General features: G+C 58.9%; 34 protein-coding genes. 21 read left to right on the top strand and 13 right to left on the bottom strand.

What is annotated here, in order from left to right; genetic code table 11:
• Positions 1-211: 211 nt before the first annotated feature.
• The 3 genes from nadE to PMI27_RS28820 form a co-directional block, all read right to left on the bottom strand.
• Positions 212-1,039: an ammonia-dependent NAD(+) synthetase gene (nadE, locus tag PMI27_RS28810; protein WP_008153367.1), complete on the bottom strand. Its 828-nt coding sequence runs from the start codon at positions 1,037-1,039 to the stop codon at positions 212-214.
• A gap of 4 nt (positions 1,040-1,043) precedes the next feature.
• Complete coding sequence (gene pncB, locus PMI27_RS28815) at positions 1,044-2,270, bottom strand: nicotinate phosphoribosyltransferase (protein WP_008153368.1); 1,227 nt, start codon at positions 2,268-2,270, stop codon at positions 1,044-1,046.
• A gap of 248 nt (positions 2,271-2,518) precedes the next feature.
• The gene (locus PMI27_RS28820; protein WP_008153369.1) at positions 2,519-3,424 is read right to left on the bottom strand and encodes a LysR family transcriptional regulator; all 906 of its coding nucleotides are present in this window, start codon (positions 3,422-3,424) and stop codon (positions 2,519-2,521) included.
• A gap of 174 nt (positions 3,425-3,598) precedes the next feature.
• Here PMI27_RS28820 and amaB point away from each other — a divergent pair, with 174 nt between their 5' ends.
• The 9 genes from amaB to PMI27_RS28860 all read left to right on the top strand — a co-directional run bounded on the left by amaB (position 3,599) and on the right by PMI27_RS28860 (position 13,719).
• Positions 3,599-5,089: an L-piperidine-6-carboxylate dehydrogenase gene (gene amaB / locus PMI27_RS28825; RefSeq protein ID WP_008153370.1), complete on the top strand. Its 1,491-nt coding sequence runs from the start codon at positions 3,599-3,601 to the stop codon at positions 5,087-5,089.
• A gap of 152 nt (positions 5,090-5,241) precedes the next feature.
• On the top strand, positions 5,242-6,525 hold the full coding sequence (gene amaA, locus PMI27_RS28830; protein ID WP_008153371.1) for an L-pipecolate oxidase: 1,284 nt from the start codon (positions 5,242-5,244) through the stop codon (positions 6,523-6,525).
• Between the two features lie 364 nt (positions 6,526-6,889).
• Complete coding sequence (locus tag PMI27_RS28835; RefSeq protein ID WP_008153373.1) at positions 6,890-8,023, top strand: branched-chain amino acid ABC transporter substrate-binding protein; 1,134 nt, start codon at positions 6,890-6,892, stop codon at positions 8,021-8,023.
• Between the two features lie 285 nt (positions 8,024-8,308).
• The gene (locus PMI27_RS28840) at positions 8,309-9,223 is read left to right on the top strand and encodes an ABC transporter permease subunit (protein WP_008153375.1); all 915 of its coding nucleotides are present in this window, start codon (positions 8,309-8,311) and stop codon (positions 9,221-9,223) included.
• Positions 9,224-9,226: 3 nt separating this feature from the next.
• Positions 9,227-10,510 carry a high-affinity branched-chain amino acid ABC transporter permease LivM gene (livM, locus tag PMI27_RS28845; protein ID WP_008153376.1) on the top strand — a complete coding sequence of 428 codons (1,284 nt, stop codon included), beginning with the start codon at positions 9,227-9,229 and terminating at the stop codon, positions 10,508-10,510.
• Positions 10,507-11,382 carry an ABC transporter ATP-binding protein gene (locus tag PMI27_RS28850; protein ID WP_008153377.1) on the top strand — a complete coding sequence of 292 codons (876 nt, stop codon included), beginning with the start codon at positions 10,507-10,509 and terminating at the stop codon, positions 11,380-11,382. Before livM ends, PMI27_RS28850 begins: the two co-directional genes overlap by 4 nt.
• Complete coding sequence (locus tag PMI27_RS28855) at positions 11,379-12,095, top strand: ABC transporter ATP-binding protein (protein ID WP_008153378.1); 717 nt, start codon at positions 11,379-11,381, stop codon at positions 12,093-12,095. Before PMI27_RS28850 ends, PMI27_RS28855 begins: the two co-directional genes overlap by 4 nt.
• A 340-nt stretch (positions 12,096-12,435) precedes the next feature.
• On the top strand, positions 12,436-12,804 hold the full coding sequence (locus tag PMI27_RS31945) for a hypothetical protein (protein WP_238545873.1): 369 nt from the start codon (positions 12,436-12,438) through the stop codon (positions 12,802-12,804).
• A gap of 144 nt (positions 12,805-12,948) precedes the next feature.
• Entirely contained in the window at positions 12,949-13,719 is a 771-nt protein-coding gene (locus PMI27_RS28860; protein ID WP_008153379.1) for an SDR family oxidoreductase, read from the top strand.
• Positions 13,720-13,812: 93 nt separating this feature from the next.
• Here the strand turns inward: PMI27_RS28860 and PMI27_RS28865 are convergent, their stop codons facing one another.
• The 7 genes from PMI27_RS28865 to PMI27_RS28895 all read right to left on the bottom strand — a co-directional run bounded on the left by PMI27_RS28865 (position 13,813) and on the right by PMI27_RS28895 (position 19,227).
• The gene (locus PMI27_RS28865; RefSeq protein WP_008153381.1) at positions 13,813-14,946 is read right to left on the bottom strand and encodes an AGE family epimerase/isomerase; all 1,134 of its coding nucleotides are present in this window, start codon (positions 14,944-14,946) and stop codon (positions 13,813-13,815) included.
• Between the two features lie 344 nt (positions 14,947-15,290).
• A complete protein-coding gene (locus PMI27_RS28870; RefSeq protein ID WP_008157383.1) occupies positions 15,291-15,863 on the bottom strand; it encodes a HupE/UreJ family protein in 573 nt (190 codons plus the stop codon).
• A 34-nt stretch (positions 15,864-15,897) separates the two neighbouring features.
• The gene (gene ureG / locus PMI27_RS28875; RefSeq protein WP_008157381.1) at positions 15,898-16,512 is read right to left on the bottom strand and encodes an urease accessory protein UreG; all 615 of its coding nucleotides are present in this window, start codon (positions 16,510-16,512) and stop codon (positions 15,898-15,900) included.
• A 37-nt stretch (positions 16,513-16,549) separates the two neighbouring features.
• Positions 16,550-17,224 (bottom strand): urease accessory protein UreF, encoded by a 675-nt coding sequence (locus PMI27_RS28880; protein ID WP_008157379.1) that lies wholly within the window; start codon positions 17,222-17,224, stop codon positions 16,550-16,552.
• On the bottom strand, positions 17,221-17,721 hold the full coding sequence (gene ureE, locus PMI27_RS28885) for an urease accessory protein UreE (RefSeq protein ID WP_008157377.1): 501 nt from the start codon (positions 17,719-17,721) through the stop codon (positions 17,221-17,223). The genes PMI27_RS28880 and ureE overlap by 4 nt, the downstream gene beginning before the upstream one ends.
• Positions 17,722-17,966: 245 nt before the next feature.
• Complete coding sequence (locus PMI27_RS28890) at positions 17,967-18,599, bottom strand: TetR family transcriptional regulator (RefSeq protein ID WP_008157374.1); 633 nt, start codon at positions 18,597-18,599, stop codon at positions 17,967-17,969.
• A gap of 157 nt (positions 18,600-18,756) precedes the next feature.
• Positions 18,757-19,227: a hypothetical protein gene (locus PMI27_RS28895; protein ID WP_008157373.1), complete on the bottom strand. Its 471-nt coding sequence runs from the start codon at positions 19,225-19,227 to the stop codon at positions 18,757-18,759.
• Positions 19,228-19,613: 386 nt separating this feature from the next.
• Here PMI27_RS28895 and PMI27_RS28900 point away from each other — a divergent pair, with 386 nt between their 5' ends.
• Complete coding sequence (locus PMI27_RS28900; RefSeq protein ID WP_008157371.1) at positions 19,614-21,689, top strand: AsmA family protein; 2,076 nt, start codon at positions 19,614-19,616, stop codon at positions 21,687-21,689.
• Positions 21,690-21,801: 112 nt separating this feature from the next.
• Here PMI27_RS28900 and PMI27_RS28905 read toward each other — a convergent pair whose 3' ends face one another.
• On the bottom strand, positions 21,802-22,767 hold the full coding sequence (locus PMI27_RS28905; protein ID WP_238545872.1) for a LysR substrate-binding domain-containing protein: 966 nt from the start codon (positions 22,765-22,767) through the stop codon (positions 21,802-21,804).
• Between the two features lie 110 nt (positions 22,768-22,877).
• On the opposite strand from PMI27_RS28905, the gene PMI27_RS28910 reads away from it, so the two are divergent.
• The 3 genes from PMI27_RS28910 to PMI27_RS28920 all read left to right on the top strand — a co-directional run bounded on the left by PMI27_RS28910 (position 22,878) and on the right by PMI27_RS28920 (position 24,822).
• The gene (locus tag PMI27_RS28910) at positions 22,878-23,516 is read left to right on the top strand and encodes an FMN-dependent NADH-azoreductase (protein ID WP_008157367.1); all 639 of its coding nucleotides are present in this window, start codon (positions 22,878-22,880) and stop codon (positions 23,514-23,516) included.
• The gene (locus tag PMI27_RS28915; protein WP_008157366.1) at positions 23,517-23,822 is read left to right on the top strand and encodes a DMT family transporter; all 306 of its coding nucleotides are present in this window, start codon (positions 23,517-23,519) and stop codon (positions 23,820-23,822) included.
• Between the two features lie 109 nt (positions 23,823-23,931).
• Entirely contained in the window at positions 23,932-24,822 is an 891-nt protein-coding gene (locus PMI27_RS28920; RefSeq protein WP_008157364.1) for an esterase/lipase family protein, read from the top strand.
• Between the two features lie 132 nt (positions 24,823-24,954).
• Here PMI27_RS28920 and PMI27_RS28925 read toward each other — a convergent pair whose 3' ends face one another.
• Positions 24,955-25,830: a DMT family transporter gene (locus PMI27_RS28925; protein WP_008157363.1), complete on the bottom strand. Its 876-nt coding sequence runs from the start codon at positions 25,828-25,830 to the stop codon at positions 24,955-24,957.
• A gap of 96 nt (positions 25,831-25,926) precedes the next feature.
• Between PMI27_RS28925 and PMI27_RS28930 the strand changes: the two genes are divergently transcribed.
• The 4 genes from PMI27_RS28930 (at position 25,927) to PMI27_RS28945 (ending at position 32,982) form a co-directional block, all read left to right on the top strand.
• On the top strand, positions 25,927-26,709 hold the full coding sequence (locus tag PMI27_RS28930; RefSeq protein ID WP_033052947.1) for an AraC family transcriptional regulator: 783 nt from the start codon (positions 25,927-25,929) through the stop codon (positions 26,707-26,709).
• A 207-nt stretch (positions 26,710-26,916) separates the two neighbouring features.
• Positions 26,917-31,341 carry a dermonecrotic toxin domain-containing protein gene (locus tag PMI27_RS28935; protein WP_008157359.1) on the top strand — a complete coding sequence of 1,475 codons (4,425 nt, stop codon included), beginning with the start codon at positions 26,917-26,919 and terminating at the stop codon, positions 31,339-31,341.
• A gap of 85 nt (positions 31,342-31,426) precedes the next feature.
• Positions 31,427-31,732 carry a PsiF family protein gene (locus PMI27_RS28940; RefSeq protein ID WP_008157356.1) on the top strand — a complete coding sequence of 102 codons (306 nt, stop codon included), beginning with the start codon at positions 31,427-31,429 and terminating at the stop codon, positions 31,730-31,732.
• A gap of 236 nt (positions 31,733-31,968) precedes the next feature.
• Positions 31,969-32,982, top strand: coding sequence for an AI-2E family transporter (locus PMI27_RS28945; protein ID WP_008157354.1), 1,014 nt, complete (start codon positions 31,969-31,971; stop codon positions 32,980-32,982).
• 125 nt (positions 32,983-33,107) lie between these two features.
• Here PMI27_RS28945 and PMI27_RS28950 read toward each other — a convergent pair whose 3' ends face one another.
• The gene (locus tag PMI27_RS28950) at positions 33,108-34,382 is read right to left on the bottom strand and encodes an Hsp70 family protein (RefSeq protein ID WP_008157352.1); all 1,275 of its coding nucleotides are present in this window, start codon (positions 34,380-34,382) and stop codon (positions 33,108-33,110) included.
• Positions 34,383-34,679: 297 nt separating this feature from the next.
• On the opposite strand from PMI27_RS28950, the gene PMI27_RS28955 reads away from it, so the two are divergent.
• The 4 genes from PMI27_RS28955 to PMI27_RS0228970 form a co-directional block, all read left to right on the top strand.
• Positions 34,680-35,627, top strand: coding sequence for a DnaJ C-terminal domain-containing protein (locus PMI27_RS28955; RefSeq protein ID WP_008157350.1), 948 nt, complete (start codon positions 34,680-34,682; stop codon positions 35,625-35,627).
• 23 nt (positions 35,628-35,650) lie between these two features.
• Positions 35,651-35,956, top strand: a complete 306-nt coding sequence (locus tag PMI27_RS28960) for a chaperone modulator CbpM (protein ID WP_008157348.1) — start codon at positions 35,651-35,653, stop codon at positions 35,954-35,956.
• Between the two features lie 433 nt (positions 35,957-36,389).
• Positions 36,390-41,189: an NEL-type E3 ubiquitin ligase domain-containing protein gene (locus tag PMI27_RS28965; RefSeq protein WP_160171622.1), complete on the top strand. Its 4,800-nt coding sequence runs from the start codon at positions 36,390-36,392 to the stop codon at positions 41,187-41,189.
• 372 nt (positions 41,190-41,561) lie between these two features.
• Positions 41,562-42,431: dermonecrotic toxin domain-containing protein (locus tag PMI27_RS0228970; protein ID WP_338011328.1), on the top strand; the 870-nt coding region annotated here is incomplete at its 3' end.

The raw sequence follows: 42,431 nt of genomic DNA, 5'->3' as shown, positions 1-42,431 counted from the left end.
TTTTTTTTTGTTTATTTATTGGCCAACGCAAATCCCGTCAACGCCAATCCCTGTAGGAGCTGTCGAGTGAAACGAGGCTGCGATCTTTTGATCTTGATCTTAAAAATCAAAGTCAAAAGATCGCAGCCTCGTTTCACTCGACAGCTCCTACAGGCTCCTACAGGCTCCTACAGGCTCCTACAGGCTCCTACAGGCTCCTATGGGGGTGAAATCAAGGCGCAAATGGCATCACTCGCTTGTGATGAGTCTTTTTATACGTGTCACAAATGATCTTGAACGCTTCCTCACGCACTGGCTCGCCGTGCAAAAACGCGTCGATCTCGGCATAGGTCACGCCGTGGGACGCTTCATCCGGTTTGCCGGGCGATAGGTCTTCAAGGTCCGCCGTCGGGACTTTTTCCACCAGTGATTCCGGCGCGCCGAAGCTGCGGGCGATGTCCCGGACCTGGTTTTTCACCAGGCCGCTCAGCGGTGCCAGATCGCAGGCGCCATCACCGAACTTGGTGAAGAAACCCATCACCGCTTCCGCCGCGTGGTCGGTACCGATCACCAGGCCGTGGGCTGCGCCGGCGATGGTGTATTGGGCGACCATGCGCATCCGCGCCTTGGTGTTGCCGAGCACAAAATCCACCGAGACCGCGTGCTTGCCTTCAAACGCTGCGACTTCACTGGCCAGGGATTTGACCGCCGGGCCGATGTTCACGGTGTGGCGCTCGTCCGGGGCGATGAAGTCCACCGAGGCCTGGGCGTCGTGTTCATCGAACTGGGTTTCGTACGGCAGGCGCACGGCGATGAACTTGTAGCTGTTGTCGCCGGTGCGTGTGCGCAGTTCGCGCATGGCACGCTGGGCCAGCAGGCCGGCGGTCAGAGAGTCGACGCCACCGCTGATGCCGAGCACCAGGGTCTTGAGCCCGGAATTGACCAGGCAATCCTGGATGAAGGTAATCCGCCGGGTGACTTCAGCCTCGAGGGCGGCCTGGTCGGCGAACGGCGGCTGGACCTTGAGCTGTTCAGCAATCTCACGCTGTTCGGCTTGCATGAATTCACTCCTTGCTTGATGTGCTGGAAATGGCAGCAGGTACTTTGAAAACGTGTCGCAAATAGGCAACGAAATTCGGGTCTTTGCAGTGAGTCTTGCCAGGCTCATCGGAAATCTTTGCCACGGGCTGACCGTTGCAGGCGGCCATTTTAAGCACGATGCTCATCGGTTCGACACCCGGAATATCGCACGTCAGGTTGGTGCCGATACCAAAGCTGACATTGATCCGACCGCGCAGCGCCCGAAAAATCTCCAGGGACTTGGGCAGCGTCAGGCTGTCGGAGAACACCAGCGTCTTGCTCATCGGGTCGATGCCCAGCTTGTGATAGTGCGCGATAGCCTTTTCCGCCCAGAGCACCGGATCCCCGGAATCATGGCGCAGACCGTCAAACAGCTTGGCGAAATACAGGTCGAAATCGTTGAGAAAGGCATCGGTGGTGATGCAGTCGGTGAGGGCAATCCCCAAAAGGCCACGGTACTCGCGGACCCAGCAATCGAGGGCGGCAATCTGACTGTCGATCAGCCGGGGGCCGAGTTGCTGGTGGGCCATGATCCATTCGTGGGCCATGGTGCCCAACGGTTTCATGTCCAGCTCCCGTGAAAGGTGCACGTTGCTGGTGCCGACAAACCGACCGGGGAAATCGTGCTTGAGCACGTTAACCACTTCTTCCTGCACGCGGTACGAGAAGCGACGACGAGTGCCGAAATCGGCGACCTGCAATTCGGACAATTCCTCCGCGCTGGCGTTGGCGGTGAGCCAGTCGAACTTGCGGTAGAGCTGCTCACGCGCCTGTTCCAGGACGACTTCACGGTAGCGATAGCGGTTGCGCACTTCGCTGACGATGGACAGCAACGGCACTTCGAACAGGATCACGTGCAGCCATGGCCCGCGCAGGCGGATGAACAGCTCGCCGTTTTCGATACCGGTGTGGACGTAGCGCAGATTGAAGCGGAACAACCCGAGAAAGCGCAGGAAATCCGGCTTCATGAAGCTGATGCGCTCCATGAAACTCAACTGGTCGGCGCTCAGGCTCAATTCGGCAAGACGCTCGATCTGGAAACGGATTTCCGCCAGGTATGGGCGCAAATCTTCACTGTTACGGCAACGAAACTCCCATTCGACTTCCACGTTCGGGTAGTTGTGCAGCACCGCCTGCATCATCGTCAGTTTGTAGAAGTCGGTGTCGAGCAGGTTCTGCACGATGCGATCGCCAAACACGCTCTCGCTCATAACGGGGTTCTCCAGGCTGGCCGCGGCCCGTGGCAGCGACGTTGCAGCTGTTTCAATGAATGGGGCTAGTGGCGCATATCAACGGCAGGTATTGCCAGTGTTTTTTGTGGATGAAGTCATCTGGAGGTTTTTTGCCGTAGCTGATGGCTTCATCGCAGGCAAGCCGTGCTCCTACAGATTTGTGGTCGGCCACCAGCCTGTGAGTGACACAAAACCTGTAGGAGCAAGGCTTGCCCGCGATAACATCCTCAAGGTGCCGCAGAGCTATCAATCTGCTCCAACATCCACTTCACAAAATCGCGCACCTTCGGCACTTCCGCCGAGTGCTCCGGATACGCCAGGTAATAGGCATCGGTGCTGGGCATCGCGTGCTGCCAGGGTATGACCAGTTTGCCGTCGGCCAATTCCTCTTCCACCAGAAACCGCGGCAACAGCGCCACACCGCAGCCGACCTGGGCTGCGCGGATGCACATGTAAAAGGTTTCGAAACGCGGGCCGTGGTAGCTGTGTTCGGTGTGGTAGCCCTGACTGTCGAACCAGTCGTGCCAGGCCTGGGGCCGGGAGGCGTTTTGCAGCAGGACCAGGTCGGTGAGTTGTGTAGGATCGGTGAACGGCGTGTCCGGCAGGCTGCCCGGTGCGCAGACCGGCACCAGCTCTTCGCCGAACAGCTTCAGGCATTCAGTGCCGGGTCGTGAGCCCTGGCCGAAATAAAACGCCAGGTCGCTGCGACCTTGCAACAGATCGTCGGCTTCCTGTTCGCTGCACAGGTCCAGATGGATCGAGGGATGGCGCAGGCGCCAGCCTTTCAAGCGTGGCACTAGCCAGCGCGCGCCGAAGGTCGGAGGCGTCGAGACGCGCAGGACTTCGGTTTCACCGCCGTAAGAGCGCAGGTAGTGGGTCGACATCTCAACCTGCGTGAGGATTTTTCTGACCTCCACCAGGTACAAGTCGCCGGCCGGGGTCATTTGCAGGCGTCGGCGCACCCGGCGGAACAACAGGTGTTGCAGCAATTCTTCGAGTTGCGCGACCTGTTTGCTCACAGCGCTCTGGGTCAGGTTCAGCTCTTCAGCCGCCCGGGTGAAGCTCAAATGCCGGGTGACGGCCTCAAAACACTGCAGCGCGGTGATCGACGGCAAGTAGCGTTTATTCAGCATTGGTTGTCCTTTTTCTTGTTTCTTTCTTACCAGCAATTCGCAGCATGAATAAACGGAATGATATCTCTCTTAAAGGTCGTTTGTTGGGTAACGTCGGGAGCGCTAAAACTACAGGCCTCACCAGCCGAATCAATCCGGCTGCACGTTTTCTGTTTTTTGCTTGAGGAGTGACCCATGGTTGCCGCATTGCTTGATCGTCTTGGTGTGAACCCGGCCCTGTACCAGAACGGCAAAGTGCCGGTGCATTCGCCGATCGATGGCAGCCAGATCGCCGCCGTGAACTGGGAAGGCGCCGCTGAAGTCGAGCAGCACATCAGTCGTGCAGATCATGCGTTCGAATTGTGGCGCAAGGTCCCGGCCCCGCGCCGTGGTGAACTGGTCCGCCAACTGGGCGATATCCTGCGTGAATACAAGGCCGACCTTGGCGAGCTGGTGTCCTGGGAAGCCGGCAAGATCACTCAGGAAGGCCTGGGTGAAGTTCAGGAAATGATCGACATCTGCGATTTCGCCGTCGGCCTGTCCCGCCAGCTGTACGGTTTGACCATCGCCTCCGAGCGTCCGGGCCACCACATGCGCGAAACCTGGCACCCGCTGGGCGTCGTTGGCGTCATCAGCGCATTCAACTTCCCGGTTGCCGTCTGGGCCTGGAACACCGCGCTGGCGCTGGTCTGCGGCAACCCGGTGATCTGGAAACCGTCGGAGAAAACGCCACTGACCGCACTGGCCTGTCAGGCACTGTTCGACCGTGTACTGAAGAACTTCAGCGATGCACCTCCGCACCTGAGTCAGGTGATTATCGGCGGTCGCGATGCCGGCGAAGCCCTGGTCGATGACCCGCGTGTCGCGCTGATCAGCGCCACCGGCAGCACCCGCATGGGCCGTGAAGTGGCGCCGAAAATCGCTGCACGTTTCGCTCGCAGCATTCTGGAACTGGGCGGTAACAACGCCATGATCCTCGGCCCAAGCGCCGACCTGGACATGGCCGTACGAGCCATCCTGTTCAGCGCCGTCGGCACTGCCGGTCAGCGTTGCACCACGTTGCGTCGCCTGATTGCCCATGAATCGGTGAAAGAAGAAATCGTCACCCGCCTGAAAGCCGCGTACTCCAAAGTGCGTATCGGCAACCCTCTGGAAGGCAATCTGATCGGTCCGCTGATCGACAAACACAGCTTCGAAAACATGCAGGATGCGCTTGAGCAGGCCTTGAGCGAAGGCGGCCGGGTGTTCGGCGGCAAGCGCCAACTGGAAGACAAATTCCCTAACGCTTATTACGTCTCGCCGGCCATCGTTGAAATGCCGGAGCAGAGCGATGTGGTTTGCCACGAAACCTTCGCACCGATTCTGTACGTGGTCGGTTACAAGGACTTCGACGAAGCGCTGCGCCTGAACAACGCCGTGCCACAAGGCCTGTCGTCGTGCATCTTCACCACTGACGTGCGTGAAGCCGAGCAGTTCATGTCGGCGGTGGGCAGCGACTGCGGCATCGCCAACGTCAACATCGGCCCGAGCGGCGCGGAAATCGGCGGGGCGTTTGGCGGTGAGAAAGAAACGGGCGGCGGTCGTGAGTCCGGTTCCGATGCATGGCGCGGCTACATGCGCCGTCAGACCAACACCGTGAACTATTCGCTGGAGTTGCCGTTGGCTCAGGGTATTACCTTCGACTGAGGCTGAGCCAAGCAGTGATCCCCTGTGGGAGCGAGCCTGCTCGCGATAGCGGTTTATCAGTCACATAGATACTGGATGTGCCGACGCTATCGCGAGCAGGCTCGCTCCCACATTGAATGGTGTGTTAGTTAGGTTTCTGTTGGAGTCTGGCAATGCCGTTACGCGAAGAGTGTCTGTGGGAAAAACTGACGCCGCAAAGGCCTGACAACGCGGCGCTCAAGGGCGAGGTGACGGTGGATGTTTGCGTCATCGGCGCCGGTTTTACCGGTCTGTCTGCGGCGGTGCATCTGCTGGAAAAAGGCAAAAGCGTCTGTGTGCTGGAAGCCCATCGCGCCGGTCATGGCGGGTCGGGGCGCAACGTCGGGCTGGTCAATGCCGGGATGTGGATTCCACCGGACGAGATCGAAGCCGGTTTTGGCGAGGCGGTCGGCAGTCAGCTCAATCGCATGCTCGGTGCGGCACCGTCCCTGGTGTTCAGCCTTGTGGATAAGTACAACATCGACTGCCAGTTACGCCGTGAAGGCACGCTGCACATGGCGCACAACGCCCGTGGCGAAGCGGACTTGCGCAGTCGTGAAGAACAATGGAAACGTCGCGGCGCGCCGGTGGAACTGCTGACCGGTCAAGCCTGCGAACAAGCAACGGGCACCAAAAAGATCGCCGCTGCGCTGCTCGATCGACGTGCCGGCACGATCAACCCAATGGCTTACACGACGGGGCTGGCCAAAGCGGCCATCGGTCTCGGCGGTCAGTTGTTCGATCATTCCCCGGTGACCCGGCTCGAACGTCAGGGCCAGCGCTGGTCGGTACAAACCGCTCAGGGTTCGGTGCTTGCCGAGCAAGTTGTGATTGCCTCTAACGCCTACACCGAAGGTGACTGGACGGAATTGCGGCGTAACTTCTTCCCCGGTTATTACTATCAAGTGGCCTCGGTCCCGCTGACCGAAGAGGCTGCGCAGCAAATTCTCCCGGGTGGCCAGGGTTCCTGGGATACCCGCCAGGTCCTCAGCAGTGTTCGTCGCGATAAGGACGGCCGTCTGCTGCTCGGCAGTCTCGGTAATGGCAATCAGAAACCGACCTGGTTCCTTAAAGCCTGGGCCGACCGGGTGCAGCAGCACTATTTTCCTTACCTAAAACCGGTGGAATGGGAGTGCACCTGGACCGGTTGCATTGCCTTCACCCCCGATCATTTGATGCGTTTGTTCGAGCCGGCGCCCGGTTTAGTGGCGGTCACCGGTTACAACGGCCGGGGCGTCACGACTGGCACGGTGGTCGGCAAAGCCTTTGCCGATTATCTGTGTAACGGTAATCCTCAAGCGCTGCCGATTCCCTTTGCGCCCATGCAGCCATTGGCGGGTGTGGGATTGCGCAGCTGTCTGTATGAGGCTGGATTCTCGCTGTATCACGCAGGCCAGTGCTTGCGGATCGTTATTTGATTGTTGAAATTTGTTGCTGAAAGCGGCGCTTTTTCGCGCAGCGGCTAGCCTGTAAAAGGTGCGGGTTGTAGCAGTTCCGCACCAGCAGTGTGCACTTCGGTGACGCACGTTGTTACAGGCTGGTTGCACGTCGTTTGGCGCCGCGGTTGCAATGATGGCGCGCTCGGGTTGCGCCTTTAAAAGTAAATGGTTTCACCTTCCGCGGTTTAGACGGTTGCACGCCCAATGAAAATGGGATCGAAACAGTCGAAATAACAATAAAGCAGCGACTTTTTTCAGAATAAAAAACCGATGGCACGGCCCTTGCTCTGAGCATTCAGGAAGTCGCAGTGCCAACTAAAAAAAACCCTTGGAGCACCACCTCATGTCCCAGACGTTTTACAAAAAAGGCTTTTTGGCCCTCGCAGTGGCAACTGCGTTGGGTGTTTCTGCGTTTGCACAGGCTGATGTGAAAATCGGTGTGGCGGGACCGATGACAGGCGCCAACGCGGCATTTGGCGAGCAGTACATGAAGGGTGCACAGGCTGCGGCCGATGCGGTCAACGCAGCGGGCGGCATAAACGGGGAAAAAATCGTACTGGTCAAAGGCGATGACGCCTGCGAACCGAAACAGGCTGTGACGGTCGCCAAGGACCTGACCAACCAGAAAGTCGCTGGCGTAGTCGGTCACTTCTGCTCCTCCTCGACCATCCCGGCTTCGGAGATCTACGACGAAGCGGGCATCATCGCGATCACTCCAGGCTCCACCAACCCACAAGTTACCGAACGCGGCCTGGCAGCCATGTTCCGTATGTGCGGTCGTGACGACCAGCAAGGCATTGTTGCCGGCGACTACATCGTCGACGTGCTCAAAGGCAAGAAAGTCGTGGTCCTGCACGACAAAGACACCTACGGCCAAGGTCTGGCGGACGCCACCAAGGCACAACTGGTCAAGCGCGGCGTAACGCCAGTGTTGTACGAAGGCCTGACCCGCGGCGAGAAAGATTTCAGCGCCGTGGTGACCAAGATCCGTGCGGCCGGTGCCGACGTGGTCTACTTCGGCGGCTTGCACCCGGAAGCCGGTCCACTGGTTCGCCAACTGCGTGAACAAGGCCTCAAAGACGTCAAGTTCATGTCCGATGACGGCATCGTGACCGACGAGCTGGTGACCACAGCCGGTGGCCCGCAGAACGTTGACGGCGTGTACATGACCTTCGGCGCCGACCCGCGCCTGCTGCCAGACAGCAAGACGGTAGTGGACGAGTTCCGCAAAAAAGGCACCGAGCCTGAAGGCTACACCCTGTACGCCTACGCTTCGGTCCAGACCCTGGCGGCTGCGTTCAATGGCGCCAAGTCCAACAAGGGCGACGACGCTGCCAAATGGCTGAAAGCCAACAAGGTCCAAACCGTAATGGGCGAGAAGACCTGGGACGCCAAGGGCGACCTGAAAGTCTCCGACTACGTGGTTTACCAGTGGGACAAGGACGGCAAATACCACCAACTGGAAAAACAGAAGTGATATGAACTGCTGATCTCCTGTGGTGAGGGGATTTATCCCCGTTGGGCAGCGTAGCTGCCCCGAGGCCAACGATCACGTCCGTGGTCACCGGACTTGCGGCTGCTTCGCAGCCGAACGGGGATGAATCCCCTCGCCACAGGGTGTTCACCTTCAGCAGACTGAAATCAGTCATCGCTCGTCTGTCTTTTCTCGTAGAGCTGCACACAACCGTGTTGCGCCGGCGGCTGAACCCCGGTCCGTCGTACCCGGCTTCTGTGCAGTCTCTCAAATGCGTGAGATTGCGTTATGGATGGTATTTTCCTGCAGCAACTGGTCAACGGCCTGACCCTCGGGTCGGTCTATGGCCTGATCGCCATCGGCTACACAATGGTCTATGGCATCATCGGCATGATCAACTTCGCCCACGGCGAGGTTTACATGATTTCCGCTTACCTCGCGGCGATCAGTCTGGCTCTGCTGGCTTACTTCGGTATTGAATCCTTCCCTCTGCTGATGCTCGGCACACTGGTCTTCACCATTATCGTCACGGCGGTGTATGGCTGGGTCATCGAGCGCGTCGCCTACAAACCGTTGCGTAACTCCACACGACTGGCACCGCTGATCAGCGCCATCGGTATTTCCCTGATCCTGCAAAACTATGCACAGATCGCCCAGGGCGCCCGTCAACAAGGCGTACCTACACTGCTTACCGGTGCATGGCGAGTTGAAGTCGGGAGCGGCTTCGTACAGCTCACCTACACCAAGATATTCATTCTGATCGCCGCATTTGTCGGGATGGGCCTGCTGACCTACGTCATCAAGTACACCAAGCTCGGCCGCATGTGCCGCGCCACCCAGCAAGACCGCAAGATGGCTTCGATCTTGGGGATCAACACCGACCGGGTGATTTCCTATGTGTTCATCATCGGTGCAGCGATGGCGGCCCTGGCCGGCGTGCTGATCACCATGAACTACGGCACGTTCGACTTCTACGCAGGCTTCGTCATCGGCATCAAGGCGTTCACTGCCGCGGTACTCGGCGGGATCGGTTCGCTGCCTGGCGCCATGCTTGGCGGGATTATTCTGGGGATCTCCGAATCACTGTTCTCAGGTCTGGTGAACTCGGACTACAAAGACGTTTTCAGCTTCTCGCTGCTCGTTCTTGTTCTGGTCTTTCGGCCTCAAGGCCTGCTCGGCCGTCCTCTTGTGTCGAAGGTGTAAGCGATGTCTTCAACCACTAAAAAAACCATTGATCTCAAAAGAAGCCTGGTTGACGCGATTCTTGCCGGCCTTGTAGCCCTGATTGTGTTCGGCCCGATTGTCGGCATCGTCCTCGACGGCTACGGCTTCAACCTGGAAACGACCCGGGTGGCGTGGATTGTCGCCATCGTCATGGCCGGCCGCTTTGCCTTGAGCCTGTTCCTGCAAACCCCCAAGGGCCTGAGAATTCTCGAAGGCTTTGAAAGCACCGGCTCCGGCGTTCATGTACTGCCGCCTGATTACAAATCCCGGTTGCGCTGGATCATCCCGGTGGTGATCGTCGTCGCTGTGGTGTTCCCGTTTTTCTCCAACTCCTACCTGCTGGGCGTGGTCATCCTCGGGCTGATCTACGTGTTGCTGGGCCTGGGGCTGAACATCGTGGTCGGCCTGGCCGGTCTGCTCGACCTGGGTTACGTGGCGTTCTACGCCATCGGTGCCTACGGCCTGGCGCTCGGTTACCAATACCTCGGTCTGGGCTTCTGGACGGTGCTGCCGCTGGCGGCGATCACCGCTGGCCTTGCCGGTTGCATCCTCGGTTTTCCGGTGCTGCGCCTGCACGGTGACTATCTGGCGATCGTGACCCTGGGCTTCGGTGAAATCATCCGGTTGATCCTCAATAACTGGTTGTCTCTGACCGGAGGCCCGAATGGCATGGCTGCTCCATTGCCAACCTTCTTCGGCATCGAGTTCGGCAAGAGGGCGAAAGAGGGTGGGGTGCCGTTCCATGAGTTCTTTGGCATCGCCTACAACCCGGACGTGAAGTATTACTTTATCTACGCGGTGTTGTTCCTGGTGGTATTGGCCGTGTTGCACATCAAGCACCGCTTGACTCGCATGCCGGTCGGTCGCGCCTGGGAAGCCTTGCGTGAAGACGAAATCGCTTGCCGCTCCATGGGCCTGAACCACGTACTGGTCAAGCTTTCGGCGTTCACTATCGGTGCATCGACGGCCGGTCTGGCGGGTGTGTTCTTCGCCACCTATCAAGGTTTCGTCAACCCGACCTCATTCACCTTCTTCGAATCGGCATTGATCCTCGCGATCGTGGTACTCGGCGGGATGGGCTCGACCATCGGCGTGGTGATTGCGGCCTTCGTGCTGACCGTCGCCCCGGAACTGCTGCGGGGTTTCGCGGAATATCGCGTGCTGCTGTTCGGCATCCTGATGGTGTTGATGATGATCTGGCGACCGCGCGGCCTGATTCGGATCAGCCGTACCGGTGTGACCCCGCGTAAAGGAGTAGCGCCATGAGCGAAGTCGTACTCTCGGTCGAGAAACTGATGATGCACTTCGGCGGCATCAAGGCGTTGAACGATGTCAGCCTGAAGGTCAAGCGCAACTCGATCTTCGCCCTGATCGGCCCCAACGGCGCCGGCAAGACCACCGTGTTCAACTGCCTGACCGGGTTCTACAAGGCCTCGGGCGGCAAGATCGAACTCAACGTGCGTGGCGAGCGGACCGATGTCATCAAAATGCTGGGTGAACCGTTCAAGGCGACTGATTTTGTATCGCCGAAAAACTTCATCAGCCGGCTCCACTACAAGATGTTCGGCGGCACTCATCTGGTGAACCGTGCCGGCCTGGCGCGGACCTTCCAGAACATTCGCCTGTTCAAGGAAATGTCGGTACTGGAAAACCTGCTGGTGGCCCAACACATGTGGGTCAACCGCAGCATGCTGGCCGGGATCCTCAACACCAAGGGTTATCGCAAAGCCGAAAGCGATGCGCTGGACCACGCGTTCTACTGGCTGGAAGTGGTGGACCTGGTGGACTGCGCCAACCGTCTGGCCGGTGAGCTGTCGTATGGTCAGCAACGCCGTCTGGAAATCGCCCGGGCCATGTGCACCCGGCCGCAGATCATCTGTCTCGACGAACCGGCCGCCGGCCTCAATCCTCAGGAAACCGAAGCGCTGAGCGCGATGATCCGGCTGCTGCGCGACGAGCACGATCTGACCGTGGTGCTGATCGAACACGACATGGGCATGGTAATGAGCATTTCCGACCACATCGTGGTGCTGGACCACGGCATCGTCATCGCCGAGGGTGGCCCCGACGACATCCGACACGATCCGAAAGTAATTGCGGCCTACCTGGGCGCCGATGAAGAGGAAGTGGTGCTATGAGCCAACCCATCCTCGAGCTGAAGGATCTGGATGTGTTTTACGGGCCGATCCAGGCTCTGAAGAATGTCTCGCTGCACATCAATGAGGGGGAAACCGTCAGCCTGATCGGCTCCAACGGTGCCGGCAAGTCGACCCTGCTGATGTCGATTTTCGGTCAGCCGCGGGCGGCGGACGGGCAGATCATCTATCAGGGTGTGGATATCACCCACAAGTCGTCCCACTACATCGCGTCCAACGGCATCGCTCAATCGCCGGAAGGGCGGCGGGTGTTCCCTGACATGACCGTCGAGGAAAACCTGCTGATGGGCACCATTCCGATCGGTGACAAGTACGCCAAGGAAGACATGCAACGCATGTTCGAGTTGTTCCCGCGACTCGAAGAGCGGCGCACCCAGAGGGCGATGACCATGTCCGGCGGCGAGCAGCAAATGCTCGCCATCGCACGAGCGCTGATGAGCCGGCCGAAGCTGTTGTTGCTTGACGAGCCGAGCCTGGGTCTGGCGCCAATTGTGGTGAAACAGATCTTCGCGACCCTGCGGGAGCTGGCCAAAACCGGCATGACCATCTTCCTGGTGGAGCAGAACGCCAACCACGCCCTCAAACTGTCGGACCGGGCGTACGTGATGGTCAACGGCGAGATCCGCCTCACGGGCACCGGCAAGGAGCTGCTGGTTAACGAGGAAGTGCGTAACGCCTATCTCGGCGGCCACTGAGTTCGCTGTTGTAACACCAAGCCTCGGCGCGCAATCGCCGGGGCTTTTTTACATCCCAAAAGCATCACAAATTAATGTGGGAGCGAGCCTGCTCGCGATAGCGGTGGATCAGTCACTTCAACGTTGACTGACCTACCGCTATCGCGAGCAGGCTCACTCCCACAGGTATCTTCCACAGGTGTCTTTGTGTGCTTTCCGGAAATTGTGGAAAACAATATTCACAAGCTCTCAAAGCGCGACATAAAGCCGCTGCAAATAGTTGTTTTGTCACGGTTTTGACTTGTCCCCGTTTGCTGTGGAGCTGGCTGTGAATAACGTGGGAGTAGCTGGCTGAAAGCCTTTGAAACCGTGGCTTGCAGAGTTGTGGTTGTTTTTTGATCAGGCGTTTTTACGAGACCGCGAGCGGGCGTTGTCAACCTTTTTGTTGGAGACGAAAACGGGCCGAAACAGGGTGGAGCTGCCTGTGGATAAGTCTGTGGTTAAACTCTGGAAAGACTCGGCTGAAGGCCGTAGTTACTGGCTTGGCGCCATCGTCGGTATGACCGGTCAATCGTGCAAAATGCCATGGGCTGCACAGCCGGCGTTCCAGGGTCAAGCAAAAAAATTTCCAATTTGCCCGCAAAGCCTTGTGCACAGCGGCTTACAGCTTTTCCACTTGCCCCCGGAAACTGTGGACCGGCCTGTGGATAAGGTGCGCGCACATGGCTGAAAGCCACGGTAGGTAAGGCCTGGCAACGTTTGATCGTTTTTTGTACAGCTTCTGCGGTAGTTGCCGCTGTGGGCAAGGCCGGGCATGCTGGCTGCTGATTTTCTATTCCAGTGGCTGTCGATCAGCCGAAGCAAGGAGAACACGATGTCCAACACCCTGTTTATTACCGGCGCGACCTCCGGTTTTGGTGAAGCCTGCGCCCGTCGTTTTGCCGAAGCCGGCTGGAAACTGGTGCTGACCGGCCGTCGTGAAGAGCGCCTCAATGCGCTGTGCGCCGAGTTGTCGAAGCAGACCGAGGTTCATGGCCTGGTACTCGACGTGCGTGATCGCAAGGCCATGGAGGAGGCGATTGCCAACCTGCCGCCGTCCTTCGCCAAACTGCGTGGGCTGATCAACAACGCCGGCCTGGCCCTGGGCGTTGACCCGGCGCCCAAGTGCGACCTCGACGATTGGGACACCATGGTCGACACCAACATCAAAGGCCTGATGTACAGCACTCGTCTGTTGTTGCCCCGCCTGATCGCTCACGGTCGTGGTGCCGGCATCGTCAACCTTGGTTCCATCGCCGGCAACTACCCGTACCCGGGCAGCCATGTGTATGGCGCGAGCAAGGCATTCGTCAAACAGTTCTCCCTGAACCTGCGCTGCGACCTGCAAGGTACGGGGGTGCGGGTCAGCAATATCGAGCCGGGCCTTTGCGAAAGCGAGTTCTCACTGGTGCGTTTCGCCGGTGACCAGGAGCGTTACAACGCGACCTACGCCGGTGCCGAGCCGATCCAGCCGCAAGACATCGCCGACACCATTTTCTGGGTGCTCAATGCCCCGGCGCACATCAACATCAACAGCCTGGAGCTGATGCCGGTGAGCCAGACGTGGAGTGGGTTTGCGATTGAGCGTAATGGTGGCAAGGCGTAAGACCGCGTAACGGCCATCGCGGGCAAGCCTCGCTCCTACATGTCCACGGTGATTCTGTAGGAGCGAGGCTTGCCCGCGAAGGCGATTTCTCAGTCAGCGAAGATATTCGGCTAGTCCGCGATAGCAGGTTGCCAAGTGATAAGGCGTGGTCGACGGCATGTCCCGACGTGTCACATCACCGTTCTCATCACGGCACTCATACCAGCCACCCTTATGCAGGGAATGCTGTTGCAGTGCCTGCAACTGACGTAGCACTGCGGCCTCGCTGTCTGGCCGCAAGGTCAGGGCACGCAGGTATTCAGCTTGAGCCCAGATTCGCTGTGTAGCGTCCCGAGGTGGGCTGTCCGGTTCCAGGTCGAGCATCGCCCGTACGGCGCCGGTCTGTTGATCGACACCCAGTTGTTCGGTGAATGCAAAGGCGCGTTCCAGAGAAGCATGCAGTGTCGAACCGCGCAGCAACGAAGACGACTCCAGCAGGAAATACCACTCGAACTGATGCCCCGGTTCAAACCAGTTATCCACAGCGCCCAGCGGTTTTTCCATCAACACACTGTGTTGCGGGTCGATAAAGCGCTTCTGCATGGCTGTGCATAACTCGACGAGCGCGTTTTGCACGGCGACGTCTTCGCGCACCGACAGCGTGGCGAGGAAGGCTTCGGCCAAGTGCATCAGGGGATTTTGCAGCGGCCCCGACTCAAGCGAAGACCAGTCACGGTCGAGGCAGGCTTCGTACAGGCCGTCGTTCGTGGCAAAGCGCTGCGCGACCACTTCCAGTGCGGCGTTGAGCACCGATTCCACCCGCGGCTCGCGGACCTTGTCCCAGTAATGGGCGCAGGCGAACAGGATGAAAGCGTGGGTGTAGAGGTCTTTTCGCTGATCCAGCGGTGCACCCTGCGGGTCGACGCTGTAGAACCAGCCACCATGCTCGGCATCGTGGAAATGCTGCTGCAGGGAGCGGAACAGAGCTGCGGCGCGCTCTTCGGCGGCCGGTACCTGGCCGATCAGGCTGGAAAACAGGTAAAGCTGTCGCGCGCAGGCCATGGCCCGGTAGCGTTGGGGCGGCAGCGGTTGGTGCTCGGCGTCCAGCGCCTCATAGGGCAGCGCCACGTCGGCATTCCAGCCGGGACCTTGCCAGAGCGGCACGATCACGTCCAAAAAGTGCTGTTGCACCGAGGCAAATAGAGAGGTCAATTCAGGCTGGGAGGCGGAGCGGGAAACAGGCGGCATTGGCTGGCGTCGTCACGGCTGGGTTGATTGCGCGACATGTTAGCAGAGAGGCCGGCCAGAGAGAGGCGGTGTCTGTCAGACCGCTATCGCGAGCAAGCTCGGCTCCCACAGGAGTACGCATTCCGTTGTGGGAGAGGCCGGTTAGAGAGAGGCGGTGTCTGTCAGACCGCTATCGCGAGCAAGCTCGGCTCCCACAGGAGTACGCATTCCGTTGTGGGAGAGGCCGGTTAGAGAGAGGCGGTGTCAGACCGCTATCGCGAGCAAGCTCGGCTCCCACAGGAGTACGCATTCCATTGTGGGAGCCGAGCTTGCTCGCGATGAGGCCATCACAAGCGGAAAAGAAATCAGCCCGCCAGTAACCAGGCCCCAGTCGCCGCCGAGGCAGCACCCGCTAATCGAACCAACGGCGCCGCCGCTTGCGGCAACACCCGCACTACGGCGTAACCCAATCCATGCAACGCTGCCGTCGCCGCTACAAAACCCGCCGCATACGCCCAAGGGCTCGACATCTGCGGCAACTCCAGTCCGTGCGCCACCCCATGGAACAGCGCAAACAAAGCGGTTGCCGCAACGGCGAGGCTCAACGGCGGACGCACGGCCAACGCCACCGCCAGACCCAGCGCCAGCACCGACGCCGCAATCCCGCTCTCCAGCGCCGGCAGGTTCAGCCCTTCAAACCCCAGCAACCCGCCGATCAGCATGATGCCGACGAATGTGCACGGCAGCGCCCAACGCGCGGCGCCTTTCTGTTGTGCCGCCCACAAACCGACCGCAACCATCGCCAACAAGTGATCGAGGCCACCGACCGGGTGGCTGACACCGGCGATCAAACCGTTGTCGCCATGCCCCGGGTGGGCGAAGGCTATGGCCGGGGTCAGCAGCAGGGCCATTGCGCCCAAAATGCGTTTAAGTGTCATGGATAGCTTCCTTGTTGATAAAAGTTGATCGTGTTCACGCCGCTGTCAGCAGGCCCTGGCGTTCGATGAAGGCGATGATTTCTTCCAGGCCGAGGCCGGTTTTCTGGTTGCTGAAAACAAACGGTTTGCCGTTGCGCATGCGCTTGGTATCGCTGTCCATCAGTTCCAGCGACGCACCCACCAAGGGCGCGAGGTCGATTTTGTTGATCACCAGCAGATCCGATTTGCAGATTCCCGGCCCACCCTTGCGCGGCAGTTTGTCGCCAGCCGAGACGTCAATCACGTAAATGGTCAGGTCGGACAGTTCCGGGCTGAAGGTGGCAGACAGGTTGTCGCCACCGGACTCCACAAGGATCAGGTCCAGCCCTGGAAAGCGGCGGTTCAGTTGGTCCACGGCTTCGAGGTTGATCGAGGCGTCTTCGCGGATCGCCGTGTGCGGGCAGCCGCCGGTTTCCACGCCGATGATCCGCTCCGGCGCCAGTGCTTCGTTGCGCACCAGAAAGTCGGCGTCTTCACGGGTGTAGATGTCGTTGGTGACCACCGCCAGGTTGTAGCGGTCGCGCAGCGCCAGGCACAGGGCCAAAGTCAAAGCGGTTTTGCCGGAACCGACCGGGCCGCCGATGCCGACGCGCAGAGGTTGTGTGTTCATGTGCTTCTCCAAAATAACAGGGCCAAAATAACAGGCCCTAGGAACGGAATAGACGGCTGTACTGGCGCTCATGGGCCATGCACGCCAGGGACAGGCCAAAAGCGGCGCTGCCATAGTGTTCGGGGTTGATTCGGGTGGCGTTCTGCTGAGCCTCTTGCAGCAGCGGCAGCAATTGGCTGGTCAGGCGTTGCGCGGCTTGCTGGCCCAGTGGCAGGGTTTTCATCAGCACGGCCAGTTGGTTTTCCAGCCAACTCCAGAGCCACGCTGCCAGCGCGTCTTGCGGGCTGATATTCCAGGCGCGAGCGGCCAGTGCCCAGCCGAGGGCCAAGTGCGGCTCGGGACGTTGTTCAAGAAAGGTGCGGGCCGGAGCATCAAGCTCAGGCAAACCGTTGAGCAGTTGTTGAAGGGAATAGCCCATCTGCCGGCTCTCCTGATGCAACTCGCGGGTTTCCCGACTGGCGCGATGCTCTTCGCAGCGTTGCAGCAGTTCGCCCCAGTTTTCATCAACGGCGGCCACGCAATGGGCGAGCAGCAGCGGCGCTTCGAAACGCGCCAGGTTCAGCAGTAACTGATCACTGATCCAGCGACGGGCGCTGTCAGGATCATTCACCCGGCCGTTATCCACCGCCATTTCCAGACCTTGGGAATAGCTGTAACCGCCAATCGGCAACTGCGGACTGGCCAGGCGCAACAGCGCCCAGGCTGGGTTCATAACCGAACGCCGAACTGGTGCAGCTTCGGCGGGTAGTTGAAGTCTTCGTCGCCGTGGCGCGAATGGTGATGGCCGCCGCCATAGGCGCCGTGTTCCGGCTGGAACGGCGCTTCAATGTTTTCGACCTTGGCATCAAGCTGTTCGAGCATGGCCTTGAGCACGTAGTCGTCGAGCAGGCGCAACCAGCCGTCACCGACTTGCAGGGCAACGTGGCGGTTGCCGAGGTGATAGGCGGCGCGAGTCAGTTCGAAAGCATTGGCGCAGGTGACGTGCAGCAGTTGTTCGGCCCGGGCGCAAACCCGCACGATGCGCCCGTCTTCGGCTTGCAGGAACTCGCCGTCATGCAGCGGTGGCTGACCGCGCTCCAAAAACAGCCCGACGTCTTCACCCTCGGCACTGAAACAGCGCAACCGGCTTTTGCTCCGGGCTTCGAAGGTCAGGTGCAACTCGGCGGCCCAGACGGGTTGAGAGTCGATTCTGCGATGAATCACCAGCATCGGAAGGCTTCCAGCAATGGACAATGCTTAGGCTAGAGCAAGGGGCTTGCCAATCGGGTGATGCGTAGGAAATGCCTGTCGGAGCTCAGTGGATGTTTCAGAATTTTGGATCATGTTGGTGCGTGTGGGGTTTTCGCGCACCAATGTGGGAGCGAGCCTGCTCGCGATGGCGGAGTATCAGTCACATCAAGTGTTGACTGTTGCGACGCTATCGCGAGCAGGCTCGCTCCCACAGGGGGGTGTATTTACTCGGTACTGCCGAGGCCTTGCCAGTGTTTGAGGCCAATAAAGATAAAACGCAACTGCTGGGTAATTTTCGCCTGTGGCGTCAGATGCTCGGGCAGCGCCTCGGCAGGCGGATCAATGATGTCCGGCAAGGTCGCGAACACGCTTTTGACAATCAGATCAGCCATGACGCTCAGGCCGGCGATGTCCAGGTGTTGCAGCTTCGGCATCAAGGACAAGTCGGCCGCCAGGTCCGAGCTGATGTCTTCGCGCAATCGACCGATGGCCAACCGCACCGGCAGCGAGCCGCCGTATTGCTCGCGAGCGAGAAACAGGAACTGCGAGCGATTGGCCGTGACCACATCGAGAAAGATCCGCACCGAGGCGTCAATGATGCCGCCCATGACGAACTCGTTGTGGCGCACCAGGCGAATGGTTTCGCGGAAGGTCTGACCGACTTCACTCACCAGCACCAGGCCCAGTTCATCCATATCGGCGAAATGCCGGTAGAAACCGGTGGGCACGATCCCCGCGGTTCTGGCGACTTCGCGCAGGCTCAGGCTGCCGAATCCTCGGCCGCATTCCATCAAGTGGCGGGCAGCGTCCATCAGGGCGTTGCGGGTCTGTTGTTTCTGTTCGGCGCGGGGCAGCATCGCAAGGGTGTTTTCTGGATAAGACAGCGGCGCACTCTAGCAAATCGGCTTTGCCGGCGTCGAATGACTATCAGGGAGTCAAGCGGGGAAAGTGAGGCGTCTATAACGTCAAAAGCCCAATCCGGGGATTGGGCTTTTTTTCAGGGCCGCCATTGGCTCAGCTCAAAGCGCTGTTGCGTTCGATGACACGGTCACCACCACCTTCGGCCAGGGTTTGACCTTGTGGAGTGCGATCGGAACCGTCAGCAGCCAGGGTTTGACCTTGTGGAGTGCGGTCGGAACCGTCAGCAGCCAAGGTTTGACCTTGTGGAGTGCGGTCGGAACCGTCAGCAGCCAGGGTTTGGCCTTGAGGAGTACGATCGGAACCGTCAGCAGCCAGGGTTTGACCCTGTGGAGTGCGATCGGAACCATCAGCAGCCAGGGTTTGACCTTGTGGAGTGCGATCCGAGCCATCCTGGGTGATCAGGCCTTTTTCTTTCAGGCGATCATTGCCACCTTCGGCGACAGTTTGGCTGAACACCGAGTGGGTGGATTTGACTTGTGGGGTTGCCTGGTCAGCAGCTGGCAGGGCGAAAGCCGTGCTGGCCAGCATTGAAAGTGTAAGGCTAAGCAGTAATTGGCGTTTCATGATTGGGTGCTCCGTTGGAGGGCGATAAAGTGGGTACGAGGGCAATGCTACTCTCGATAAGTCGATACAAAAGTTCATAAACGCAATGGTAATAATCAACGGAATTGATTGTTCCGTTAAACCGCTCTAAATCGGGCGTTTCCGGTGGACGTTTTTGCCCTGCGGTGGGTATTTTCGACCCACTTGCGCCTTGCAAAAGTGCGGGGCCGGTAACGCTGGATTGGGGGGCATCCTGTCGCCGACCGATTATTTGAACGTTAAGCGGCATTTCGGTTAAACCCGCGCATCGTTTCCCAGTCCTAGACTCCATGGCAGGCCAGTTCTGGCCTAACGTTTCAAACATGCGTCGCAGTCAGGGCGCTCAGTCGTATCAGGAGCCCTGTGCAATGACGCGCATTCGTAAAGTTTTTACCTGGACCCTCGCCAGCCTTGTTGTCCTGCTGGCCGTACTGGTTCTGATCATCGCGTTCTTCGATTGGAACCGGATCAAACCACCGCTTAACGCCAAAGTTTCCGAAGAGCTGCACCGCCCGTTCGCCATCAACGGCAACCTCGCGGTGGTCTGGCAGCGTGAGCCTGACGAGAGCGGCTGGCGCGCGTGGGTGCCGTGGCCGCATGTCGTGGCGCAGGACTTGAGCCTGGGCAACCCGGACTGGTCGAAGAAGCCGCAGATGGTCTCCCTCAAACGCGTCGAGTTGCGCATCTCGCCCCTGGCCTTGCTGGCACAGCGCGTGGTGATCCCGCGTATTGACCTGACCGAACCGAATGCCGACCTCCAGCGCCTGGCCGACGGTCGTGCAAACTGGACCTTCAAGTTCGACCCCAAAGACCCGAATGCCGAGCCTTCAAGCTGGGTGGTGGACATCGGTGCGATCGGCTTCGACAAAGGCCATGTCATCCTCGACGACCAGAGCCTGAAGACTCAGCTCGACTTGATCATCGACCCGCTGGGCAAACCGATTCCGTTCAGTGACATCGTCGGTGACAAAGCCGCGAAAACGGCATCGGAAAAGGGTGCCGCGCCGCAGGATTATGCGTTCGCGCTGAAGGTCAAAGGCCAATACCACGGCCAGACACTCGCGGGCGAAGGCAAGGTCGGCGGCCTGCTGGCGTTGCAGGACGCGGCCAGACCGTTCCCGCTTCAAGCAAAAGTGAACATCGCCGACACCCGTGTCGAACTGGCCGGTACCCTCACTGATCCACTGAACCTCGGCGCCCTGGACTTGCGCCTGAAACTGGCCGGCACCAGCCTGGGCAATCTCTACCCGCTGACCGGCGTAACCCTGCCGGACACGCCACCGTACGAGACTGACGGCCACTTGATCGCCAAGCTGCATGAAGCGGACGGCGCAGTGTTCCGTTACGAAGAATTCAACGGCAAGATCGGTCAGAGCGATATCCATGGCAGCCTGACCTATGTCGCCAGTCAGCCGCGCCCGAAGCTGAGCGGATCGCTGGTTTCCAATCAACTGCTGTTTGCCGACCTGGCGCCGCTGATCGGCGCCGATTCCAACGCCAAACAAAAGGCCCGTGGCGGCGAAAGCAAGCAGCCGGCGGACAAGGTATTGCCGGTCGAAGAGTTCAAAACCGAGCGCTGGCGCGTTATGGACGCTGACGTCGAGTTCACTGGCAAGCGCATCGTCCACAGTGAAAAACTGCCGTTCAACGATCTCTACACCCACCTGATACTCACTGACGGCGTGCTCAGCCTTGAACCCCTGCGCTTCGGTGTCGCCGGCGGCAACCTGGATGCTCAGATTCGCCTCAATGGCCAAACCGAACCGTTGGAAGGCCGGGCCAAACTCACCGCACGCAAGTTCAAACTCAAGCAGTTGTTCCCGACCTTTGAGACGATGAAAACCAGTTTCGGCGAACTCAATGGCGATGCCGACATCACCGGTCGTGGCAACTCGGTGGCCAAACTGCTGGGCACCGCCAATGGCAATCTGAAGATGCTGATTAACGATGGCGCTATCAGCCGCGAGTTGATGGAGCTGGCCGGGCTGAACGTCGGCAACTATGTGGTGGGCAAGATCTTTGGCGACAAGGAGGTGAAGATCAACTGCGCCGCCGCCGACTTCGACATCAAGACCGGACTGGCGACTACGCGCCTGTTCGTCTTCGATACCGAAAACGCGATCGTTTACATCGATGGCACCGCCAACATGGCGACTGAGCAACTGGACCTGACCATCACCCCGGAATCCAAGGGCTGGCGCGTGATTTCGCTGCGTTCGCCGCTGTATGTGCGGGGTAAGTTCATCAAACCTGATGCCGGTGTGAAGGCTGTGCCGCTGATGCTGCGCGGGGCCGGAATGGTTGCACTGGGTGTGATTGCCGCGCCGGCGGCGGGCTTGCTGGCGCTGATAGCGCCGAGCGCTGGCGAACCGAATCAGTGTGCGCCGTTGCTGGAGCAGATGAAGGCCGGCAAGGCGCCAGTCACTGTCAAACCCACCCGGTAATCCGTTGGCGTCTGTTATGACGCCATCGCGGGCAAGCCATGCTCCTACAGATCTCGAGCCCGACACGAAACCTGTAGGAGCATGGCTTGCCCGCGATGGCGATTAACAGGCATTACAAATCTTTCAGAATGTCCGCCAAGTCATCCGCAGCTGCCGAAGGCTGCGATCTTGGCAATAGACCAGACAATCGAGCTTCTTCCTGCAGCCACGCAAAAAACGCCCGCACCGGCGGATGCCGTTCGCGCCCCGGCACGCACAGTGCCGCGTAACCGGCACCATCGACCTGAACCTCACCCTTGTAAGCCACCAGCAAACCACTGGCCACGCTCTCGGACACCAGAATATTGCTCGCCAGCACCAGGCCTTGCCCGGCAATCGCCGCTTGCAGGGCGTAATGCTCTTCGTCGTACTCACGGACCGCTGGCTTCCCCGCAAGCCACTTATCGCCGGACTGCGCGCACCAGGCTTCCCAGCCGTGGGCGTACAGTTTGGAGTTGTGCCAGCGCACGCTGATCAGCGTCGGCGCTTGTCTGGCGGCCAGGGCGACTTGCTCGGGCGAGCCATAGACGCCGAAGGATTCGTCGAACAGACACAGGCCATAAAGGTTCGGGTAGTCATCGAGGCTGTAGCGAACCACCAGATCGACGCTGGCGTCCTGATGCAGATCGATGACTTCGCAATGGGTATCGAGTCGCAGGCTGATGTTCGGGTGCCGGGCGTAGAACCGGCCCAGCCGGGGTACCAGCCACAATGCAGCGAAAGCGGCGGTGGTGGAGATCGTCAGGCTCGCGCCGCTGCGTTGCGGGCGCAAGGTTTCGACACTTTGCGCCACTTCCAGCAAGGCACTGTGCAAGCTGTGGAACAGCCGTTCACCGCAGTCCGTCAGGCGAACTTGCCGTGGCAACCGCTCGAACAGCGGCACGCCGAGCCAGGACTCCAGCGAACGAATCTGATGGGAAACCGCCGTCGGCGTCACCGAGAGTTCTTCGGCGGCTGCCTTGAAGCTCAGCAGGCGCGAGGCGGATTCAAAGGCGCGCAGGGCGGTCAGCGGCAGCGAGGCAAACATTGAAAGCTCCATGGATGAAATCAATTCATCCAGACTGATTTTTGCTCATTTGAAGAGGGGCGGCTGCGCGCTTCAAGCTGCAAGCCACAAGCAGTTTGAGTTTAGTCCTTCAGGAGATTCAGATGAGCACAATTCTTGCCGTGCATGCCAGTCCCCGTGGCGACCGCTCTCATTCCCGGCGTTTGGCCGAGGTGTTTCTTTCCGCCTGGCAAGCGGCCAATCCGCAGTCGCACCTGACCCGTCGCGAAGTCGGTCGGGCGTTGATTCCGCCGGTCAACGAGGCTTTTGTGGCCGCCGCGTTTTACCCCGAACCCGATGCGCGACCGCTGTCGATGCAGGCCGACCTGGCGTTCAGCGATGAACTGGTGGGCGAGTTACTTGGTCACGATTTGTTGGTGATTTCCACGCCGATGCACAACTTCAGCGTGCCCAGCGGCCTCAAGGCCTGGATCGATCAGATTGTGCGGTTGGGACTGACCTTCAATCACACCCTGGACAATGGCGTCGCTCAATACGAGCCGCTGGTGCAGGGCAAAAAGGCGTTGATCGTCACCAGTCGCGGCGGTTTCGGTTTCGGGCCGGGTGGAGAACTTGAGGCGATGAACCATGCCGATCCGTTGTTGCGAACGGCATTGGGGTTCATCGGCATTACCGACATCACGGTCGTGGCTGCCGAAGGCGAAGAGTCCGAGGCACGCACCTTCCAGATCTCCGCCGCCGAGGCCGAGCAGCGTTTGCGGGCGCTGGCCAGGGAGTTCTAGATGGCCTGGCTGTTTTTGCTGATCGCCGCCGGCTTCGAAGTCACCTTTGCCATGGGCATGAAGTACGCCGAGGGCTTCACCCGGCTCTGGCCGTCGATGATCACCGTGGTGGCCGCGGTGGGCGGGATCTACTTCCTGACCCTGGCCATGCGCGAGTTACCGGTGAGCATCGCTTACCCGATCTGGACCGCCATCGGCTCACTGGGCACGGTGTTTCTCGGGTTTGCGTTGCTCGGTGAAAGCCTGACGGCGGTTAAACTGGTGTCGGTCGGATTGATTGTTGCGGGGGTGGTGGGGCTGAAGTAGGGCGGGATGTCATAGACTGGTCGTCGAGTTGTCATCTTCGATGCCGATGCTTGGCTGATGTCTTGCCTTCAGCCTTGCGTCACCTCACCGATCACAAGGATGTTCGCCCATGTCGCAAGGTTCCGCCACGCGTTACCCGTTGGTGCTGGTCCCGGGAATGCTCGGGTTTATCCGTCTGCTGATCTATCCGTATTGGTACGGGATCATTTCTGCGCTGCGCCGGGGTGGCGCAACGGTGATCGCGGTGCAGGTCTCGCCCATCAACTCCTGCGAAGTGCGCGGCGAGCAACTGCTGGCGCGGATCGAGGAAATCCTGCGGGAAACCGGGGCAGAGAAAGTCAACCTGATCGGCCACAGCCAAGGGGCGCTGACCGCTCGCTATGCCGCGGCCAAACGCCCGGACCGGGTCGCCTCGGTCACCTCGGTGGCAGGACCCAATCACGGCTCGGAGCTGGCGGATTACCTGCACAAACACTATCCGGGAGACAGCGCCAAGGGGCGTTTGCTCAGCGTTTTGCTGCGTTGGATCAGTGCGCTGATGAGCCTGCTGGAAACCGGTTATCACGGGCCGAAATTGCCGGTTGATATCCATGCCGCCCATCATTCACTGACGACGGAAGGCGTGGCGCTGTTTAACCAGCGTTATCCACAGGGCTTGCCTGAAGCCTGGGGCGGGCATGGGCCGGAAGAGGTCAACGGCGTGCGGTATTACTCCTGGTCCGGGACCTTGCAGCCGGGCAAGACCGATCGCGGGCGAAACCTGTTTGATGGGACTAACCGCAGTTGTCGCTTGTTTGCCAGAACCTTCGTTCGAGAAATCGGGCATTGCGACGGGATGGTCGGGCGTTACAGCTCGCATCTTGGGACGGTGATTGGGGATGAGTATCCGATGGATCACTTCGACATCGTCAATCAGTCGTTGGGTTTGGTGGGCAAGGGCGCCGAGCCGATCCGATTGTTTGTCGAGCACGCTGCTCGGCTGAAAGCGGCCGGGGTTTAGACCCCTGTGGCGAGGGGGCTTGCCCCCGTTCGGCTGCGCAGCAGTCGTAAAACCGGCCAACTCGGTAAGTCTGAAAGATTGCAGGGGGCCGCTTCGCAGCCCAACGGGGGCAAGCCCCCTCGCCACAAAGGATTAGGCGCGGCCGAGAACGGTGGTCCAGCGCTCCGAAAGAATCACCCCACCCAACGTCAACACCCCGCCCACCAAGTGATACATCGCCAACTGCTCATGCAGCACCACCGCCGCAATCAGCGCAGTAATCAACGGCAGCAGATTGAAAAACAGCGTAGTCCGGCTCGGCCCCAGGCGGATCACGGCCTGCATCCACGCCAATGGCGCAACCATCGAGGCCAGCAGGCAGGCGTAAAGCACCAGCGGAATGTTCTGCAGCGTCGGGCCGATCTTCGGCGACGCGAGGAACAGCGGAAACAGCACCACCACCGCCACCCATATCTGCATGTACAGCAACACCAGCGGCGGCAAACGCAGCTGCCATTTTTTCAGCAGCGTGCTGTAAATCGCGTAGGCCAGGGTGGCGATCAGCATCATCGCGTCACCCAGGTTCACCCCGTGTTCGAGCAGCGCGCCAAGGCTGCCGGACGAGACGACCACCAATACCCCCGCGAACGACAGCACCGCACCGGCCAGTGCGCCGATGGTCAGTCGCTGGCCGAGGCTAATGATCGCCATGGCCAGCGACATCAGTGGCATCAGCGACAGGATGATGCCCATGTTGGTGGCCGAGGTCAGGCTCGCCGCGAAGTACGCCAGGCTTTGATAGACCGCCATGCCGAGCACGCCGAGGATGAAAATTTTGCCCAGGTTCGGGCGGATCGCTGGCCAATGGGCGATCACCGGTTTGAGCATGAAAGGTGTGAACAGCAGTCCGGCAAGCAGCCAGCGGTAAAAGCCGATCTCGGCGGGGAAGATCGCCCCGGCCGACATCTTGGTGATCACGGTATTGCCGGCCCAAATGAAAATGGCCAGCAGGGGATAAGCGTATTGCATCAGAGAAAACCAGAACGTTAATGAGGGGTGATTATCGCCTGTCTGGATGCAAGCCTATACTTCGAACCAGACAACCTGCCCCTGATGACGGACAGCATGAACAGTAAACACATCGATCTGCTCGACTTCAGCGAACTGCCTGCCCCGGTCTACTTCCGTTATGCCGACTTTGATGCGCATCGTTATGCCTCGGCGCACCGTCATCCATGGGGCACGCTGGAGTATTCGGCCCACGGCGTATTGCACATGGAAATCGGCGGCAGCCGCTTCATGTCACCGCCGCAATACGCGGTGTGGGTGCCGCCGCAGACCGAACACAGCTTCTATAGCCATCAGCCGATCAACTATCGCGCGGTCTGCCTGGCTCCGCCGATGTGCCAGGACCTGCCGCAACAGGCCTGCACCCTGGCCATCAGCGACATCCTTAAAGCGATCCTCAAAGACTTCGCCACCCGGGATGTGAAGATTCCCGAGCACGAAGCCGACAAACGTCTCGCTCAGGTGTTGGTGGATCAGTTGCAGCGGGCGCCGGTGCATGAGTGTTATTTGCCCTACGCCAGCAGCCCCGGCTTGCTCGGGATATTGGAAGCGTTGCAGGCCGAACCCGGTGATAACCGGCCCTTGGCGCAATGGGCCGCGCAAATCCATGTCAGCGAACGCACCCTGGCGCGGCGGTTCGTGCGTGAATTGGGCATGAGCTTTGGCGAGTGGCGGCAGCGGTTGCGGTTTCTGGCGGCGATCGAAGCGCTGGACAGCCAGCGCAGCATTCAGGAGATCGCCTTCGATATGGGTTACAGCACCGGCTCTGCGTTTATCGCGATGTTTCAACGGCAGGCGGAGTGCACGCCGGAACAGTATCGGCGACACAGGGGAGGTTGATGCTCCTGAGAGGTATTTTTTCTTGGGGATTACTGAATGAAAGTTAAGTTAAATATTGCAGTGTCGTATGTTTGCAGGGCGGTTTAATTAACAGCTGTTTTTTGCGAAGCCTCTTACAGGTTTTGTCGGAAATACACTCAATAAGATGTCTACGCCTCGCTGTATGCTCCTGTATGCATTTATTAACTTGCTTTGGAGTCATCAATCATGGGGCATTCAGTTCTAGTTCGCGGACCGTCTGTATTAATTACGCAAGAAACAAGTATTCATCATGAGTTTATCAAAGAGGCTCTGCCCGCATGGGTGGCGGATGCCTCGTTGGAAAGAGTGCAGGCGCTGAAATTAGGGCTTTCCGGTATCCCTCGATGGAGTAAAGAGGCGACTTCGGCATTGCACTCAAGTTTGAAAAAAACGATGGTGGCGAGTTGGAAAGCCCAAAATGATGTCGACCGAATGCTCGGTGAATTACAGGATGTTTACGCGTTTGCCGAACCCTTGCTACAACAGGCATTGAAAAAACAATACGGAATCGACGTCGATGTCAGAAGCACTTATTTGAAGTTGTTCTCGCCGGCAAAGTTGTCCCCGTGGGCGCATAACATTACGGGCGGTGTCAGTTCTCGAACCGTCTCCATGCTCGATGCGGCGTTGCACAACTTTGCACACAATGAAGTCCTTCTCCCTGACTCGCAGTTTATTTCCAGACCTGACGAGCTGGGTCGCTTTGAAATACTGGACATCCGAAACAAGATATCTATCGAGCAGTTCAAGGCAGTGTGTCGAGTGCTGGATGTTGGCGCTCAATACAAGGAACACCTCGAAAGTTTTTTGCGTCCCACCGATGGCCTGGCGCAGTGGGTGGTGCAGCACAACGTCATCAAAAGTCAGCAATATGCGCTGAGCGCTGCCACAGATTTGGCCTTGATGCGAAAAGATATCTCCGCCAACGGCTATCAGCTGGTGAAGGGCATACTCGAAGGGGTTAAAGGCCTGAAACTGGATGGTATTCCGGTTCGTTATTATCACCTGACGATGCTCGACACCCGACTGCACGGCATTGTGCTGATCACCGGTGATCTGGACGTACCCGGTGCAGGGAGGCGACTCATTGCCTATGTGCCGAACGACCCCGAGCATCCGTTGAAAGAGTATGCGTCGCTGAGCGAGTTCATGCTCGAACTCACCCGCCAGTTACGCGATGCGGGCCAGTCGCCCGCTCGTGAAGGCCTCCCCAACAGGCGCAGTTATCAGCAGTTCTTCAGCCGCTTTGTCGCCCATCAGCAACGCGGGCATTTCTTTGCCGAGCTTAACAGTCAACTTGTCGAGATCACCCGGCATGAAAAGGAATGGGGCGGGGACCAGCCTGTCTGGCGAGAAACTGCAGTGGACAACCCGCGCCTTCGTTTTGGGACCCTGAAGTTCGAAGAGGATACCGAAACCCGTTTCAATGGCGACCTGTGGGTTTATCTCTACCGGGTCCAGCAAAACAAAATCCTCAACGACGCACGGGAGATGGTGATTTCCACCGCCGATGCCGATCGCATGGAGCGTTGGGCCTGGTTCGACAATCTGGAGAAGATGCTGTCCGACGTTCTCAATGCCGCATTATTGGTCGTGACGCCGTTCGTGCCTTTTCTGGGCGAGGCGATGATGGCTTACATGGTTTATCAACTAGTCAGTGAAGTGGTCGAAGGCGTCGTTGACCTGGCCGAAGGTGTTTATCTAGAAGGGGCCGAGCACCTGATCGGCTTCGTTGAAAGTTTGATCCAGTTGGGCACGTTCGCCGCTGGGATGAAGCTCGGATCGGAGGTGGTGCTACCCAAGCTTTCTTCGTTCATCGAAGGGAGCAAGCCGGTCACCCTGGCCAACGGCGACAAGCGTCTATGGGGACAGAACCTCGAGGCCTACCAGCGCGATCTTATGCTGTCCGCCGATTCAAAACCCGACGATCAATGGCTGCATCGGCATGAAGGCAAGCCGATCCTCAATCTCGATACGCGCTACTTCGAACTCGACAAAGACCCCCAGACTGGCAAGCACCGGGTGCAGCATCCAGCCCGGCCGGACGCGTATCAACCGGTGGTCGAGAGTAATGGAGAAGGCGCCTTCGTGATTGAAGGTGAGCAGCCCCATTTGTGGGATGACGATACGTTGATGGCGCGACTCGGTCAGCCAATGAAAGGGTTGGCGGACGCATACGGTGACATTCGAACGGTCAGTCGCAGCGACGCCAACGCGATCCGCCGGATGTATGTCGACAAGGAGCGCGCTTTACCCTTGCTGAGCGATACCGTGACGCGCTTCCGGATCGACCACGATATTCAGACATTTATTGAGCAGATTGGCAGTGATCATCCGCAGGACTATTTAAAAGCCGACCCCGCCTTTCAGTTTCGGTTGCTCGATGGCGTATGGCCCGGTCGGGCAATTGAACTGGTCGGTGCTGACGGTCAGGTCCTTGGGATGATCGGCCGTGCCGACACGTCACCTGTGCGGATACGAACGGATCGCTTGATCGACGGTGATTTGCTTAAAACGCTGTTAGCCCATCTTGATCAAGCTGAAACAAAAACACTGATGAGCGACGAGTTCGGCGCACCGGTATTGGCCGTCGATGTGAACGCGCGACAGCTGAGGCTTGAACTGGCGAAACTTGCCAAAAACAAGCGTACAGGGTTGTTCGAGGCGCGCTACCGTCAGCTTGAAAATGCCCGAAGTGCGAAGAGTGCCTCGGTGCGGAATATCCAGGACCGAATGCCGGATTTGCCGGGCACCGTAGCGCAAGAGTTGCTGGCGATCGCCACCCGCCAGGAGTTGCAGGATATCGCACGAGGGGAACTGTCCGACCGGTTGGAAAACCTTGCACGCTGGGCCCTTCGGGACGTTCGAAGTGCCCGCGCTTATGAAGGGCTGCATCTGGATTCAGTCGACAATCCTGATACCCGCAGGTTGGCCTTGCACTCGCTGGAAGAACTGCCCGGCTGGAATCCTGAGGTGCGAATCGACATTCACCGGTTCGAGTTCGGAGGCGCGTTGCTGGACAGCATCGGCAAGGAGGATGCCACCATTCGACGCACCATCGTCGAACGTGAAGACCTGACCTTCCAGGCCTATGACGATGAAGGCGACGCCTTGAATGCCGGATCGGACTTTTATACATCGATCCTGCAGGCACTACCGGACACCGAGCGTAATGCCCTGAACATTCACATCGGGCAAGGACGGCAACTGAAAGAGGCGATTCGTAACCGGGCATTGAAACCTTATCGGTTCCTGAAAGTCCTTTCAGACCTTCCCGCGCTTGACCCGCTCACTTTCGATCCGCAGGTAATGCGCCTGCGTGGCGGCGCTCCGACCGGCGAAGGTGAGGCGGTCACGTTGCAGACGATTGGGGATCTTTATCCGGAGCTTGTTGCAGGCGCGTTTCACCCTTCCGTCTCGTCCTCCGCAAGATATGACTACCTGCGCGGCTTGAAGCTGATGAACGACACGTTTCCTGACGAGTACTTTCATTCGCTTTGGCAGGCGTTGTATGACGCCAACGCCGCCGCGGATGCACAAGCCAATGCAAACGTCGTACAGAGCATCGAAGCGTTGCCGGATCTGGAAAAGTTGATGCTGGACGAGCAGTTCACACCATTGATTGAGCAGATGTTCACCAGGGATGGCCTGATCCCGCTGCCCGAATCCGAGCGCAACCTGGCCATGAATGCCCGAAATCTGGAGCGCACCGGACGGACCGACGAGTATCAGGCGCTGTTGCGTTCAGTCCGGGAAAACGCTGTAACGCCAAGCCCTGAATTGGCCGATTTGCAAAGCTATGGCGAGCTGCTGGACAGTAATGTCGTGACGTCCGACGAACCGATTGAGGTTTCGCCGCCAATCATGGAGAACCTGAAAATGGCACAACGTGCAATCTGCCGCACCAAGGAGCTTATCCCCCTGTCCGGCAATCAATTGCCGAGCATGTGGGAGAAGGGCGGTTCGGCGATTGCGAAGATCAAGGGGCTTAGGGAGCTGAACCTGGAGGAAGGCGGGTTCACCGCAAAACTGACCGTCGCTGAAGCGGCTCGTAAAGCCATAGAAATCAAGGGCGGCAATTGCTCGGAAAACTCGAAAGTGACGTTTTCGATCCTCGCCAGCCAGCCCCGGACGTCGAGCATTCACATTGTCAAAGCCACGGACTTCGATCATCAATATGTGGTCATTGGCGACTTGGGCAATCCCGGGACTCTGGTCGTCGCCGATTCCTGGCCGGAGTTCCCCGCGGCGCATCTGGCCAGCCAGGGCTACTTCGAGTTCGAAATGCCGCCGGTGGAGACACTGGCGCCCGGTCCTGCCGTCACCGAATACAACTTTATCAATGAGGCGCCACCAGGCCCGGCGACGTTGCCTGTCGTTTCCGAACCGAACACGTTCAGGCAGATAAAAATGAACAAGCTGTACACGTCCGGGGCGTACGCCCAATGGACGTCATTAAAAGAGTTAGGCCAAACCTACAGCGTGAAGGACGGCACTCCGGTCTCATTCGAGCGATTGCCTGCCTCGGTCATTGAGAATCGGGTTGAGGCTTATAACAACTACTTGAAAGCGTTCGAAGACATCCTGCGTGCGCAGGAGGATTCTGAATAATCGCTGGCGGATGAAGCTGTAACAGGTCTTGTCTACACTACCCTTGAGGTCGCGCCGCTCGGCGCGACAACAAGGAGAAAACTCCATGAAGATGTTGCGTGTCCCTTTTTTGATGATCGGTTTGCTGTTTTGCGCCCAGGGCTTTGCCGCCACCGAGCAACAGAACAAGATGACCACCTGCAATGCCGACGCTACCGCGAAAAGCCTCAAGGGAGATGAGCGCAAAGCCTTCATGAGCACGTGCCTGAAAGCAGCGCCGGCTGCCAATGACGCAAAAACCCTTACCCCTCAGCAAGAGAAGATGAAAACCTGCAACGCCGATGCCGCCACCAAAGCCCTCAAGGGCGATGCGCGCAAAGCCTTCATGAGTGATTGTCTGAAGAAAAAATAATCATTGGGCCGCAATAGGTGGGAGCGGTGAGGACCTCATCGCGAGCAGGCTCGCTCCCACAATGGATCTGTGTACGCAGGACAAATGTGGGAGCGAGCCTGCTCGCGAAGGGGCCGAGAAGGGCACTGCAAAAAGCCACCACCGCCCCCACTAAGGTCGACCTACACAATCCCTAGTGCTGGCATCGGAACGCTGGCAGACTGCCAATCCTTTTACGCCGTTCGTTTTGAGGCTGTATGCCAACGTTTTCTCAACGCCAAGTCTTGCAACTCATCAGTTGGGTCATCATTTTCGGTGGTTTGTTGCTGGTGATCCCGCTGCGATTACTGCCGAGTTTGCTGGCCGGCCTGCTGGTGTTCGAACTGGTCAACATGCTCACCCCACAATTGCAGCGCCTGATCGAAGGGCGGCGTGCGCGCTGGCTGGCGGTGGCGTTGTTGGGAACGCTAGTGGTCAGTGTGTTGACGCTGATCTTTGCCGGTGCCTTCAGCTTTCTGCTGCATGAAGCGGAAAACCCCGGCGCTTCTCTCGACAAATTCATGGGCGTGGTTGATCGGGCGCGCGGGCAACTGCCGCCGTTCATCGACGCCTATCTGCCCGCCAGCGCCGCCGAGTTCCGCGTGGCGATTGGCGAGTGGGTGAGCAAGCACCTCAGCGACTTGCAGCTGGTGGGCAAGGACGCGGCGCACATGTTTGTGACGCTGCTGATCGGCATGGTGCTGGGGGCGATCATTGCCTTGCAGCGCGTGCCGGACGTGACCAAGCGCAAGCCGTTGGCCGCCGCGCTGTTCGACCGCTTGCACCTGCTGGTCCAGGCGTTTCGCAACATCGTGTTCGCCCAGATCAAGATTTCCCTGCTCAACACCTTCTTCACCGGGATTTTCCTGGCGGTGGTCCTGCCGATGTTCGGGATCAAGCTGCCGCTGACCAAAACCCTGATCGTGCTGACCTTCCTGCTCGGCCTGCTGCCGGTGATCGGCAACCTGATGTCGAACACCCTGATCACCATCGTCGGTCTGTCGCTGTCGATCTGGGTGGCCGTGGCGGCGCTGGGTTACCTGATTTTTATCCACAAGCTCGAATACTTTCTCAACGCGCGCATCGTTGGCGGGCAGATCAGTGCCAAGTCGTGGGAGTTGCTGCTGGCAATGCTGGTGTTCGAGGCCGCGTTCGGCCTGCCGGGGGTGGTGGCGGGGCCGATTTATTACGCGTACCTGAAGAGTGAGTTGAAGCAGGTGGGGATGGTTTGATCCGAGAGATGTATTGCCTGAGCTGACGCCATCGCTAGCAGGCTAGCTCCCACACTGGTTTTGTGAAGACCACAGATCCAATGTGGGAGCTAGCCTGCTAGCGATAAGGGCGCCGCGGTTTCGGATCAGTCCATCGGCCCGTAACGTTTCGCTGCCTCGATCGCCAAGCCGCTGCCGATGCTGCCGAAGATGTTCCCTTCCACGTGCCGCGCGTTCGGCAACATCGCCGAGACGCTGTTGCGCAGTGCCGGAATCCCGCTCGAACCGCCGGTGAAGAACACCGTATCGACCTGATCGACTCGCACATTGGCGTCGTTCAACAGCTGGGTCACGCTGTTACGCACGCGCTCCAGCAAGTTGTCGATAGCCGATTCGAACAGTGCCCGGCTCAGTTCCACGCTCAAACCCGGTTCGATGCGGTCCAGTGGCACATGGCGGCTGTCGGCGTGGGTCAGCTGGATCTTGGTTTCTTCCACTTCCATCGCCAGCCAGTGGCCGGCGCGCTGGTCGATCAGCTTGAACAGGCGATCGATGCCGTTGGTGTCTTCGATGTCGTAACGCATGCTGCCCAGCGACAGGGTCGACTTTTGCGAGTACACCGAGTTGATGGTGTGCCAGGTCGCCAGGTTCATGTGGTGGCTGGTCGGCATGTAAGCGCCGCTCTTCATCCGGCTGCCATAGCCGAACAGCGGCATCAGGCCCTGCAAGCTCAGCTGCTTGTCGAAATCGGTCCCGCCGATGTGCACGCCGCCGGTGGCGAGGATGTCATCGTGACGGTTGTCGTGGGTACGGCGTTCAGGGGACAGGCGCACCAGCGAGAAGTCTGACGTACCACCGCCGATGTCGACGATCAGCACCAGCTCTTCTTTTTCGATGGTCGATTCATAGTCGAAGGCCGCCGCAATCGGTTCGTACTGGAACGACACGTCCTTGAACCCGATGGCGCGGGCCACGTCCACCAGCGTGTTCTCGGCTTCCTGGTCGGCCAATTCATCGTCATCGACGAAGAACACCGGACGACCGAGCACCACTTCATCGAACTCGCGACCGGCGGCGGTTTCGGCGCGCTTCTTCAGTTGGCCGATAAACAGTCCAAGCAAATCCTTGAACGGCATTGCCGTGCCGAGGACGCTGGTGTCGTGCTTGATCAGTTTGGAGCCCAGCAGGCTCTTGAGCGAGCGCATCAGCCGGCCTTCATAGCCTTCCAGGTACTCGTGCAGCGCGAGACGGCCGTAGACAGGGCGGCGTTCTTCCATGTTGAAGAAGACCACCGAAGGCAGGGTGATCTTGTCGTCCTCCAGCGCGATCAGCGTTTCCATGCCGGGGCGCAGCCAGCCGACGGTGGAGTTGGACGTGCCGAAGTCGATACCACAGGCACGGGCTGGAGATGCGTTTTTCATGTCTTTCAAGTTCCGGTTAAAAAACGGCCGCGCAGTGTATGTCAGTGCGGCGCAGATTCGAAGGCCGACTATCCGCTAAATCTCAGCCAATAACGCCTTGATAAGCTGGCGGGATGCCCCAAACTTGTCTGCATTGAGCCTGGCAGCCATCGGACGGTCGCAAGAACCGTCCTCCGCTGCCGATAAACTTCTGATGCGCTACCCGGTCACAACCTTGAGATCGGTCAACCTCGCGGCTGCCAATAAGCGCATGCTGCCGGTGGTGGCGCGATATCGATAACGGATGGTGATCCTTAGATGGACTTCAAAGACTATTACAAGATTCTCGGTGTGGAACCGACCGCGGACGATAAGGCGATCAAGGCCGCCTATCGCAAGCTGGCGCGTAAATACCACCCGGACGTCAGCAAGGAAAAGGACGCCGAGTCCAAATTCAAAGATGCCTCGGAAGCCTATGAAGCGCTGAAAAGCGCCGACAAGCGCGCCGAGTACGACGACTTGCGCAAATACGGCCAGCACGGCCAACCGTTCCAGGGCCCGCCGGGTTGGCAGGGGCGTGGTGCAGGTGGTTTCGGTGGTGGTCAGGATACGGGCGATTTTTCGGACTTCTTCAGTTCGATCTTCGGCAACCGTGGCCCTGGTTTTGGTGGTGGACAGTCGGGCCGCAGCGCCGGACGTCGAGGGCAAGACGTGGAAATGGAACTCGGGATTTTTCTGGAAGAAACCCTCTCGAACGAATCGAAGAAGGTCACCTTCCAGGTGCCGCAATACAACGCTGCCGGGCAGCATGTCAGCAACACCAGCAAAAGCCTGAACGTGAAGATCCCGGCCGGCGTGGCCGACGGCGAGCGCATTCGCCTCAAGGGCCAGGGTGCACCGGGCACGGGTGGCGGGGCGAATGGCGACTTGTTCCTGATCATTCGCTTTGCGCCGCACCCCAAGTTCGACGTCGAAGGCGAGAACCTGATCATTACCTTGCCGCTGGCTCCGTGGGAATTGGCATTAGGTACTGAGGTGGCAGTGCCTACACTGACAGGCAGGATCAACCTCAAGATCCCGGCCGGCAGCCAGAACGGCCAGCGCATGCGCGCCAAGGGGCATGGGTTGTTGAACAAGGCCGGTCATCGCGGTTATTTGTTTGTACAGCTCAAGGCCGTCATGCCTAAAACCTCGGACGACGAGGTCAAGGCGCTGTGGCAGGAACTGGCGAAAAAAGCGGCTTTCAACCCCAGAGAAAACTTCTGATCCAAGAGACGGAGTAGCCCATCATGAGCAACCCCCTGATCGTTCAACTGGACATGGCAGAATTCTGTGAGGCGACCGACCTGTCGGACGTCTACGTGATCGAAATCGTCGAGCACGGCATCCTCGAACCTCAGGGCGAGCAGCCCAAGGATTGGCGTTTCAACGATTATGAGTTGGCGCTGGCCAAACGTGCGGCCAAGCTGCGGCACGATCTGGAGCTGGAATGGGAAGGCGTCGCCCTGGCGCTGGACCTGCTGGAAGAGGTTCAGCAACTGCGGGCCGAAAACCGCATGCTCAAGCAGCGGTTGGCTCGGTTGGTGATCGAGTAGTTCAACATCAAAAAGATCGCAGCCTGCGGATTTGCGTATGGCTTCGACTACGGTTGAATCAAAACCCTGATCGACTTCCTCGAAACAACCCCGGATGCAAATGTATTCAGGTCTTTCTTGCGATTAATGCTCTGCGGGTTGATGTATCGGCAAGGTGTGGTGTTATTTATATATATTCATCTCTTTAATAGTCGAATGATTGTGCAGTGCTGCGCCGATTTCTCAGCAGATTTTTAGTCTTTTGTTTTATTGAACGGGACTTAAGCTGAGGGCTTATCGGGTTGTTTTGGATTGTCAGGATATGGATGAGTTACAGGATGTTAATGAAGTTTCAAGTTCGCCAGTATTACCGGCGCAAAACAACGGTGTTCATTATGAGCGTATTGTTCAGGCACTTCCTCCAGCCATAAAATCGACACCGCCGGTCAGGTTGTTGCTCACCGGCACTGCTGTCTCGACGCCGGGCTGGTACTCGAGTGCGTCAGAGCTCGATCGGCAATACCTCAAGGAATTGATCGACAAACGCTGGTTGTTGCAGCGGCTGGTGGAAGCGCCGCTGCAAGACTTGCAACAGGACATCAAGGCGTTTGCCAAACCGTTGCTCTCGTTGTTGATGAGTTCGAACTTCAACAGCCATGACGACGTCAGCCAGCTGACCCTGAGGCTGTATGTGCCGGACCGGATCCTCTTCGGTATCGATCGCGGTGCCAGCCATTTTCGCGAGTCCACCCTCCTGGACGCCGCGTTGCATAACTTCGAAGAGCCGGAAACCGCCGTCGATTATTTCCGCAGCGGTTCCGGTGTGTTCCGCCACAATCTGCGGGGAGAGCTGTCGCCGGTACCGTCGATGAGGGTCAATAGAATCGCCACGCTGTGTCGTGAGCTGGACATCGGCGGGCAGTATCAAACCCATCTGAAAGCCCAGCTGCTGCCGGCCGATGCGCAGCAAAGGCAAACCCTGGAACGGCACGGGGCGGCCAGTGAGAAGGCGGCATTTGAGCTGGCCTCACTGATGGCCCTGCTGAAAGACGACATCAGTTCGAATGCCTACGGGGTGCTGCGCCAGGTCCGCGAGCATAAAAACGCCATCAGTTTCCACCGTCGGCCGCTGCACCCGCATCGGCTGTCGCTGATGGGCTTCAAGCTGCACGGTGTGGTGTTGTTCAGCGGCGAGGGCGACGCGGACCTGGTCAGGGCGGCGGTGGAGGCCCTGGCGCCTGACGCGCGGGCTTCCTGGCTCGACTGGTCGGGCATGTTGTCGCTGATGGCACCGGGCAACGACATGGACAAGTTCAAATTGCTGCAGGCGTTTTTTGCCAATGGTCCCGCCGGGATCAGCGAAGAGATGCTGCGCCAGCAGGACATCTATAAACAAAGCCGCTTGAGCGGTCCGGTGATTGCCTATGTGCCGGACGACCCGCTGCACCCGTTGAAAGAGTACGCCTCGCTGGCGGACTTCATGAAAACGCTGATCAGCCAACTGCGCGAGCCGGACTACCAGGCATTCTTCAGTCGCTTCGTGGCACAGAAGGACCAGGGCCGGTTCTTTGCCCGGGTCCGCGAGCGTCTGAGCCAGATCACCTGGCAGCAGCGCGAACCGCTGGACATGGGGCCGTGGTGGCGCGAAACCGCGGTCGAGAATCCGAATGCCGAGCCGATCACCAACCGACTATCGGGTGAGCTGTGGCCGCAGCTGTATCGCCTCAAGCGCGACAAGGCGATCAGCGACGCGCGAGCGATCGCCGTGCCCACCGACGATGAAGACGCCGCCACACGCTGGAAGCGCCTGAGCAGCTACCTGGACATCGGCTGGAACGTGTTCAACTTTGCCGCAATGCTGGTGCCGGGGCTGGGCGAAGCCGTGCTGGCGCTGATGGTGGCGCAGATGACCGAAGAGTTGCTGGAAGGCATCGAAGACTGGAGCCAGGGCGACCGCGACGAGGCGTCGGCGCACATCAACGGGGTCATCATCAACTTTGCGCAACTGGCCTTGATGGCCGCCGGGCACGTATTGCCCAAGGGCGCCCGGGTGCCGGTCACCCCCAGTCCGCTGATCGACCGTCTCAAACCGGTGGCACTGCCCACGGGCAAGAGCCGCCTGTGGAAACCGGACCTGACGTCTTACGAGCACCCGGTGACGCTGCCAGCCGAGGCCAAACCCGATGATCTGGGCTTGTATCAGCACAACGAGCAGCAGTGGCTGCGAATGGAACAAAAGAATTACCAGGTGCGCCAGGACCCGGTGACGGGCGAGCATCGTCTGCAACATCCGACCCGGCCCAACGCTTATCAACCACGGGTTGAGCACAACAATGCCGGCGCCTGGATCCATGACACCGAGCAACCCTTGACCTGGGAGCGTCCGACCTTGTTACGACGCCTTGGCCACCGTGCGGACGCATTAAGCGATAGCGAGCTTGAGCAAGCCCGCAAGATCAGCGGCACCCACGAAGGCCAGTTGCGCAAAATGTATGTCGAGCGCGAGCCCCTGCCACCCTTGCTGGCCGACACCCTCAGCCGTTTCGACGCCTACCGGCAGACCGAAAACGTTCTCTCAAGGATGGAAAGCACTGAGCCGGGAGCCCACACGACGATCGATCACAAAACCGAATTGTTCAATGCTCGTTACGCCAGCCAGCAGGCGTCGGTTGATCCGCGTGTCGAGCTGATCAAAAGCCGTTTCACCGGCCTCCCCACGAACATTGTCGAAGACATGTTGGCGGGTGCTTCCAGCGCCGAGCGCCGACAAATGGCTCAATGGGATTTTGCCGACACACAACAGACCAAGCCTGTTCCTCTGCGCCTGGCCGAGACCCTGCACATTGCACAACGTGAAGTGCGTCTGTCGCGGGCCTATGAGGGGCTGTATCTGGAGGTCGCGTTGACTGCGGATACCGAGACACTGGTTCTGCACACACTGGAAGCATTACCGAACGGATTGAAAAATCTGCGAATTGAAGTGCGCAACGGTTCCTTCAATGGGGAACTGCGGGCCAGCGTCGGCCCGCAGGATGCAACCGAGCGCAAGGTTCTGGTGCGCAACGAAGACGGACGATACGAAGCGCGTGACAGTGACGATAACCATCTGCACGGCGCTGACGATCTGTATGGGGCTCTGCAGCATGCCTTACCGCAGAACCATCGCGTCGCGCTGGGGCTTCCCCATGTGGGGCAGGGCGCAGAATTGGAGCAACTGATCAAGCAGCATGTTCTGTCGCGCGACGGCTTGCGCAAGGCGTTGCGGATGCAGCCGATCAAACCTTTTTTCAAGGCGCCGATGCGCGGCGGCGACGGCACCCTTGGTTACCCTTTGAGTGGTCGTGGGCAGGGCACGAATCTGCTGATGGCGGAGCGCCGTGCGAGGATTCGCCGACTGTATCCTTCCTTTGGCAATGCAGATGTCGAACTGTTTTTGGCAAGGGCGGAGCATGCGCAGGCTCATCCCGCCTATCCGCTGTCAGTCGATGGGTATTTGCTGAACCTTGAGTATGAATTCGACAGTCTGCAACAGGAGGCGAATGCCTGGGTGGATACGCCGGGGACGCATGTCTTGCCCGATGGGAGCGTTGAACCGGTCAACCGGCAGGACAGGCAGCGGGTTGCCGACTTGCTCCGGGGTTGCTGGCAAAGGACCAATTCGCCGCAGCAGGCGATCGGTGGTTCGTACGCCAATGGGGCTCTCAGCCTGACCGGTTTGCATATTGGGGAGCTGCCGGTGTTGACCCGAGCTCTTTTCACTCATGTTTTCTCGATGGACCTCAGCGTCATGGCGCTGGGGGAGGTACCGGCCACTTTTCTCGAGGCGTTCCCGAATTTGCACGAGGTGAGCCTGGCGAGCAATCGGCTGCAAACGCTTCCGGACACGTTGCGGCTGATGCCGCGGCTGCAGGCGCTGAATCTTTCGAGGAACGTCATTTCGTTGAGTCCGGAAGCCATCGCGGCCCTCGAAGGATACCCGGCGCTGCAACAACTGAACCTGAGCTACAACCCGCTGGGGCGGGTTCCGGACTTCCGTCGGATACCAACATTAGGACGAATCAACCTGCGTAACGCTGTATTAGCCGAGTGGCCAGCGGGGCTTGACGGTTTGCGGGAGCTTCAACGCGTCGATCTGCGTGACAATTTCATCAGCCGGGTTCCTGACGAAATCCTCAGTCCCTCGATGGAAAACGCAGGTGCTGCGCGTCGGGTATTCAACAGTGCCGTTCTGGACGGTAACCCGCTCACGCCGGCGGCGCTGGAAGACTATGCCCAGGCCTGGATACGTATTGCATCACCCGAGGTTGGGGTGCCTGTACCCATTGAACCCCGGGCGGCTGCCGGCCTTTTGGCAAACTCCGATGAGCGATTGCAACACTGGTTGCGAGACCTTCCGGCCGGCGAGCGTGCCGCCAGACAAGAGCAGTGGCGTTTGCTTGAGGGGGAAGATACCCACAGTCAGGAGTTCTTCAGGTTATTGGAGAATCTGCGAGAAACAGGTGAGTACAGGAACGCTTACCCTGATCTGCAGGCTCGGGTATGGGCACTGATGGACGCCGCTGGACAGTCCGAGCAATTGCGCACCGAGTTGTTCCGCCTGGCTGGGGATGTGGAAACCTGTGCCGATGGGGCTGCGCTGATTTTCAGTCGCCTGGAGGTCAGGAATCTGGTCAACCACGGCTTGGGCACGCAGGCGATCCCGGAGCTTTCCACACTGGCAAAGGGCTTGTTCAGGCTGGACGAAGTCGAACGGATTGCGCAACAGGATGCGGGCGAGCGGATTCGCAACATTTCGGCCAATCAGGCTTTGACCCTGGCGCAGAAGGTTCAAGAGGTTCTGCTGGTCGACCGAGTCGAGATTCGTCTTGCTTACCGTATCGGACTGAAGGATCGACTGGGTTTGCCAGGGCAGCCGCAGCAGGCCAGATACATTGGCGTGGCTGATGTGACGGCGGCAATGCTGGATGCCGCCGAGCAGCGGGTGTTGGCCCTGGACAATTCGCCCCAGGAGTTTGCGGCGACCACCCAACGTGATTTCTGGCGAGGGTTTCTGAAGCACAAATACGCCGATGAATTTCTGCTGGAGCAAGAGCCGTTGCACGCACGACTCGAAGCGCTGGCGGCAACGGATATGGCAAGTCAGGAATACCTGGTCAAGAGCGCAGAACTGGCCAGAGAGTTCGAAACGGTTGAAGACGCATTTATCAAACGCAAGACACAGATTGAATTGCCCGGTTTGAACGCTGGAGACTAATACCACGCGGTATTGAACACCCCGAAGGTTGCTGCAAACGCAACGTTCGGGGTTTTTTATATTCGCTCGTTGGTGGGGCATAAGTTGTGGGCGTGTGGTGTTATTTATATATGTGTTTATCTTTAATGTTCGAACGGTCTCGCAGCAATTGCGCCAATGGTTCAACCGGTTTTTAGTCTTTTGTTTTATTGGATGGGGCTTAAGCTGAAGACTTCTTTGGTTGTTTTGGATTGTCAGGATATGGATGAGTTACAGGATGTTAATGAAGTTTCAAGTTCGCCAGTATTACCGGCGCAAAACAACGGTGTTCATTATGAGCGTATTGTTCAGGCACTTCCTCCAGCCATAAAATCGACACCGCCGGTCAGGTTGTTGCTCACCGGCACCGCTGTCTCGACGCCGGGCTGGTACTTGAGGGCGTCAGAGCTCGATCGGCAATACCTCAAGGAATTGATCGACAAACGCTGGTTGTTGCAGCGGCTGGTGGACGCGCCGCTGCAAGACTTGCAACAGGACATCAAGGCGTTTGCCAAACCTCTGCTCTCGTTGTTGATGAGTTCGAACTTCAACAGCTATGACGACGTCAGCCAGCTGACCCTGAGACTGTATGTGCCGGACCGGATCCTCTTCGGTATCGATCGCGGTGCCAGCCATCTGCGCGAGTCCACCCTCCTGGACGCCGCGTTGCATAACTTCGAAGAGCCGGAAACCGCCGTCGATTATTTCCGCAGCGGTTCCGGTGTGTTCCGCCACAATCTGCGGGGAGAGCTGTCGCGGGTACCGTCGATGAGGGTCAATAGAATCGCCACGCTGTGTCGTGAGCTGGACATCGGCGGGCAGTATCAAACCCATCTGAAAGCCCATCTGCTGCCGGCTGATGCGCAGAAAAGGCAAACCCTGGAACGGCATGGGGCGGCCAGTGAGAAGGCGGCATTTGAGCTGGCCTCACTGATGGCCCTGTTGAAAGACGACATCAGTTCGAATGCCTACGGGGTGCTGCGCCAGGTCCGCGAGAATACAAGCGGTATCCGTTTTCACCGTCGGCCGCTGCACTCGCATCGGCTGTCGCTGATGGGTTTCAAGCTGCACGGTGTGGTGTTGTTCAGCGCCGAGGGCGACGCAGACCTGGTCAGGGCGGCGGTGGAGGCCCTGGCGCCTGACGCGCGGGCTTCCTGGCTCGACTGGTCGGGCATGTTGTCGCTGATGTCTCCGGGCAACGACATGGACAAGTTCAAATTGCTG

It is taken from the genome of Pseudomonas sp. GM41(2012), assembly GCF_000282315.2.
GTDB lineage: Bacteria > Pseudomonadota > Gammaproteobacteria > Pseudomonadales > Pseudomonadaceae > Aquipseudomonas.
Note: the sequence above shows the minus strand (reverse complement) of the source record. Positions and strands in the feature narration are given on the sequence as shown.

Coding starts and splice junctions, on each gene's coding strand:
- nadE (WP_008153367.1), bottom strand. CDS start 1,039: ATGCAAGCCGAACAGCGTGAGATTGCTGAACAGCTCAAGGTCCAGCCG.
- pncB (WP_008153368.1), bottom strand. CDS start 2,270: ATGAGCGAGAGCGTGTTTGGCGATCGCATCGTGCAGAACCTGCTCGAC.
- PMI27_RS28820 (WP_008153369.1), bottom strand. CDS start 3,424: ATGCTGAATAAACGCTACTTGCCGTCGATCACCGCGCTGCAGTGTTTT.
- amaB (WP_008153370.1), top strand. CDS start 3,599: ATGGTTGCCGCATTGCTTGATCGTCTTGGTGTGAACCCGGCCCTGTAC.
- amaA (WP_008153371.1), top strand. CDS start 5,242: ATGCCGTTACGCGAAGAGTGTCTGTGGGAAAAACTGACGCCGCAAAGG.
- PMI27_RS28835 (WP_008153373.1), top strand. CDS start 6,890: ATGTCCCAGACGTTTTACAAAAAAGGCTTTTTGGCCCTCGCAGTGGCA.
- PMI27_RS28840 (WP_008153375.1), top strand. CDS start 8,309: ATGGATGGTATTTTCCTGCAGCAACTGGTCAACGGCCTGACCCTCGGG.
- livM (WP_008153376.1), top strand. CDS start 9,227: ATGTCTTCAACCACTAAAAAAACCATTGATCTCAAAAGAAGCCTGGTT.
- PMI27_RS28850 (WP_008153377.1), top strand. CDS start 10,507: ATGAGCGAAGTCGTACTCTCGGTCGAGAAACTGATGATGCACTTCGGC.
- PMI27_RS28855 (WP_008153378.1), top strand. CDS start 11,379: ATGAGCCAACCCATCCTCGAGCTGAAGGATCTGGATGTGTTTTACGGG.
- PMI27_RS28860 (WP_008153379.1), top strand. CDS start 12,949: ATGTCCAACACCCTGTTTATTACCGGCGCGACCTCCGGTTTTGGTGAA.
- PMI27_RS28865 (WP_008153381.1), bottom strand. CDS start 14,946: ATGCCGCCTGTTTCCCGCTCCGCCTCCCAGCCTGAATTGACCTCTCTA.
- PMI27_RS28870 (WP_008157383.1), bottom strand. CDS start 15,863: ATGACACTTAAACGCATTTTGGGCGCAATGGCCCTGCTGCTGACCCCG.
- ureG (WP_008157381.1), bottom strand. CDS start 16,512: ATGAACACACAACCTCTGCGCGTCGGCATCGGCGGCCCGGTCGGTTCC.
- PMI27_RS28880 (WP_008157379.1), bottom strand. CDS start 17,224: ATGAACCCAGCCTGGGCGCTGTTGCGCCTGGCCAGTCCGCAGTTGCCG.
- ureE (WP_008157377.1), bottom strand. CDS start 17,721: ATGCTGGTGATTCATCGCAGAATCGACTCTCAACCCGTCTGGGCCGCC.
- PMI27_RS28890 (WP_008157374.1), bottom strand. CDS start 18,599: ATGCTGCCCCGCGCCGAACAGAAACAACAGACCCGCAACGCCCTGATG.
- PMI27_RS28895 (WP_008157373.1), bottom strand. CDS start 19,227: ATGAAACGCCAATTACTGCTTAGCCTTACACTTTCAATGCTGGCCAGC.
- PMI27_RS28900 (WP_008157371.1), top strand. CDS start 19,614: ATGACGCGCATTCGTAAAGTTTTTACCTGGACCCTCGCCAGCCTTGTT.
- PMI27_RS28905 (WP_238545872.1), bottom strand. CDS start 22,767: ATGGAGCTTTCAATGTTTGCCTCGCTGCCGCTGACCGCCCTGCGCGCC.
- PMI27_RS28910 (WP_008157367.1), top strand. CDS start 22,878: ATGAGCACAATTCTTGCCGTGCATGCCAGTCCCCGTGGCGACCGCTCT.
- PMI27_RS28915 (WP_008157366.1), top strand. CDS start 23,517: ATGGCCTGGCTGTTTTTGCTGATCGCCGCCGGCTTCGAAGTCACCTTT.
- PMI27_RS28920 (WP_008157364.1), top strand. CDS start 23,932: ATGTCGCAAGGTTCCGCCACGCGTTACCCGTTGGTGCTGGTCCCGGGA.
- PMI27_RS28925 (WP_008157363.1), bottom strand. CDS start 25,830: ATGCAATACGCTTATCCCCTGCTGGCCATTTTCATTTGGGCCGGCAAT.
- PMI27_RS28930 (WP_033052947.1), top strand. CDS start 25,927: ATGAACAGTAAACACATCGATCTGCTCGACTTCAGCGAACTGCCTGCC.
- PMI27_RS28935 (WP_008157359.1), top strand. CDS start 26,917: ATGGGGCATTCAGTTCTAGTTCGCGGACCGTCTGTATTAATTACGCAA.
- PMI27_RS28940 (WP_008157356.1), top strand. CDS start 31,427: ATGAAGATGTTGCGTGTCCCTTTTTTGATGATCGGTTTGCTGTTTTGC.
- PMI27_RS28945 (WP_008157354.1), top strand. CDS start 31,969: ATGCCAACGTTTTCTCAACGCCAAGTCTTGCAACTCATCAGTTGGGTC.
- PMI27_RS28950 (WP_008157352.1), bottom strand. CDS start 34,382: ATGAAAAACGCATCTCCAGCCCGTGCCTGTGGTATCGACTTCGGCACG.
- PMI27_RS28955 (WP_008157350.1), top strand. CDS start 34,680: ATGGACTTCAAAGACTATTACAAGATTCTCGGTGTGGAACCGACCGCG.
- PMI27_RS28960 (WP_008157348.1), top strand. CDS start 35,651: ATGAGCAACCCCCTGATCGTTCAACTGGACATGGCAGAATTCTGTGAG.